Annotated in this window: 25 protein-coding genes and 12 pseudogenes (1 of these 37 running past the window's edge); 20 read left to right on the top strand and 17 right to left on the bottom strand. The window is 49.1% G+C overall.

Features of this window, described 5'->3' with window-relative positions:
- A protein-coding gene (locus JCM16496_RS12000; protein ID WP_025834534.1) for a glycoside hydrolase family 2 protein crosses the window boundary here: on the bottom strand, nt 1-443 show its start. 1375 nt of this gene lie to the left of the window's left edge; 443 of the gene's 1818 nt are visible here — the first part of the coding sequence; its start codon is at nt 441-443; its stop codon lies off the left edge, out of view.
- A 411-nt stretch (nt 444-854) separates the two neighbouring features.
- Between JCM16496_RS12000 and mnmG the strand changes: the two are divergent.
- The 6 genes and pseudogenes from mnmG to deoC all read left to right on the top strand — a co-directional run bounded on the left by mnmG (nt 855) and on the right by deoC (nt 7170).
- Nucleotides 855-2726: pseudogene (gene mnmG, locus JCM16496_RS21855) on the top strand (tRNA uridine-5-carboxymethylaminomethyl(34) synthesis enzyme MnmG).
- A 56-nt stretch (nt 2727-2782) separates the two neighbouring features.
- A complete protein-coding gene (locus tag JCM16496_RS11975) occupies nt 2783-3307 on the top strand; it encodes an adenine phosphoribosyltransferase (protein ID WP_025834527.1) in 525 nt (174 codons plus the stop codon).
- Between the two features lie 112 nt (nt 3308-3419).
- Nucleotides 3420-5237: pseudogene (gene uvrC, locus JCM16496_RS11970) on the top strand (excinuclease ABC subunit UvrC).
- 207 nt (nt 5238-5444) lie between these two features.
- Nucleotides 5445-5897, top strand: coding sequence for a D-aminoacyl-tRNA deacylase (gene dtd / locus JCM16496_RS11965; protein ID WP_025834525.1), 453 nt, complete (start codon nt 5445-5447; stop codon nt 5895-5897).
- Between the two features lie 18 nt (nt 5898-5915).
- On the top strand, nt 5916-6281 hold the full coding sequence (locus tag JCM16496_RS11960) for a nucleotide pyrophosphohydrolase (protein WP_025834523.1): 366 nt from the start codon (nt 5916-5918) through the stop codon (nt 6279-6281).
- A complete protein-coding gene (gene deoC, locus JCM16496_RS11955) occupies nt 6268-7170 on the top strand; it encodes a deoxyribose-phosphate aldolase (RefSeq protein WP_025834521.1) in 903 nt (300 codons plus the stop codon). Before JCM16496_RS11960 ends, deoC begins: the two co-directional genes overlap by 14 nt.
- 85 nt (nt 7171-7255) lie before the next feature.
- Here deoC and JCM16496_RS11950 read toward each other — a convergent pair.
- Nucleotides 7256-8229, bottom strand: a pseudogene (locus tag JCM16496_RS11950) (polyprenyl synthetase family protein).
- Nucleotides 8230-8316: 87 nt separating this feature from the next.
- Here JCM16496_RS11950 and polA point away from each other — a divergent pair.
- The 3 genes and pseudogenes from polA (at nt 8317) to JCM16496_RS11930 (ending at nt 12602) form a co-directional block, all read left to right on the top strand.
- Nucleotides 8317-11171: pseudogene (polA, locus tag JCM16496_RS11945) on the top strand (DNA polymerase I).
- Between the two features lie 278 nt (nt 11172-11449).
- On the top strand, nt 11450-11842 hold the full coding sequence (locus JCM16496_RS11935; RefSeq protein ID WP_025834519.1) for a DUF3836 domain-containing protein: 393 nt from the start codon (nt 11450-11452) through the stop codon (nt 11840-11842).
- Nucleotides 11843-11975: 133 nt separating this feature from the next.
- Complete coding sequence (locus JCM16496_RS11930) at nt 11976-12602, top strand: HD domain-containing protein (protein WP_025834517.1); 627 nt, start codon at nt 11976-11978, stop codon at nt 12600-12602.
- 267 nt (nt 12603-12869) lie between these two features.
- Here the strand turns inward: JCM16496_RS11930 and JCM16496_RS11925 are convergent, their stop codons facing one another.
- The gene (locus JCM16496_RS11925) at nt 12870-14486 is read right to left on the bottom strand and encodes a family 43 glycosylhydrolase (protein ID WP_025834515.1); all 1617 of its coding nucleotides are present in this window, start codon (nt 14484-14486) and stop codon (nt 12870-12872) included.
- Nucleotides 14487-14748: 262 nt separating this feature from the next.
- Here JCM16496_RS11925 and ychF point away from each other — a divergent pair, with 262 nt between their 5' ends.
- From ychF to JCM16496_RS11905, 4 genes are all read left to right on the top strand, one after another.
- Complete coding sequence (gene ychF / locus JCM16496_RS11920) at nt 14749-15852, top strand: redox-regulated ATPase YchF (protein ID WP_025834513.1); 1104 nt, start codon at nt 14749-14751, stop codon at nt 15850-15852.
- A 340-nt stretch (nt 15853-16192) separates the two neighbouring features.
- Entirely contained in the window at nt 16193-17005 is an 813-nt protein-coding gene (locus JCM16496_RS11915) for a carboxypeptidase-like regulatory domain-containing protein (RefSeq protein ID WP_025834511.1), read from the top strand.
- A gap of 23 nt (nt 17006-17028) precedes the next feature.
- The gene (locus JCM16496_RS11910) at nt 17029-17976 is read left to right on the top strand and encodes a ketopantoate reductase family protein (protein ID WP_025834509.1); all 948 of its coding nucleotides are present in this window, start codon (nt 17029-17031) and stop codon (nt 17974-17976) included.
- Between the two features lie 67 nt (nt 17977-18043).
- Nucleotides 18044-18241, top strand: a complete 198-nt coding sequence (locus tag JCM16496_RS11905) for a hypothetical protein (RefSeq protein WP_025834508.1) — start codon at nt 18044-18046, stop codon at nt 18239-18241.
- 213 nt (nt 18242-18454) lie between these two features.
- On the opposite strand, the gene JCM16496_RS23760 is transcribed toward JCM16496_RS11905, so the two are convergent.
- A complete protein-coding gene (locus JCM16496_RS23760) occupies nt 18455-19717 on the bottom strand; it encodes a zinc ribbon domain-containing protein (protein WP_244440345.1) in 1263 nt (420 codons plus the stop codon).
- Nucleotides 19718-19746: 29 nt separating this feature from the next.
- Nucleotides 19747-20397, bottom strand: coding sequence for a hypothetical protein (locus JCM16496_RS11895; RefSeq protein WP_025834504.1), 651 nt, complete (start codon nt 20395-20397; stop codon nt 19747-19749).
- A 442-nt stretch (nt 20398-20839) separates the two neighbouring features.
- Here JCM16496_RS11895 and lgt point away from each other — a divergent pair, with 442 nt between their 5' ends.
- The 4 genes and pseudogenes from lgt to JCM16496_RS11880 all read left to right on the top strand — a co-directional run bounded on the left by lgt (nt 20840) and on the right by JCM16496_RS11880 (nt 26490).
- A complete protein-coding gene (lgt, locus tag JCM16496_RS11890) occupies nt 20840-21745 on the top strand; it encodes a prolipoprotein diacylglyceryl transferase (protein ID WP_025834502.1) in 906 nt (301 codons plus the stop codon).
- A 100-nt stretch (nt 21746-21845) separates the two neighbouring features.
- A pseudogene (locus tag JCM16496_RS11885) lies at nt 21846-23695 on the top strand (glycoside hydrolase family 31 protein); the annotation flags it as partial.
- A gap of 42 nt (nt 23696-23737) precedes the next feature.
- Nucleotides 23738-24181 carry a glycoside hydrolase family 31 family protein gene (locus tag JCM16496_RS24930; protein WP_369346664.1) on the top strand — a complete coding sequence of 148 codons (444 nt, stop codon included), beginning with the start codon at nt 23738-23740 and terminating at the stop codon, nt 24179-24181.
- A 131-nt stretch (nt 24182-24312) separates the two neighbouring features.
- Nucleotides 24313-26490, top strand: a complete 2178-nt coding sequence (locus tag JCM16496_RS11880; RefSeq protein ID WP_025834501.1) for a glycoside hydrolase family 3 C-terminal domain-containing protein — start codon at nt 24313-24315, stop codon at nt 26488-26490.
- Nucleotides 26491-26617: 127 nt separating this feature from the next.
- Here the strand turns inward: JCM16496_RS11880 and JCM16496_RS21845 are convergent.
- The 9 genes and pseudogenes from JCM16496_RS21845 to JCM16496_RS11815 all read right to left on the bottom strand — a co-directional run bounded on the left by JCM16496_RS21845 (nt 26618) and on the right by JCM16496_RS11815 (nt 45531).
- Nucleotides 26618-29240 (bottom strand): annotated as a pseudogene (locus tag JCM16496_RS21845) (glycoside hydrolase family 78 protein).
- Between the two features lie 15 nt (nt 29241-29255).
- Nucleotides 29256-31405, bottom strand: a pseudogene (locus JCM16496_RS11850) (GH92 family glycosyl hydrolase).
- Nucleotides 31406-31535: 130 nt separating this feature from the next.
- Nucleotides 31536-32667, bottom strand: a pseudogene (locus tag JCM16496_RS11845) (glycoside hydrolase family 76 protein).
- Between the two features lie 14 nt (nt 32668-32681).
- Nucleotides 32682-33830 carry a SusE domain-containing protein gene (locus JCM16496_RS11840; protein ID WP_025834488.1) on the bottom strand — a complete coding sequence of 383 codons (1149 nt, stop codon included), beginning with the start codon at nt 33828-33830 and terminating at the stop codon, nt 32682-32684.
- Between the two features lie 33 nt (nt 33831-33863).
- Entirely contained in the window at nt 33864-35474 is a 1611-nt protein-coding gene (locus tag JCM16496_RS11835) for a RagB/SusD family nutrient uptake outer membrane protein (RefSeq protein WP_025834486.1), read from the bottom strand.
- 15 nt (nt 35475-35489) lie between these two features.
- Nucleotides 35490-38666, bottom strand: a complete 3177-nt coding sequence (locus tag JCM16496_RS11830) for a SusC/RagA family TonB-linked outer membrane protein (protein WP_025834485.1) — start codon at nt 38664-38666, stop codon at nt 35490-35492.
- A 142-nt stretch (nt 38667-38808) separates the two neighbouring features.
- The gene (locus tag JCM16496_RS11825) at nt 38809-40272 is read right to left on the bottom strand and encodes a glycoside hydrolase family 125 protein (RefSeq protein WP_025834484.1); all 1464 of its coding nucleotides are present in this window, start codon (nt 40270-40272) and stop codon (nt 38809-38811) included.
- Between the two features lie 20 nt (nt 40273-40292).
- Nucleotides 40293-41520 (bottom strand): annotated as a pseudogene (locus JCM16496_RS11820) (glycoside hydrolase family 76 protein).
- 382 nt (nt 41521-41902) lie between these two features.
- Nucleotides 41903-45531, bottom strand: a pseudogene (locus JCM16496_RS11815) (beta-sandwich domain-containing protein).
- A gap of 520 nt (nt 45532-46051) precedes the next feature.
- On the opposite strand from JCM16496_RS11815, the gene JCM16496_RS11805 reads away from it, so the two are divergent.
- Nucleotides 46052-48001: a glycoside hydrolase family 97 protein gene (locus tag JCM16496_RS11805; RefSeq protein ID WP_025834482.1), complete on the top strand. Its 1950-nt coding sequence runs from the start codon at nt 46052-46054 to the stop codon at nt 47999-48001.
- Here the strand turns inward: JCM16496_RS11805 and JCM16496_RS22700 are convergent.
- A complete protein-coding gene (locus JCM16496_RS22700; protein WP_159102453.1) occupies nt 47998-48150 on the bottom strand; it encodes a hypothetical protein in 153 nt (50 codons plus the stop codon). The two genes, JCM16496_RS11805 and JCM16496_RS22700, sit on opposite strands and share 4 nt — an antisense overlap.
- A 43-nt stretch (nt 48151-48193) precedes the next feature.
- Between JCM16496_RS22700 and JCM16496_RS11795 the strand changes: the two are divergent.
- Both JCM16496_RS11795 and JCM16496_RS11785 read left to right on the top strand, forming a co-directional pair.
- Nucleotides 48194-52261: pseudogene (locus JCM16496_RS11795) on the top strand (hybrid sensor histidine kinase/response regulator transcription factor).
- A 226-nt stretch (nt 52262-52487) separates the two neighbouring features.
- Nucleotides 52488-53543 (top strand): fimbrial protein, encoded by a 1056-nt coding sequence (locus JCM16496_RS11785; RefSeq protein WP_025834481.1) that lies wholly within the window; start codon nt 52488-52490, stop codon nt 53541-53543.
- 219 nt (nt 53544-53762) lie between these two features.
- Here JCM16496_RS11785 and mutS read toward each other — a convergent pair.
- Nucleotides 53763-56302 (bottom strand): annotated as a pseudogene (gene mutS, locus JCM16496_RS11780) (DNA mismatch repair protein MutS).
- Nucleotides 56303-56711: 409 nt separating this feature from the next.
- Nucleotides 56712-57548 carry an AraC family transcriptional regulator gene (locus tag JCM16496_RS11775; protein ID WP_244440344.1) on the bottom strand — a complete coding sequence of 279 codons (837 nt, stop codon included), beginning with the start codon at nt 57546-57548 and terminating at the stop codon, nt 56712-56714.
- Nucleotides 57549-57671 lie beyond the last annotated feature (123 nt).

Genomic DNA, 57671 nt, shown 5'->3' with positions numbered 1-57671 from the left:
CCCCCCGTATGGCTGCCCACTTTCACGTCATTCACCCATACATCCGTCTTCCAGTCGACAGCGCCAAAGTGCAACAGCACTTGTTTTCCCTTCCAGGCGGAAGGGATTTCAAAACTACGCTGGTAGACCAGTTCCTGGTTTTCATTGATTCTTTTTCCAACTCCGGACAAGGAGGATTCGATGGCAAAAGGAACAAGTATCTGCCCTTCGAACTCTGCCGGAAGATGCTCACCTTTATTTATAACGGCATAATTCCAAAGCCCGTTCAAGTTCTTCCAGTCACTCCGTTCCATGATGGGACGAGGATATTCGGGCAACACATTAGAGGGGTTAATTTGATGCGCCCAATCCGTTTTGATTTTATCACCTGCCGGCTTCCATTGCGCCGAGCTTCCGATTGCAAACAACGTCAAAAATGACGATATGAGGAAAAGTCTTCTCATAGTATTATAACTTTTTATTGTTTCTACGAAAGCAAAGATAAGCCGATTCAGGGAAAAAAAATAGAAATTTCGAGCCAATAAATGACATAATCATGCCTTTTCAAAGGGCAAGCCTGCTGTTTCTTAGCCGGACAGACATCTTACCACCCGCTCCGTACCCGCTCCGTACCTGGTCCGTATATGGTCCGTACATATAGATACGGAGAAAGTACGGAGCAAACAGGGAGCAGATAGGGAGCGGCTAGGAAGCAGACTAAAGAACAGGACAAGATAAAGCCGGTGTGTGCATCTGCCCAAACAGTCAATTCCGCCAACGGGTCATATTACGATAAATGCCGAAACTATAAAGGCACTGCACCATAGATGCAACTTTTTTCGTAACTTTGCGCGGCTTTAAACTACACAGAACGAATGGAATTTAAGTATGACGTTATTGTAATCGGCGCCGGACACGCAGGATGCGAGGCCGCTGCCGCTGCTGCAAACCTGGGTTCGAAGACTTGTCTTATCACAATGGATATGAACAAAATCGGACAGATGAGCTGTAACCCGGCAGTGGGAGCATCGCCAAAGGACAGATAGTACGCGAAATAGACGCCTTGGGAGGATATATGGGATTGGTGACAGACCGGACAGCCATACAGTTCCGTATACTGAATCGCTCCAAAGGTCCCGCTATGTGGAGCCCGCGCGCACAGTGCGACCGCAACAAATTCATCTGGGCATGGAGAGAGATACTGGAAAATATCCCCAACCTGCATATCTGGCAGGATACCGTGCAGGAAATCCTCGTTGAGAACGGTGAGATTACGGGAGTAGTCACATTATGGGGAGTAACGTTCCATGCCAAATGTGTAGTACTCACCGCAGGAACTTTCCTCAATGGACTGATGCACGTGGGACGTACCATGCTTCCGGGCGGACGTATGGCAGAACCTGCATCCTACCAATTAACCGAATCCATCGCAAAACATGGCATCACCTTCGGACGCATGAAGACGGGAACCCCCGTACGCATAGATGGGCGCAGCGTGCATTATGAGGATATGGAAATCCAAGACGGAGAATGTGACTTCCACAAGTTCTCGTTCATGAACACCGGTGTACGCCACCTCAAACAGCTCCCCTGCTGGACCTGCTTCACCAACGAAGAAGCACACCGCATCCTGCGGGAAGGTCTGCCGGATTCTCCCCTTTTCAACGGACAAATCCAAAGTATCGGCCACGTTATTGCCCCAGTATAGAAACCAAGATTGTGACTTTCCCCGACAAACCGCAGCACCAGCTTTTCCTGGAGCCCGAAGGGGAAACAACCCAGGAGCTCTACTTGAATGGATTCTCTTCTTCATTGCCCATGAACATCCAGATTGCAGCATTGAAAAAGATACCGGCATTCAGAGATTTGGTCATCTACCGTCCGGGCTATGCCATCGAATACGACTTCTTTGACCCTACCCAACTGAAACATACGCTGGAAACGAAGAATATAAAGAATCTGTTCTTTGCCGGACAAGTAAACGGAACAACCGGTTACGAGGAAGCAGCCGGACAAGGAATCATGGCAGGCATCAACGCCCACATCAATTGCCATGGTGGAGAGCCGTTCACCCTTGCAAGGATGAAGCATATATCGGCGTTTTAATCGATGACTTGGTAACAAAAGGTGTGGACGAGCCTTACCGTATGTTTACTTCCCGTGCCGAATATCGTATCCTGCTCCGTATGGATGATGCGGACATGCGACTCACGGAAAAAGCCTGGAAGCTGGGACTCGTCAAGGAAGAGCGGTACAAGCTGCTGACAGAAAAGCGTGAAGCCGTGAACCGGATTATAGACTTCGCGCGGAATTACTCGATGAAACCGGCATTAATCAATCCGGTATTGGAACAACTCGGTACTACTCCACTGCGCCAGGGATGCAAATTGATAGATTTGATAAACCGTCCGCAGGTAACGATTGAGAACATTGCCGAACACGTCAGTGCCTTTAAACGAGAACTGGATAAAATATCCGATAGAAAGGAAGAAATTATAGAAGCTGCAGAAATACTCATCAAGTACGAGGGATACATCGGACGCGAACGGATTATTGCAGATAAATTGGCAAGATTGGAAAGCATCAAGATAAAAGGTAAGTTTGACTATAATTCCATTCAATCCCTTTCCACCGAAGCCAGACAGAAGCTGATGAAGATAGATCCTGAAACAATAGCCCAAGCGAGTAGGATTCCGGGAGTATCTCCAAGCGACATCAACGTGCTACTGGTACTTTGCGGACGATAGGGCGCAAAGTTCCACGTGAAACAAAGAATTCAATAAACGTATTAAATAAACTGATTATGAGCAAAGAAACTCTTACCAAAAGCATCCGAGAAATACCCGACTTCCCCATTCCGGGAATTCTATTCTACGATGTAACCACCTTGTTCAAGGAACCTGCCGCCTTGCAAGAACTCTCGGACACACTATATGAGATGTATAAAGACAAAGGCATCACCAAAGTAGTGGGTATAGAATCAAGAGGATTCATTATGGGTCCCATTCTTGCCACCAGACTGGGGGCAGGCTTCGTACCTATCCGCAAGCCAGGAAAACTCCCTGCAGAAACCATTGAAGAAAGCTATGATAAAGAATATGGCAAAGACACCGTGCAGATGCACAAGGATGCCATCAATGAAGATGATGTAGTATTGCTACACGACGACTTGCTGGCAACCGGTGGAACAATGGAAGCCGCCTGCAAACTGGTGAAACAGATGAGCCCCAAGAAAGTGTATGTAAACTTCATCATCGAGCTGAAAGAGCTTCATGGCAAGGATGTGTTTGGAGATGATGTGGAAGTGGAGACTGTGCTGTCGCTTTAGACATTTCATATTTCACCACAGATTACACAGATTATTTATCCACCACACAACATAGTTTTATCGAAGAGAAATCTGCGCTAATCTGTGTAATCTGTGGTGAAACGTCGGTATTATGGAAGAACTCAGAACTAACGACTACCTCAAAGGGATTGTATCCAACCTTCCCGAAAGTCCCGGTATTTACCAATATCTGAATACCGAAGGGACTATTATATATGTAGGAAAGGCAAAAAATCTGAAGCGAAGAGTGTCTTCCTACTTCAACCGGGAGCACGAACCGGGAAAGACGAGGGTACTGGTCAGCAAGATTGCAGATATCCGGTATATCGTGGTGAATACGGAAGAAGACGCGCTATTGCTGGAAAACAATCTCATCAAGAAATACAAGCCACGCTACAACGTACTGTTGAAAGACGACAAAACGTATCCCAGCATCTGCGTGCAGAACGAATACTTTCCACGTGTATTCCGGACCCGGAAGATAATCCGCAACGGTTCCTCCTATTATGGCCCTTACAGCATATACCTTCCATGTACGCCCTGCTCGACCTCATCAAACATCTGTACCCTTTACGTACATGCCACCTGAACCTCTCTCCGGAGAATATACGTGCCGGGAAGTTCAACGTCTGCCTGGAATACCACATCAAGAACTGTGCAGGACCTTGCATCGGGAAGCAAAGCCAGGAAGAGTATCTGAAAAACATCGCTGAAATCAAGGAAATACTCAAAGGGAATACCCAGGAGATAGAACGGATGCTTTTCCAGCAGATGCAGGAACTGGCAGCCGAAATGAAGTTTGAAGAAGCACAGAAGATAAAGGAGAAATACCTGCTACTGGAAAACTACCGGGCGAAATCGGAAGTGGTAAGCAACGTGCTGCACAATATCGACGTGTTCTCCATCGAAGAAGACAGCGATGAAAAGTCCGCTTTCGTCAACTACCTGCACATTACGAACGGTGCCATCAACCAGGCTTTCACCTTTGAATACAAGAAGCGATTGAATGAGAGCAAAGAAGAACTGCTCTCTCTCGGCATCATCGAAATGCGGGAAAGATACAAGAGCCTTTCTCGCGAAATCATCGTGCCTTTTGAGCTGGATATGGAGCTGAAAGATGTCGTCTTTACCATCGCAACGGGGAGACAAAAAGAAGCTGCTGGAACTCTCCATCCTCAACGTGAAGCAGTACAAAGCCGACCGCCTGAAACAAGCCGAAAAGCTGAATCCGGAGCAACGGACCGTGCGCCTGCTGAAAGAGATACAGCAAGAGCTGCACCTGGACCGCCTGCCCATGCAGATAGAATGTTTCGACAACTCCAACATCCAAGGGTCCGACCCCGTGGCCGGGTGCGTGGTCTTCGTCAAGGGGAAACCTTCCAAGAAGGATTACCGCAAGTACAACATCAAGACCGTAGAGGGACCGGACGACTATGCCTCCATGAAAGAAGTCGTAAAACGACGCTATCAGCGCGCTATAGAAGAGAAAACGCCCCTGCCCGACCTTCTTATCACCGACGGTGGAAAAGGGCAAATGAGCGCCGTAAAAGAGGTGATAGACGAGCTTGGCCTGAACATCCCCATCGCCGGACTTGCCAAGGACGGCAAACACCGCACTTCGGAGCTGCTGTACGGCTTCCCTCCCCAGACCATCGGATTGAAACAGAACACCCCTCTCTTCCGGTTGCTGACGCAGATTCAGGATGAAGTGCACCGCTTCGCCATCACCTTCCACCGCGACAAGCGCAGCAAACGGCAGATTGCCTCCGCACTGGACGAAATAAAAGGCATCGGTGAAAAGACGAAAAGCGCGTTGCTCAAGGAGTTCAAAAGCGTGAAGCGCATCCGCGAAGCATCTGCCGAAGAGCTTGCCGCTGTGGTGGGCGAAGCGAAGGCGAGGACCATCCAAGACTATTTCTCGGAAATATAAGCGCTGATTATCAGCACATTGACATTCCCTTATCAGGTACTGGACTTTGACATGTCAGGTACTGGACTTTGACACGTCAAGATCCGGTGTCTGACACGTCAAAGTCCAGTGTCTGACAAAACATATCATAATACCCCACAAATCAGCCCGCAAAACCATCCGCGCAACGAATTAATTCGTAACTTTGTAATCAAAAAGAATACCGATATGAGAGTAGTGATACAACGTGCCGGACACGCCTCCGTCACCATCAACGGAACCAGCAAAGCCTCCATCGGGAAGGGCTTCATGATACTCGTGGGCATCGAAGAGAGCGACGGGAAGGAAGATATCGACTGGCTATGCAAGAAGATAGTCAACCTGCGCGTATTCGACGATGAAAACGGCGTAATGAACAAGTCCATCCTTGAGGCGGGCGGCGAGATACTGGTTGTCAGCCAGTTCACCCTGCACGCCTCCACCAAGAAAGGCAACCGCCCCTCCTACATACGGGCAGCACGACCAGAAACAGCCATCCCGCTATACGAACAATTCTGCCGTGAACTGAGTCTTGCCCTGGGCAAAGAGATTGGTACGGGCGAGTTCGGAGCCGACATGAAAGTGGAGCTGATGAACGACGGCCCCGTCACCATCTGCATAGATACGAAAAACAAAGAATGAAACAAAAAAGGAACAGCGATGAATACGATAGAAAACAACGATTCACCCACCCTGCGCAGCATGCAGCAGCAGGTGGATGAGTGGATAAAGACATACGGGGTGCGCTACTTCAGCGAGCTGACCAACATGGCTGTACTGACCGAAGAGGTGGGCGAACTCGCCCGCGTCATGGCCCGCAAGTATGGCGACCAATCCTTCAAGGCCGGCGAGAAAGAAAACCTCGACGACGAGATGGCCGACGTGCTGTGGGTGCTCCTCTGCCTCGCCAACCAGACCGGCGTGGACCTCACCGAAGCCTTCCGCCGCAACATCGAAAAGAAAACCAAGCGTGACCGGACAAGACATATCAACAACCCAAAACTGAACAATCATGGAGAAGAATGAACCTACCCAGAGCAAGTATGACGCTGCCCTGGCCAAGTACAACACCCAACTGGATGATGCGGAAATAGCCGCAAAAACCGCCCAAATCATCGCAGAGAAAGTACCGGCAAACAATACGCCGGAAGTAAAGAAATTACTTTTCAACTGCATCGACCTCACTACCCTGAAGAGTGAGGACAGCGATGAGAGCGTGATGAAGTTCACCCAGAAAGTGAACGAATTCGACGAGAAATTCCCCGACCTGAAGAACGTTGCAGCCATCTGTGTATATCCCAACTTTGCCGAAGTCGTGAAAGACACACTGGAAGTGGAAGATGTAAAGATAGCCTGTGTATCAGCAGGTTTCCCCTCCTCCCAGACTTTCATGGAGGTGAAAGTGGCAGAAACCGCCATGGCACTGATGGAAGGTGCCGACGAGATAGACATCGTCATCTCCGTGGGCAAGTTCCTGGCAGGTGACTACGAAGGCATGTGCGAGGAGATACAAGAACTCAAAGCCACCTGCAAAGAGCACCACATGAAGGTAATCCTCGAAACCGGAGCCTTGAAGACGGCTTCGAACATCAAAAAAGCATCCATCCTTGCCATGTATTCGGGTGCCGATTTCATCAAGACTTCCACCGGCAAGCAGCAGCCTGCCGCCACACCGGAAGCCGCCCTCGTGATGTGCCAAGCCATCAAGGAATACCATGCAGAAACGGGCATCAAGATAGGTTTCAAGCCCGCAGGAGGAATCAACTGCGTGAACGACGCACTGATTTATTACACCATCGTCAAGGAAGTGCTCGGCGAAGAATGGCTGAACAACGAGCTGTTCCGTCTGGGAACCAGCCGCCTTGCCAACCTGCTGCTTTCGGAAATCAAGGGTGAGGAGATGAAGTTCTTCTAAGAGAAAGCTGTATTTACCTATAAATAAAGCCTGATGGAACCCAATCCATCAGGCTTTCTCATATTATCAACCGGAAACAGTTCCGTCATTTTTCCCTCTCCACCACATAATCCAGATACCCGGCAAGCGCTGCTTTTACCTCCGTATCGGGCAAAGAAGCCAGCAAAGAAAGAGCCTTTTCCTTATAGTCATACATCACTTGCGAAGCATACTCTATACCACCATGCTGCTTGGTAAATTCGATTAAATGGGCTATTTCGCCAGGCGTTGCTCCCCATTCTTTATCTTTACGGCAATTTCTTCCGCAGTTTTATCCTTCACGGTATTGAGTACATGGAGCGCGGGCAGGGTCAACTTCCCCTCCACCATATCATTTCCGGTAGGTTTGCCTATTTCCTTGCTCTCGGAGTAATCGAAAATATCATCCTTTATCTGAAAACAAAGCCCGATATATTCACCGAACAGACGCGCAGATTCCGCCTTTTCATCGCTGGCCCCCACCGAGAGAGCGCCCGCCTTCGTACAAGCTGCAAAGAGCACGGCCGTCTTCTTGCGGATAACGTCGAAATAGACTTCCTCGGAGAAATGAAGATTACTGACGTTGGAAAGCTGCAGAAGTTCACCATCTGCCAAATCCTGCCCCAGGCAGGAGACGATGTCGATAATGTCATGGTTACGGGTCATGCCCACTTGCACCAACGCTGTTGCAAGCAGATAATCGCCTGCCAGTACGGCTACTTTATTATTAAAAATGGCATTAACGGAGAGTTGTCCACGGCGTTCAGTACTTTCGTCCACTACATCATCGTGCACAAGGCTGGCATTATGAAGAAGTTCCAACGCAACCGCAGCATGCAGGGTTGCAGGACATACCTTGCCAAAAAGCTTCGCAGCCAGAAGTACCAGAATGGGGCGCATCATCTTCCCGTTCTTCTGCCGGATATGCGCAATTACGCTGTTCAGCAAAAGGTTGGAACTGGAGAGGGTACTTTCAAAAAGCTTCTTGAAGTCCTCCAATTCCTCAGAAATCGGAGATTTTATCAATGATGAGTTGTCCATGCATCGCTATTTGCCTACAAAAATAGTAATAAAACGGTTAATACGGTATTTTTTTGTACTTTTACCATGAAAAAAAGGATTAAATGTATGAATTCAATCGATAAACTGTTTTTGCTCGATGCCTATGCACTGATATATCGAGCCTATTACGCGTTCATCAAGAACCCGAGAATCAATTCAAAAGGATTCAACACTTCGGCCATTCTGGGCTTTGTAAATACCCTGGAAGAAGTGCTCAAAAAAGAGAATCCCACACACATAGGAGTAGCCTTCGACCCGTCGGGCCCCACCTTCCGCCACGAGGCCTACGAGCAATACAAGGCACAGCGCGAGGAGACACCCGAAGCCATCCGCCTTTCCGTACCTATTATAAAGGACGTCATCCGCGCCTACCGCATCCCCATCCTCGAGGTGGCAGGCTACGAGGCGGACGACGTGATAGGCACCCTTGCCACCGAAGCCGGACGACAGGGCATCACCACCTATATGATGACGCCCGACAAGGACTACGGGCAGCTGGTATCGGACCGTGTCTTTATGTACCGCCCCAAGCACACCGGCGGATTCGAAGTGATGGGTACCGAAGAAGTGAAGACGAAGTTCAACATACAGACCACCGAGCAGGTCATCGACATGCTGGGACTGATGGGCGATGCTTCCGACAACATCCCCGGCTGTCCGGGTGTGGGTGAGAAAACCGCACAGAAACTGATTGCCGAATTTGGCAGTATCGAAAACCTGCTGGAACATACCGACCAGCTGAAAGGCGCACTGAAAACGAAAGTGGAAACCAACCGCGAGATGATTACCTTCTCCAAATTCCTTGCTACCATCAAAACAGATGTTCCCATTCAGCTCGACATGGATTCGCTCGTCCGCGAAGAACCGAACGAAGAAGAACTCCGCAAGATTTTCGAGGAGTTGGAATTCCGCACACTCATCGACCGGGTACTCAAAAAGGGAAGCGGCAATTCGTCCTCCCCTACTCCAACCTCTCCGGCACCCGACCTCTTTGCCGGAACGCTGTTTGCCCAGCCGCAAACCTCCACTCCCGAAAACAGTGCCCCGATTCAAGGCGATTTGTTTGCAAATTTTGCGGGCGAGGGGACGAGCGTTTCTGAAAATTCAAATCTGACGCGGTTAGAAATGCTCGATGTAGACTATCAACTCATTGATACAGAAGACAAAAGAGCAGAAATTATTCAAAAGTTACTTACAAGCGAAATTCTCTCGATAGATACCGAGACTACCGGAACCGAGCCAATGGACGCCGAACTTGTAGGAATGAGCTTCAGCGATGCCGAAAACCGAGCATACTACGTACCCGTTCCCGCCGAACGAGAGGAAGCCTTAAAAATTGTAAACGAGTTCCGTCCCCTCTTCGAAAACGAGAAATCCATGAAGGTGGGACAAAATATCAAGTACGATATGATTATCCTCCAAAATTACGGCGTCCGGGTGAAGGGCAAACTTTTCGACACCATGCTTGCCCACTACGTGCTTCAACCCGAACTGCGACACAACATGGACTATCTGGCGGAAATCTACCTGCACTACCAGACCATCCACATCGATGAGCTAATTGGCGCGCGAGGCAAAAACCAAAAGAACATGCGCGACCTTCCGCCCGAAGATGTCTACCGTTATGCTTGCGAGGATGCGGACGTCACCCTCAAACTGAAAAACATATTAGAGAAGGAACTGAAGGAGCAAGGCGCTGAACATCTGTTCTACGAAATAGAGATGCCGCTCGTACCCGTACTTGTCAATATAGAGAGCAACGGAGTGCTGCTTGACACGGAAGCCTTGAAGCAATCGTCCCAACACTTCACCGTCCGCCTGCAGGAGATTGAAAAGGAAATCTACGAGATGGCTGGCGAAACATTCAACATCAGCTCCGCCAAGCAGGTGGGCGAAGTGCTCTTCGACAAGCTGAAAATCGTGGAGAAGGCCAAAAAGACCAAGACCGGACAATACGTCACTTCCGAAGAGGTGCTGCAGAGCTACCGCAGCAAGCACGACATCATCGGGAAGATACTCGAGTACCGCGGACTGAAGAAGCTGCTGAGCACCTATATAGATGCCCTACCCCAGCTCATCAACCGCGTACGGGCCGCATACACACCTCCTTCAACCAGGCGGTGACCGCTACCGGACGCCTCAGCTCCAGCAACCCCAACCTGCAGAACATCCCCATCCGCGACGAAGACGGAAAGGAAATCCGCAAGGCGTTCATCCCCGACAGCGGCTGCGAGTTCTTCTCCGCCGACTACTCGCAGATAGAGCTACGCATCATGGCACACCTCAGCGAGGATAAGAACATGATAGACGCCTTCCTCAGCGGACACGACATCCACGCCGCCACCGCTGCCAAGATATATAAGATAGATATAAACGACGTAACCGCCGACATGCGCCGCAAGGCAAAGACGGCAAACTTCGGCATCATCTACGGCATCTCCGTCTTCGGGCTTGCCGAACGCATGGGCGTTTCCCGCCAGGAAGCCAAAGAGTTGATAGACGGCTACTTTGAAACCTACCCGCAAGTGAAGGAGTATATGGACAAAAGCATCCAGGTGGCACGCGAGCAGGGCTACGTGGAAACCATCTTCCACCGCAAGCGCTTCCTGCCGGACATCAACTCAAGAAACGGGGTGGTACGGGGCTATGCCGAACGGAATGCCATCAACGCCCCCATCCAGGGAAGTGCCGCCGACATCATCAAAGTGGCAATGGCACACATCTATCAGCGCTTCCAAGCTTACAATCTGAAAGCAAAGATGATTTTGCAGGTCCATGACGAACTAAATTTCAGCGTTCCAGAAGCTGAAAAGGAGCTTGTACAGAAAATCGTAATCGAGGAGATGGAGCAGGCATATCGCATGCACGTACCCCTGAAAGCCGATTGTGGGTGGGGAGAGAACTGGTTGCAGGCACACTAAGCCACCCAATAACTTTATTTAACTTACAATCAGAAAGCAACAGAAGCAATCCTTTCGAAATACAGTTTGCTCATCAGAATATCCGGCAACCTCACTGCCGGATATTTTTTGTTCATCTATCTTGCCAAAAAGAAAGCACACCGAAGCCCTTACTACTGACATATTGATAAAATTAAACCCAATATTTATATTTATGTCAATTTAATATGTACCTTTGCAGCGAAATCAATGACATATTGATAGAAAATAGAGAGTTAAACTAAAAAAGACATAAAACCATGAAAGCAAAAGTATCTTTAAAAACAGTGATTGTTTCAGCACTTCTCTTAGTTTGCGGATTAAATGCCTCAGCCGACAATAAGAGCAACCTCATTTACAATTCGGAAGAAGTAAATGGCATGAAGGTAGCAGAGACCGTATACAAGATGGACGGAAACACGCTCGCCAACTATATGAAGTACAATTATAAGTACGACGACCAGAACCGCATGACAGAAAGCGAAGCCCTGAAATGGAACAGCACCAAGAATACATGGGGCAACGACATGTGCATCCGCTATGCATACCAGGGCAAGACGGTGACTACCACGTACTATAAATGGAACAGCAAGAAAGGCGAATACATACTGGTTCCCGAGATGACGGTAATCATGGACAACCCTAACATGTAATTGACAAACTCTCTCTTAAAGTAAGAAATCTTATTCCTAACAACAATAACCGAAACCTTTCATAAAAGAGCCGGAATGATTCGCACATTCCGGCTCTTTTATTATATCTTCGCCTCCTAAAAAGGAATGCCACATGATACCCGAGACCCTCATTACCTATATCGAGACAGAAATCATTCCCCGTTACCGGGACTTTGACAAGGCACACAACCTCTCACACGTCCGTACCGTCATCGAAGAAAGCCTTGCCCTCACCCGGCAATATCCCGAAGCGGACGAACGCCTGGCATACGTCATTGCCGCCTACCATGATACGGGACTGTGCCGTGACCGCGCCACCCACCACCTTGTCTCCGGCGAGATACTGATGGCGGACTCCACCCTGCGGCAATGGTTCTCCGATACGGAAATACTCCTCATGAAAGAAGCCGTAGAGGACCACCGCGCCTCCACAGACCACGAACCTCGCAGCATCTACGGCAAGATTGTTGCCGAAGCGGACCGTATCATCGACCCGGACATCACCCTGCGCCGCACCGTGCAGTACGGTTTGAAACAGAATCCTGCCGCCGACAAGGAGTGGCACTACCAGCGGTTCCATCAGCATCTCATGGCAAAATATGCACCCGGCGGTTATCTGAAGCTCTGGTTTCCCGAGGGGAAGAATGCGGAACAGCTGAAGAGACTCCAAGCCATTATCGCAGATGAAGGACGGCTGCGGCAAGTTTTCAACCGAATATTCGAGGAGGAAAAGCAATAGCGGTATCAATGAAGCATATACCCCATTTCATTTTCGACTATGGAAACCGTTTGTTTCCTATAGTGGAACAGAGTGTTCTCTATAAGGAAACAAAGTGTTTCCTATAACGGAACAAATCGTTTTATCCCGTCGAAACAAGTCGTTTCATATAAGAGAAACAATCTGTTCCGACGGGGTGTAACAAAGTGTTCAGTGCTGTGAACTAATACAATAGCTCTATTCAGAAGGCCTCACAAAATAAGTATCCGCCTCCATAAGTATAAAGACTTATGGGCGCGGCAACATGAGGAAATCATAAAACTCACAGATGGACTGGCCTTCGGTTTCTGATTCGAAGACAAAGAAGAGCGGTTGCTTTCCCTTATGCAGCTTTTCCGGAATAGAGAGCGGAGCATAGAACTCCCTGCAAGTGCTGCCAGCCTTCACATTCACAAGTCCTATCTCTACACCGCCTTTTGTTGTCCAAGGGCTACCCAGCATGATGCGGATGCGTCCGTCGGTATCTTCAGCCTTCAACCTTAACTGCATCTGCAAAGACTTATCTCGCGGAACGGCATTCATATTCAGGTATTTATATCCTACAATCGACCCGCTTGTGTTATTCACCACCGGAGCAAACGGGATTTTGTGGTTGTTATCGCCGGCATAGGGATTATTATCCCGGTACACAGGCCGGATATAAGACCCTGTATAAACATAATGGGGATAGACCTCTTTGATTCCTCCGGGATTGGTGTGCCAACAAGCCAGCCCGGCCGAGATGCGCTGCATAGGATTGAGCCCTTCAAGAAGGAAACCTTCAGAGTTGAACTCTCCGCGTGAAATCACGACTTTCCCGCCTTTTCCTTTTTCCACCTTTACATCAATGGCCGACACCATAGCTTGGCGTGCATAGCAATCCGTACCTATCTGGCGATGATAGAACACGTACCATTGCTCGCCTATCTTGCAGATACTGCCATGCGTATTTCCACCGGGCATGGCCGAAGCTATCACATTGCCTTTTTCATCATATTCGCGCGCCCGCGCATCGATGATTGTCCCACCATAGGTCCACGGGCCCAGAGGATGCTCGCTGTAGGCATAGGCCAACGTATAGTTGCTGGCGTTGGGCAGGCCATCTTCACCCTCAGCGGTAGTACGACTATAGATAAACACATACTTATCCTCAATCTTACGGATAGAAGATGCCTCAAAGAAGCGGAATATACCTTCCTGCCGATAACCTGAAATCATATTCTCCACCACTTCGGTACCGGGCTTTACCGTGCACATGGTAGCAGGGTCCAACTCCGCGCCATGCGAAATGCCAAATCCCCAATAACCATACACGCGTCCATCATCATCAACAAACACTGCGGGGTCGAATCCCAAACAGCCGAAAGTCTCGCGAGGACGCTCCTTATGCCAGTTGCATACCGTAAACGGGCCATCGGGACGGTCGCTTTTGGCAATCATGGAATTGCGTCCACCACCTTGATTATTCGGAAAGAGGTAGTAAGTTTTCTTACCATCGGCATCGGTAGTTACTGTCACGTCAGGGGCAAAAAGCACGTCGTCGGTTCCATCAGCATTCAGTTTATACAGTTCGGGCGACTCATTGACTTTAAATATCACGCCGTCATATCTCCAACGGGTCAGGTCCTCTACGGGTGCCGACCACACCACCTGGTCACGTCCGCAATACATCCACTTGAGATTGTCGTGCGAACCATAAATATAGACACGGTACTTGCCAGGGCAGTCAGGATCCTCAAACACATAGGGCTCACCATCAGGTATAAACTCCCAAAGCGGCAGATAAGGATTCTGTGCAGATAATGTAAAAGACAAGCTGATGAGACATGATAAAATCATCAGAATTTTTCTTACTTTGTTTTTCATAATCGCATTGATTTATAGAATGATACTCAAATTATAATTGCGACAAAACTATCAATTTATCGTTTCATCGTCATGCTTTTAATGCAAATTAACACGTTCAATACGAATTTCTAAATACGTAAATATCGTTCCGGCGACTCTCCCATGTCCTCCCTTCTTCGTTGGTATATGCAAAAATCAGCTATTTTTCAGTAAGTTTGCCCGGTTTGCACTATCTTTGCATCCAATTAACTGAACAATAACTAAAAAACAAGATAACACTATGGCATTAAAAGCTGGTATCGTGGGCCTTCCCAACGTAGGAAAATCCACTCTTTTCAACTGCTTGAGCAGCGCAAAGGCACAAGCGGCAAACTTCCCGTTCTGTACAATCGACGCCCAAATGGGCCAAGTGTCCGTACCCGACGAACGACTGACGAAGCTCGCCGAGCTGGTTCACCCAGGGCGTATCGTACCCGCCGTGTGCGACATCGTAGACATTGCCGGACTGGTGAAGGGCGCCAGCAAAGGTGAAGGACTCGGCAACCAGTTCCTGGGCAACATCCGCGAGTGCGACGCCATCATCCACGTGCTGCGCTGCTTCGACAATGGCAACATCGTCCACGTGGACGGCTCGGTAAACCCCGTACGCGACAAGGAAATCATCGACACAGAGCTGCAACTGAAGGACCTCGACACGGTGGAAAACCGCATCAAGCGTGTAGAGAAGATTGCCAAAGTGGGTGGCGACAAGGCGGCAAAGATAGAGTACGAACTCCTGCTCCGCTACAAGGATGCCCTGGAACAAGGACAAAGCGCCCGCACCGTCATCCCGCAGAACGACGACGAGGAACAATGTGCCAAGCAGATGTTCCTGCTCACCACCAAACCCGTGCTGTACGTCTGCAACGTGGATGACGTCAGTGCCGCCAGCGGCAACCAGTACGTGGAGCAGGTGCGCGAAGCCATCAAGGGCGAGGATGCCGAACTCATCATCATCTCCGCCCAGACCGAAGCCGACATAGCTGAACTGGAGACATATGAGGAAAAGCAGATGTTCCTCGAAGACCTGGGACTGAAAGAAAGCGGCTGCAACCGTTTGATTAAAGCTATCTACAGCCTGCTGAACCTCGAAACCTTCATCACTGCCGGAGAGATGGAAGTAAAGGCATGGACCTATCACAAGGGATGGAAGGCTCCACAATGCGCCGGCGTTATCCATACGGATTTTGAAAAAGGATTTATCCGTGCGGAGGTCATCAAATATGAGGATTATATCAAGTATGGTAGCGAAGCCGCCGTGCGCGAAGCTGGAAAGCTGGGCGTGGAAGGCAAGGAGTATGTGGTGCAGGATGGAGACATTATGCACTTCCGCTTCAATGTGTAATAAAGTGTTCACCACAGATTACACAGATTCTCACAGATGATGTAATATCTGATTGATGAGAATGTAGGTCAGAGGATTCATGGTGAATCTGAATTAATACCTTGAAAGAGGAGTTATCAAATAATAAGTATTGGTGATTAATTATCTTATACTATCTCAATTCCCCTCCTCCTGGGAGGAGGGGTGCCCAAAGGGCGGGGTGGTAGAGAGCATAAAATTACGAGTATATGATAACCTTTCTTGTGTGCTCCCTACCACCTCCCCCTACGGGTACTCCTCCTCCCCGGAGGAGGAGAATTCAGATACTATTACGATATGAACTCACTTTAATCATTTACTTATGAAGCAAATCATCCCCCTTTTCCTCCTCCTACTACTCCTCTGCACCGCCACATATGCGCAGCAGCAAGACTCGGTAACCATCCGCGGACGGGTGACAGATTACAACGGGCAACCGATTGACAGCGCTGCGATATGGTGGCAAAGCCCCTCTTTCAAAGACATAGCACAAGTCGTCACCGATAAGGCCGGATACTACTCTGCCCGCATCCCGAAAGGAAAATATCAAAGCGTAGGAGCCATCAACATGGCAACCTATCCACACACGGCAAAACCCGGATTGCAGGAATCAGACTTGCGACTGGAGTTCTGGGCATGGGACTTCATTGCCGACCGCGACACCACGCTCGATATCCAATACCATCGCATGGAAGTGTACGGCTTGCGCGTATTCCAAATCCCCGGTGGTATGCCCACCTATCAGATATACGTCCGCCCCATGAGTCTGACACGCTTCCTGCAATGGCAAAAAGAGAGTGAAAAGAAAGCCATACATGGAGAGGACCTAAGCGACATCGAACAAGCAGCCATCAGCAAACAAGCACAAGCCAGCCTGCTGGCTTCCCCTATCGACAAATTGAAAACTACTGTCTGGATAGATGGTGAAGAAGTTACCGTCTTGATGAAGCAAGAAGTGAAAGAATACTTCAGTGCCAACGAATACGGCAATGCCTACCTGCTGACGGTGGACAGACCCAGAAATGCTAAACAAGTCCTCCCCTATCACATCTTCAAAGTGGAACTAACCGACATGGAGAACGGCGACCGCGGCGAAGGACTTTACTATATGGAAAAAGAAAATTACGTTCAATAACATTAACCATACACACTACAGTTATGACAACCCATCCTTTGAAATACCTTATCGCCGGTACTGGCGGCGTAGGCGGAAGCATCGCCGCCTTCCTCGCACTTGCCGGCAAAGACGTCACCTGCATTGCCCGTGGCGAACACCTTGCCGCCATACGCGAAAACGGCCTGCAACTGCACTCCGACCTGAAAGGTGAACATGCACTGAAAGTACCCGCCTATACGGCAGAAGAATATACCGCTCTCGTATCAACATCTGCGGACTACAAGGCAGATATCATCTTCGTTTGCGTCAAAGGCTATTCCGTAGACTCCATTACGGAACTCATCAAAAGCGCCGCACACGAACATACGGTAGTCATCCCTATTCTGAATGTCTACGGCACCGGCCCCCGCATCCAGCGTCTGGTTCCCGGCGTCACGGTGCTCGACGGCTGCATCTACATCGTAGGCTTTGTATCGGGACGGGGAGAAATCACGCAGATGGGAAAGATTTTCCGCCTCGTCTATGGGGCACACCGCAGCACGATTGTTTCCCGTGAAACATTGGAAGCCGTGCAACGTGATTTGCAGGAGAGCGGCATCAAAGCCGACATCTCCGACGACATCAACCGGGATACATTCGTCAAGTGGTCGTTCATCTCCGCTATGGCAGTCACCGGAGCCTACTATGACGTGCCTATGGGCGAAGTACAGAAACCGGGCGAGGTGCGCGACACCTTCATCGGACTGTCCCAAGAAAGTGCAGCCCTGGGCAGGAAACTGGGCATAGCCTTCAAGGAAGACATTGTGGAGTACAACCTCAAAGTAATAGACAAACTCGCCCCCGAAAGCACCGCCTCCATGCAGAAAGATATGGCAAAAGGACATCAGAGCGAAGTGCAAGGCTTACTGTTCGACATGATTGCAGCTGCAGAGGAGCAAGGGATTGAGGTGCCAACATATAGGATGGTGGCGGAGAAGTTCAATGTTTGAGGTCACAGTTTGTGACCTCAAGCTATACAAACAACATTCAAAATAAGTAAATGATTAAGATAACCCGTTGGCGGAATTAAATTATGTGGAAATACCGACAAACAGAATATTCCCCACCTTCTCCCTACCCGCTCCCTACCTGGTCCCTATCTGGTCCGTCTATATATACACGGAGCAGATAGGGGGAAAACAGGAAGCAGGCAGGGAAAAAACCGAAAAACAGAACAAAATGAAGGCTGTGCATACCTCTAAGAAGGGACCATGAAGGCTGTTAATTTTCCAACGGGTTTAAGACACTATTATGGTATAAACTAAAAATCAACATCTACTTATCAAATAAGTTTGTATTCAGACTTACCTCAAGAAAAGTATATTCCTTTAAGGACGAAAGTTTCGTCCTTAAAGGGCAGAAAAGCCTCCACAACCCTATCGGATTCAGAGACAATAATCTTGATGTCCCAAATTGGAACATCAAGATTTATTCTTCTTTATTATCTATTTTTAGGTCAAAACTACTCTCATCCACATACTCGCCATTTTCAGACAAATAATAATTCCCCGTATAATAGCCCTCTTGCGTTAAGGCACCATCGAAATAACAGACCTCTTGCCCGTTGCCATCATACGCCCTTATCTCTAATAGGCCATCTTCTGATAAAATACCGTCAAGCTTCCTTTCCGTATCCGTTTTTGATAAATAATAGCTACCGGAAACTGCCCCAGTAGGCAGAATCTCAAGTTTCATGTTGATGGGACTGCCTTTCATGTCCATATATCCGGAAAGCGACAATTCAACCCCTTCCTCATTTCCTTCTTGACCCGATGCGACATTCTCCTCTTGTTCGATATGCAGAATACCCACTTCCCCGTTATTGACAGGATTTCCACGCAACATGCCATAGATTGCTATTGCGGCTATCAATGCACCTATAACTTTTAGCCCGATTTTCCAATTATCGGACGAAAGTCCCATAATTTCACATAACTTACTGCAAAAATAGCAACAATAAAGAATGTATATACAATTCCAAACAAAAGGAACGATATCAGTCATCTCATCGCAAAGCCCTAACACTATAATTCCAACTGTTTGAACAACACTTGATAATACAAAAAGAATTCCGATAAAGCGCAAATTCCCTTGATAATTCTTTTTCAGTCTGAAGCCTATTATATAGTTCAGTATCACTAGACATGCCAAAACACATACAGCAATCATGGAAAGAAAAGAACTTTCCATGATTTCATATCCATCATGCTCAAAATACTCTATATATTCCGTTATGATAAGTAAGCTGAAAAGTATAGAATTGAGAATTACCGCTGTCCCTAAAAGCATAGACAAAGGCCTGGGTTGCTTTTTCATTCCCTTTTGAAAAGCCGATAACAAAATGACAAATCCATAGCCTTCCAATATCATTCCCAACCACTCCGGAATATACTGCAACAAAGAAAATAGACCACTGAACCGGTCTGCTCCATCAGTAAATGCAACAATAGCCTCCAATCTGTCATCATGTACAGCACCTATAATAGCCCCTGCAATAATCAGATAGAATATTAAAGCTATGATTTTCGTAGAATAAGGTACCTCTATGGTATTGACTTCTACAGCCGATAATGATTCTTTCGCTTTAGGTTGGGGATGTACACCTTCCAGCCATTCACCGCAATGCTTGCACTTCTTTGCCTCTGCCAAGATTTCTTCTCCGCAATAAGGGCATTTTTTTGTTTGTTCCATAATGTTCTGGTATTTTATACTTATTATCATCAGTGTTTCTGGCTATCATCCAATTCTTTATCAATCCTGACGAACCGAACGATTCCTTCATCTATTGTTTCAAAGGAAAGTGTATCTTCATTGATTTCCAGTCCCGTATAAAGTTTTTCTTCTTCATTGTCGTTCATATATCGGGCATACAGACTCTGATAGGCCTCCTTTCGCATCTCTTCGGCAAGCAATTCCTTCATAGAGGCACCTCCGGTGAAAGTACTGGCCAACTCATGTTCGATAATGCCGAATTGAGTACCCATATCGGCCTTTTGCGAAATTTTATACTTCACATCCGTCACACGAACCTCCAAGGAAGACAACTTGTAAGTCAGGCAAAGGTCTCCGAACAAGACTTCCCAATTACCCTTGATTTCACTGAGAACCGTTGCCTTCACCATAATACCATCTTCTTGGAATTGCTGCAAAGCCCTATTGGACTGAATAAACGTTCCACCATCTTTTTCCGAGTTTTCCTTGTAGTTGAAACGATAGATAGTAGTCAATGAATAAGGTAAACCTTCTTCATTCTTTAGATTGAATTCGCCTTGCCAGCATCCGTCGGCCTTTTGAGCCAGATTGTTATCGCTGCAAGAAGAAAGAGTAATGAAAAAACAAGAAAGGAAACAGATGAATTTCAGATGATTCATAATGCCGATTAATGCCGCCCCGCAGTCCTCAAGAGCTTGTTAAAACCACGAAGCGTGAACTGACTATACCACGTTTAAAGTTGAAGGTCGTAGGAAAACCTCTGATACAAGTGTGGAGATAGCAGCCCACGCTATACGGCGTGAGAACCACTATGCCATCTTCTTGTATCATGTATTGAAAGTTTCCTACGTTTTCAACTTTACAAGATGAGCATAACGCTTCTTTATTTTCTATATGTCTTGGAAAGAGCTTGCTCTATCCGATTACAAAAATAGGTAAAAAACAATATGCTTACAACAAAGCTCGCCATTTTTAATTTTCTTTTTCCGACTTTATGCACAGCCTCCCACATATTCTCCCCCAAGAAAACGCATTTACAAGATATTTTCATACCTTTGTCCCGGACAACCCCGTAATTCGGTAATTTAATTCTTCAATAATATGTTATCATTACTCACCATCAACTGGAATCCCGACCCCGAACTGTTCAAGTTCTTCGGCATATCCATCCGCTACTACGGACTGTTATGGATTATCGGCCTTGCTCTTGCCTACTTCATCGTGCAACGTGAATACCGCGACCGCAAAATCGGTGAAGCAAAATTCGAACCTCTTTTCTTCTATTGCTTCTTCGGCATACTGATAGGCGCACGACTGGGTCACTGCATATTCTACGACTGGGCCTACTACCAGGACCATTTCCTCGAGATGATTCTCCCCATAAAAATCCTGCCGGACGGCAGTTGGAAGATGACGGGCTACACCGGCCTTGCCAGCCACGGCGGCACGCTGGGACTCATTATCGCCCTCTGGATGTACTGCCGCAAGACGAAAATGCACTACATGGACGTGCTCGACATGATAGCCGTTGCCACCCCCATCACCGCCTGCTGCATCCGCCTTGCCAACCTGATGAACTCCGAAATCATCGGCAAACCGACCGACGTACCCTGGGCATTTATCTTCGAACGGGAAGACATGCTGCCCCGCCATCCGGCACAGCTCTACGAGGCCATCGCCTACTTTATTTTCTTCCTGGGAATGGTCTGGCTATACAAACGCGGGCAGAAGAAACAAGAGACCAAGCTCGAGACAGACTTCAGCACCACCAAGCGGAAATCAACCGCCGTGCAAGCCGAGGCTTCCCTACCCTATCACCGCGGCTTCTTCTTCGGCCTCTGCCTGACGGAGATCTTCACCTTCCGTTTCTTCATCGAGTTCCTGAAAGAAAACCAGGTGAACTTTGAAGACAGCATGTCGCTGAACATGGGCCAATGGCTCAGCATCCCATTTGTCATTATCGGGGTGTATTTCATGTGTTTCTACGGAAAGAAAGCTTCCAAATAAACATTTAGGCCCTACATAAGCAACATACCTACCCTTTCATCTGTGTGGATTTCTCTACTTTTACGGCATCGAAACAGCAACCGTAAATCATATATTTATCATGAAAGAGAAACAACTGATGAAAGGGGCAGCTTTTATGCTGCTGGCAGCAACTGTCACCCCGCCCGCGCATGCCCAACTGAAAACAAATGCCGGCGTGCAATACCTGCTTTCCCAGTCGAAAGACATGAGCCAGGATTTTCTGGACCTCAGCAACACCTATTTCTTTGCCGACAGCCTGGTATCGTTCGACACCTCCACCGGCAAGGGAACTGTCCAGTGGAAACGCCAACAACTGATGCCCCGCCAGGCATTCAATGCAAACACCTACCTGCACCAGCCCCTCCAGTCGCTGGACTTCCCGGAGACAGCCTACGACAACAATCCGCAACTGACGTTCACCGTCGAACCGGTCAGCGAACGCACCCTCCGCATCCGTATGCTTACCTCGCCCATCGTGCCGAAAGAAGATACCGACGACCCCATGCTCATAGGAAAGCCCGCCGACGGACGCTCCTTCTGGAAAGCCGAGAAGACGGACAAAGGTACACTGTACACCTCCCGATACGGCAGCCTGCTCATCGAGAATTACCCCTGGCGCCTGGTGCTGAAAGATGCCGACGGACGCCTGCTGACACAGACCCGTTGCTGGAGCGACAACGACTCCACGCAGGTCAAGGTACCTCCATTCAGCTTTATCAAGAGAGGTTCGGACAACTCACGCAGTATCAATCCCGTATTCAGCCTTGCGCCGAACGAGAAAATCTACGGTTGCGGCGAGTCCGCCACCGCACTGAACAAGGCCGGACAAAAGGTCAACCTCTTTGTCACCGACCCGCAGGGCCCCGAAACTCCGGATATGTACAAGCCTATCCCCTTCTTCTTCAGTAACCGCGGCTATGGCATGTTTATGCACACTTCCGCCCCCGTGACCTGCGACTTCGGCTGCTCCTACATCGGAGCCACCAAACTCTTTATGGCAGACGAAGCGATGGACATCTTCATCTTCCTGGGTTCGCCGAAGGAGATGCTGAGCGAATACACCGCATTGGTAGGACGGCCCGAAATGCCCCCCTTGTGGAGCTTCGGCACCTGGATGAGCCGCATCACCTACTTCAGCGAAGCAGAGGGCCGCGATGTAGCCCGGAAACTGCGTGAGAACAAAATACCGAGTGATGTCATCCACTTCGATACCGGCTGGTTCGGCGTGGACTGGCAGTGCGACTACGCCTTTGCCGCCGACCGCTTCGACAATCCCCGGCAGATGCTTACCGACCTAAAGTCACAAGGCTTCCGCACCTGCCTCTGGCAACTCCCCTACTTCACTCCGAAAAACAAGTTCTTCCCCGAACTGGTGGAACGCGGTCTGTACGTACGCAACGGTAAGGGACAGCTCCCCTACGAGGACGTGGTGCTGGACTTCACCAACCCCGAAACCGTGAAGTGGTATCAGGAGAAGCTCGGCAATCTGATTGAAATGGGTGTAGGCGCCATCAAAGTAGACTTCGGCGAAGGCGCCCCGCTGGATGCCATCTATGCCAACGGCCGTAGCGGACTGTACGAACACAACCTCTACCCGCTGCGCTACAACAAGACCGTGGCCGACATCATCAAGAAGCTGCACGGCGAAAACATCATCTGGCACGCTCCGCATGGGCAGGCTCGCAACGCTACCCGCTGCACTGGGGCGGTGATGCCGCCACCACCGAAACCGGTTTCGAGGGAACCGTCCGCAGCGGCCTCTCCATCGGATTGAGCGGATTCTGCTTCTGGAGCAATGACATAGGCGGCTTCGTGACCCAAAGCCCCGAAAGCCTCTACCGCCGCTGGCTGCCCTTCGGCTTCCTCACCAGCCACAGCCGCGTGCACGGAGCACCTCCCACTGAGCCGTGGTACTACGGGAAAGAGTTCACAGACTATTTCCGCCGTTGCGCCGAGCTGAAGTACAAACTGATGCCCTATGTATACGCACAATCCAAAGAGTGTACCGAAAACGGCTGGCCGATGCTCCGCGCCCTGCTGCTGGAGTATCCCGACGACCCGGGTGCATGGCTGGTGGAGGACGAGTACATGTTCGGCTCCAACCTCCTCGTAGCTCCCATGCTCGAAGAGGGCAGCGGACGGGATGTCTACCTCCCCGGACGGCAGAAGTGGATAGATTACCAGACCGGAAAGGTATATGCTCCGGGATGGAACCATATCGAGTGCGGCGCCCTGCCCATCGTCATTCTTGTAAAGGACGGTTCAGCCATCCCCCATATCCCCGTGGCACAATGCACAGACCAGATGAAATGGGACAAGATTACGTGGAAGAAGTATCTGGCAGATGAAAAGAAAGCTGAAGGATTGCTCTGCCTGCCGCAGAACGGACAGTTACAACGGATATCAATCCCATAATCCCTATCCTTTCATGTACGAGATGCGCATCTCAAGTTGCATGAGATATACATCTCATACATTATGAGATGTACATCTTGTGCAGACAAAAGGTATAGAACTACATTGAATCCATTAAACCCTAATGAACCATGAGAAACAAGTCACTACTCCTCATTTTCTCTCTGCTGCTTTGCTTGCAAGCAAGCGCACAACACACACAAGCCTTTCAAGATACCACGCTCACCGACGAACAGCGCGTGGAACATCTCCTCTCCATCCTTACACTGGACGAGAAGATAAACCTCCTCTCCACCGACCTGGGTGTCCCCCGGTTCAACATTCCCCGTTGTGGCCACTATGAAGGGCTGCACGGGCTGACCCTCGGCGGTCCCGCCATGTGGGGCGGACGCCAAAGAACGGAAGACGGGAGAGTAGTCCCCACAGACTGCCCCACCACCATATTCCCCCAGTCCTACGGTCTGGGCTCCACATGGGACACCGATTTGGTGCGGAAAGTGGCGGAACAAGCCTCTGAAGAGGCCCGTTACTACATGCAGGCCACCGGCAACAAGCGTCATGCCCTCGTGATGCGCGCTCCGAATGCCGACCTTGCCCGCGACCCGCGTTGGGGGCGTACCGAGGAAAGTTTCGGCGAAGATGCCTTCCTCACCGCCCAGCTCACCATTGCCAGCGTACGCGGTCTGCAAGGCAATCATCCCCGTTACTGGCGAACCGCCTCTCTGATGAAGCATTTCCTTGCCAACAGCAACGAGGATGGACGGGACAGCACTTCCTCCGACTTCGACACGCGCTTGTTCCATGAATACTATGCTTATCCTTTCTATAAAGGCATCACTGAGGGAGGCAGCCGTGCCTTCATGGCCGCCTACAACAGCTGGAACGGCATCCCCATGTCCATCCATCCCTGCCTCGAAGAGATTACCCGCAAGCAGTGGGGCAACAACGGCATCATCTGTACGGACGGTGGCGCCCTGAAATTGCTGATTGAGGCGCACAAGAGTTTTCCGAGCTTTGCCGAGGGTGCCGCTGCCGTAGTAAAAGCCACAACGGGACAATTTCTCGACGCATACGTCCCTTACGTCAAGGAAGCTCTGGAAAAGGGATTACTGACCGAAGCCGACATCGACAAGGCTATCCGCGGAAACATCTTCGTCGCCCTCAAGCTCGGCTTGCTGGACGGGGACAACTCCCGTAACCCTTATCTCTCCATCGGAAAGGACAGTACGGAGACACCGCCTTTCATGACAGCAGAAGCCCGCAGGCTGGCACGGGAAGTCACCGCCAAGTCCGTGGTGTTATTGAAAAACAAAAACCTCCTGCCTCTCGATGCCGGGAAGCTGCGCAAAATAGCCGTTATAGGCCCGTATTCGGACAAAATCGTACAAGACTGGTATAGTGGTACCCCGCCTTACGAAACAACGATTCTGAGCGGCATACGCAATGCTGTAAAGGAAGGCACCGAAGTCATCCACGCCGAAGACAACCGCATGGGGCAGGCGGAAAAGGCAGCTGCAGCCGCCGACATCGCCATCGTATGTGTAGGAAACCATCCTTATGGCACACGTGCGGACTGGAAGTTCTCTCCCGTCCCCAGTGACGGCCGCGAAGCCGTGGACCGCAAATCGCTGATGCTGCCCGATGAGGATTTGGTGAAGCTGGTGCTCAAGGCCAATCCCAATACCATACTGGTACTCGTCAGCAGCTTCCCCTACACCATCAACTGGAGCCAGGAACACGTGCCTGCCATCGTCCACATCACCCACTGTAGTCAGGAGCAGGGCAACGGACTGGCCGATGTACTCTTCGGCAAGGTGAATCCAGCCGGACGTACCGTACAGACGTGGGTGAAAGACATCACCGACCTGCCCGACATGATGGACTACGACATCCGCAACGGACGCACGTATATGTACCACCAGGGCCCGGTGCTCTATCCTTTCGGCTATGGTCTGAGCTATTCCGACTTTGCATACGAGAAGATTGAATCCGTCAAGCAAGACAAGAAGAACATCCGCGTGACGGTATCAGTGAAGAATACAAGCGGACGCGACGGGGAAGAAGTTGTGCAACTCTATGCCAGCTATCCGGACTCCAAAGTGGAACGTCCCTCCAAGCAGTTGCGCGCCTTCACGCGTATCCCCATCAAGGCCGGTGAAAGCCGGGAAGTGACACTCACCGTTCCCAAGGAGGAACTCGGCTATTGGAACGAAGAAAAGCAGATGTTCGTTGTAGAACCCGGAACGGTGAAGCTGCTGATAGGGGCTTCATCGGAAGATATACGGTTGGAGGGAAAAGTCAGGTTGTGAGAATGGTGAGAAAGTTATCTCCCGCCAAGTTGGCAACGAGAATGAATAAGTGAAACAGATTGGGCGAGTTGTACCACAGTAACATGATACAACCCGCCCACTACATATCTGTAAACGAAACAAGAGGTTACTTTACAATAAACTCGTGTCTGCCTGCTGTCAGCTCCACGACCTGTTCCCCCTTAGCCTCATCGGGTAAGGTGAGCGTAGCGGTGCTGTTGGCAGGTACTGTCACTTCATAGCGCACACGCTTTCCTTTCCATTCCCAGCGGGAGATGATTTCGCCATAGGGCGATTGGTGACGGGCCTCAAACTGCTTCAATCCCTTCATGAAGTGAGGACGGAGCAAGATATTGCGAAAACCCGGCTGCGCAGGGTCAGGGAAGATACCGCCCAATCCCTTGTAAAACCAAGCGCCTATTTCACCGAACATCATGTGATTATCCGAAATGTCGCGCGTGGCTTGCAAGTCCCAGTTTTCGAGCAACGTAGTGGCACCATTCACTACCCACCAGCCCCATGAGGATAAGTGTCCTGCACCGCCACCCTATAGGCCGTTTCGGCATAACCGTTCTCACTGAGTGCATTCAAAATAGCCTTGGCACCCAATACGCCCACATCCAGATGGAAATCGCTCTCCTCTACCTTGCGGGCCAGATTAGCGGCTACTTTTCCTATCAGTTCTTCGGGTACAATCTTCCACTGCAAGGGAACGCTCTGTTCCGTCTGCGAACCTCCGGCGTACACACCCGTCTCGCGATTCAAGAACTTGCCGTTGACGGCTTGCTTTATCTTCTCTGCCAAGCGTCGTAGTACTCGTAATCAGCTTGTTTGCCGAAGAGTTTGGCAGTAGCAGCCAAAATTTTGGTATCTACATAAAAGTAAACCGAAGAAGTCAGCTCTTTGTTGGAGTGCGACTTCACGGGAACCCAATCGCCGCGTCCCCACGTGGTGAGGTGATTGTTCGAAGTGCGCTCCACATAGTCCACATAGCGCTTGATGTTCTCGTAACAGTCAGCAAGGGGCTTGCTGTCACCGTAGAACAGGTAGAGGTTCCAAGGGATGATGGCGATGGTGCTGGTCCAGTCCAACCCGTTGTCTGTGCCGTAGCCCCATCCACCGGTGGGAATAATATCGGGCAGCACTCCGTTGGGCTGCTGTTCGTCGCGGTGGTCGGCCAGCCATTTCTCGTAAACGGTAATTCCGTCGAAGTTATAGAGTGCCGCTTCAATGGCAAAATGCCCGTCACCGGTCCAGCCGTTTTTCTCACGTTGGGGACAGTCGGTGGGATAGCCCATCAAGTTAGAGAGATAAGAGTGGTTGGCGGCATGAAGCAGCTTGTCTATCAGCGGAGTCGAAGCTTCCAAGCTTCCCGCAGCAGGCACATCGCTGTGCATGAAGTAAGCAGTCAGGCTGTTCTGGCCAAGCTCAATGCTTATCAGCCACTACTTCTACGTAACGGAATCCCTTGTAATTGAAGCGGGGCATAAACTCGTCGTCCTCCCCACTTAGAATGAGGATGTCTGTCTGGAAAGGGTCTTTCTCCTTGTCACCGCGGAAATAAACATCAATGTTCGAGAGGTCGAGACGACCGTCCGGATCCAGGCGTTCGCCATGTTTGATTCTGACTTCTGTTCCTCGTTCACCCGAAAGGCGGATGCGAGTGACACCCGCCATGTTCTGTCCGAAATCGTAGACGTATGTCTTCCCGTCTACCTTACGGAAAGAAACGGCAGGGAAGGTCTCCACATTACGGATAGGACGCGCCTGCTGGGCAGTAACGTTGGACGAAGGGACACTGCGATAGCCCACTCCGTGCCACTTAGAGTCGTCAAACTCCGGAGTACTCCAGCCTTTCTGTTCCAGACGTGCGTCGTAGTGCTCGCCGGTGTAGATGCTGTTGAAGGTTATCGCACCCGATGATGTCCGCCAACTGAGATCAGTAGGAATAGTTTCTACACTTCCATCGGCATAGGTGATGCGCAAATCCAGACAGAAAGCGGGACGATTGCGCCAGGGGGCACGGTCGAAGTCCCACACAGCTTTGGACTGATGGTTGTACCATCCGTTGCCCAATAGCACGCCAATGGCGTTGTCGCCATTTCGTAATTGCGAAGTCACATCATAGACCACATACAGGTTACGGCGGTCAAAGCGGGTATAAAGAGGGTCAAGACGGTGGTTCCCTATCTTCTCTCCGTTGATGTAGAGTTCATACAATCCGGCGGCGGCAATGTAGCACGCGCCGACTTTATCTCTTTGCCTGCCTCGAATTTCTTACGGAAATAAGGCGCAGGCTCGTGATGAATATCCTTGCCATCGCCAATCCAAGCTCCCTGCCAATGCTGCATCCCCATCATACCCATTTCAAAACAAGAGATGGGAGAAGCTATTTCCTTATGTTCCATGTCACCGCAGATAGCCTTCCAGTAATATTTAGTGAAAGGCCGCAGTTCCTTGCCTGCATAGGTCACAAGCTGATTACGGGAAGTGTTCCTGCCGCTATTCCACATCCTGCCGCAACCGTTGACCACGTTCAGCGAGTCCTCGTCCACTACAATCTGCCAGGAAGTCTGCACAGCCCCTTTCCTACTGTCCTCCATCCGCCAGGAAAGGCGTGGAGTAGGATTGTCGACACCTATAGGACTGTCAAGATGCTCGCTCCTCAAATCTGTCAAGCAAACCGAAGTCTGCCCTTGAACGGCAGTACAAACAAGGAATGCAAATAAAATCAGTATGTTTCTTTTCATGGACTTATTGTTTATTTATTCCGTGGTAATCACCAGCTCCTTGCCCTCCTTTAGTTGGTCGTGGGTGATGAAGTAGCCATCAATCTTTTTACCGTCATAAGTGATGTCCGTAATCTTCTTGCCTGTTCCTTTCTTCACAATGGTGAAAGGACGACCATTCAGATTGAACGTCACTTTATCGAACAAGGGAACGGTAACAATGTATTCCGGGTCGGCAGGCGAGTAGGTATAAAGACCGATGGCATTGAACACATACCAAGAAGACATTTCGCCGGCGTCGTCCATGCCCGCGTACGCCAGCTTGTCGGCACCCATATCATAGTAGTGGTTCATCAAGCTGTCAAGCACACACTGGGCCTTCTCTTGTTTGTCTATGAAATAATAGGTGTAGGGGATGCTGTGCCCCGGCTGATTTCCGTGGCAATAGTTCCCGATGAATCCGGTCAGGTTGTGGGCCTCGTAACCTCTCCACGGTTCACTGAATAGAGAATCCAGTTTAGCGTCCACCGCTTCTTTACTAGGATAGAGCTTAATCATGCCTTCGGGGTCGTGGGGTGCGAAGAAGAGGGCGTTCCATGCGTTGGCCTCACGGTACATGTACTGGTAATAGGGATAATAGGGATCGAAATCTTGAATCCAGCTACCGTTGTCAATCTTACCTCTCCAAAAGCCGGTAGAGGGGTCGAATAGCGTCTTGTAGTTGTTGGAACGTTCCATCATCAGTTTGTAGTTGGCTTCATCTCCCAGTTCCTTGGCTACCAAGGCTACGGCATAGTCATCGTAAGCATATTCTTGAGTCTTGGTTACGGCTCCCTTATACTCGTCCCACGTGGGCACGTTCACCGTGTCTTTTTCGGCAATCCATCCTCTCTCCATATACTCGTCCAAATAACGGCGACCTCCTTTGCCAGGTACCGTGGCATTTTTCAGAATCAGTTTATAAGCACGCTCCAAATCGAAGTCACGCAAACCGCGCAACCAAGAACCGGAGATGAAAGTGGAAGCATGATCACCGTGGAAGAAGGTGGGCATGTAACCGTCGCGCTTCTCACCTTTGTCAATAATGGACTTAATGATGTCGGTAGTCACTTCGGGAGAAATCATACCGATGAGTACCAGCTTGTTGCGGTAATCGTCCCAGAATGAGGGATCCGTATAATAGTGAAAACCATTGTTTACTACCTCACCACGCACATCGGTATATTCGTGGTTGACATCGCTGCGCAGAGCCGGCCACTTAAAGGCATGGAAGAAAGTAGAGTAAAACAGTCCTTTTTCACGTTCTGTACCGCCTGAAACTTGAATCTTGGAGAGAAGCTCTTCCCAAGTGGCATCAGCTTCCTCTGCCACCTGGGCAAAGCTCTTGTCTAACATTTCGGCCTTTAGGTTCATTTGGGCGTTCTCTACACTCACAAACGAGAAACCAGCTTTCACTTCCAAGGGTTCGGCACCTTTACTGCCGACAAAACGCACTATAGCCACTTCATGCTTGTCGTCTTTTACCATCTCCACTTGGTCTATTTTATAGTTGGTCTTAGCGTAGAAATAGATTTTGCCGTCGCCATCCTGATAGCCCGTAAAGGTATTATCGTCGGTCTTCTCAATCTTCCAATCGCGAACGTGATTGTTGGAACGGCGAATATCTACTAACAGTGACTTGTCATCTTCCTTGGCAAAGGTATATTTGTGGTAGGCACAACGCAAGGTACTAGTCAGCTCGGCATTCACCTTATAGCGTTCCAGATAAACTTGGTAGTAACCCGGATGCGCGGACTCGTTCTTGTGACTAAACCCGGAGCAATAATCACTCGGAGCGATGGTCCCCACCACAGGCAACATGGGTACATGCAGCAAGTTCCAATGTCCCTTAGCAGTGTGCGAGAAGCCATAAATCACTGTATCCTCATATTGATAGCCCGCACCACTACGAAACTGGGTGACGGGGCTGAGCTGCACCATTGCATTAGGCAGGGTAGCGCCCGGATAAATTTCCGCACCCCATGTGCGCGATTTTATTTTGCTACATACCCCAAGTCCTCAGGCTCCCACAAAGTGGCCGTGCCCAAGAAAGGATTGACATATTCGGTCAGTTTCTTTTGCGTGCCGCCACAGCCCGTCAAAGCCATCAAGGCGAACAGCAGGAATAAATATCGGCTATGTTTCATCTTCTATGTTTATTTTATACATTATTGGAATCTCTTCTTTCAAGGAAAAATTATGGGAAAGGCTACTTAAAAAGAAATGTGCCGAAACCCAACAACCTGATTGAGTTTCGACACATCTTTGATTGCAGATTTATTTCAAGCTCTTATCAAAGAGAGCTTTGGCTTCAATCAGAGTACAGCCACTTGTTTGTGTAGTCAGATGGTTGTTGCCACTGTTGTTCATTGCCCAGTTGGTATTATACAGCAGGTCAAGCTTGTTAATCCCCTTGCGCCACAAAGTCTCGGCGTTGTTATTAAAGAAGGTGATGAATTTCTTCTTATAAATGGGGTCCAAATTTGGCTCCATAATCAACTGTACATAGTAACGCATGAAGATGCCCTTGAACAAACCTCCGTCACCGTCACCTTCATCACGGAGCAAATTGTTTCCGGTATCTATCATACTACTATTACTAATACCGAAATTAGCAGCCTTACGAGCATCTTTCAAATAAGACTCCTCTCCGGTAATCTTATACAGTTCGTAAGCAGTACAAGAATGTACCTTGGTTATAGGATAGGGAAAGCATATTCAACTCACCCGTTTCACCGTTCACATTATCGTAGATAGCACCGGTAGCAGGATTGAATAACTTCTCACGCTCCCAATTATAGATTTTGATGCCCCACTGCAGGTCTTCCTCACTTCCGTTGATATTGTAGAGTCGAGCAGCAATCAAACTGGCAGGACCGTTGGAGCAAGCATTCTTGCTCCAAGGCTGGTCGTGAGTCCAAGCAATACCACCGCCTGCGTAATCATTCCAACCGGTTTTGATTTCATCCCACATCTCTTGAGCGGTTTGCAAGTACTTGTTGTCATCGGTAGCCTCGTACAAACGAATCATAGTGAGGGCAATCCACTCCATGTCATCGTAGAAGTTATTCCAATAACGACCTCCGTTTTTTGCCTTGATGCCGATGTACCATTTATCGAACAAGTCGCTATATTTAGTGTCACCCGTACGGTTATAGGCATCTATCATTACGTCCATGGCATGAGCCTGCGGCCAGTAATGAAAATCTTTGATTGAGCCGTCATTTCCGTAGTTGAAGTAGTTTCCTTCCGCATTCCAGAAACGGTCTATCAGTGTCACGGAACTGCTATCGGCAGCCGCTTCCCAATCTATGGTATAAAGCCCCTTATCGTACATGTACTCGTCTTCTATCTCACACGACTGAAGCGCGAGAAGAAGCAGGGGCAGGCAGAATAATATTTTTTTCATAATCTCTCTTCAAATTAGTTAGCCAATTCCACTTTGTGAGTATAGTTCTCTACGTTGAATATCACGCTAATCTTGGTGATGGCACCCGGATTGTGACCATCGGCCGCACCATCGAACTCGTTGTTCAGTTTCCACTTTTGATCCCATTGATTATCGGGAGTCTCCATGATGTAGAAGTAAGGATCTTCGGGAGTAGCCGCACCCGGATTAGAATCTGTGGTATTCTTAGTTCCCCAATATTGTATACTACCATCGGCATAAGTCATCAGGAACTTATAGCGTTGGTCGCGTCCCCAACCTTCTTGCTTGAATTCAACCTTGTCCTGACCACAGAATACACCGTTTCCGACATAAGGCAATTCAAAGGTAGCGGCACCACTCGGACAGAAATAGAATTCCATCTTACTTACTTCTTTAATAGTTACGGATGCAATAGAGAAATCCATTTCGATACGATAAATACCCGTCTTTTCTACGGTTGTCTCACCTTCGCCTTCCATAATCCTATTACCACTGATGTAGAATGTCTTGGCACCTTCGGCTGCCCTATCTACCAACTTATAGGTCTTACCACCTTCCAACTTCGTAAATACTTCGAACTTATCCTTTTCGGGTGAAGCACAAGCCACAGCCTTAGAAGCATCCACACCACCTTCAGTAGCACTTCCTGTCAGGTAAAGCTGTGCCGGAATCTCTTCAAATCCTACCAAACGAGTGATGGTGAGGCTCTTGCTTTCTTTTGCCATTACAGAATTCAAACCTCTGGAAGCCATTACTGTCCAAACAAGTGTACCTGTCTCACCACTGTTTAATCCAGCAGCCGCACCAACCTTGTTCAATGTCTTGTGGCTGATGGTAGCATAGCTCAAAGAACCGCCATTGTCAGAAAGTACCTTGTAAACAGGCTTAGAAAAATCTCCACCTTCTTTATCAAACACTACTTCATAGAGTGGGGAGCCGCTGTCTTCTGCCTTGGCCGATTCCCATTCAAAGAACAAGCTGGCGCTGGCCGACGATTGCAAAACTACTTCCTTACCGTCAGTGGGTTCATACAACTGATTTACTGAGGAAACTTTGGAGTCCTTGTATTCCATGTCTTCCGTACAAGACGTTGCAAAGAGGACTGCCGAAAAAAGAGCTATTGTTGAGAATATTGTTTTCATTGTTCTATTGTTTTTAATGAGTTTAGATACACGTTAATTTCCATATCCCGGATTGTTAGGTGCCAGATTGGGATTCAAATTGATTTCACTGATGGGAACTGCCCAAAGGTAATCTCTTGCCTCTTCAAACTTGCGGGTATCAAGCTTGTTCTCGTCCACGAAGCTTGCACCGCGCACCTTGCCCGACAAGTATTCGTTACCAGCCTTCCAACGCTTGATGTCATACCAACGCAAACCTTCCATCGCCATTTCTACACGACGTTCATTGCGGATAATCTGCCTCATCTCTTCCTTGCTCTTTCCGGCTGGAAAGTTCAAGGCTGCATCGGCAGTGAAGCCGGCACGTTCTCGGATGGGACGGATGGTCTTGTTCCATACCTCTTCAGTCATACCGCTTGTTTCGTGAACAGCCTCAGCATACATCAACAAGATGTCAGCATAACGCATAGTGATGATATTCATACCGGAATTCTGATCACCGGGAGCCTGCGGATTATAGTACTTACGGGTAAAATAACCGGTAGAAGTACCATTTCCACCACCATCGTAGGCATCGGTTCCCGAACCCGGACGAATGTTGATGACTACGTCTTTACTGCCATCGTCCACATTGCCGCTCCAATCATAGCCATCATAAATGATAGTAGCAGTGAGACGTGGGTCACGGTTGTCGTAAGGATAAGCAGGGTTATAATCTGTCCCGGCTTCGCTGATAGTCTTTCCACTAAGCATCAGATAAGTGTCTACCAACGATTGTTGCGGCACACGGCTCACAGCACGTCCGCCTCTTGACAAAGGAATCATGTCTACCATCTCACCCCAAGTAATCAAATTGGGTACATAAGAACGGTCCATGATAATCTCTTCATTATACTCATTGGCTTCATCAAAAAGCCCCGCATAATCAGGAAATAAAGCATAAGTACCATATTCGCCCTGTTTGTTCATCAGATTGTCGCAATAAAGCATCACATTGTTCCAGTCGCTATCCATCAAGTAGACACGAGCCTGCAAAGCACAAACGGCGCCTTTAGTAATTTTGCCCTTGTCTTCTTCGGGCAATTGGTCACGAGTGGGAAGCGCATCCTTGATGTCTTCCAATTCTTGGTGAATGAAGCTGATAATGGTTTCGCGGTCTGTACGACTTACACTCCGCGATTCTTCCAGTGTGATGTCTTTCGTAAAGAAAGGTACTGCACCATAAAGGTTAGTCAGACGAAAGTAGAGGCTTGCACGGATATAGCGTATCTCAGCAACCATGCGCGCTTTAACGGATGCGTCCATATTGGGTACAAGGTCCACCTTTTCAAGGAACACATGGCAAGTCTTTATACCTCCGTAAAGGTCTTTCCATTCGTTCTTGAAGATGTCGAGCGAGGGAGTGGCCATACCCTTACGGATGGCACGTTGGTCATCCACACTGCGGCCATCGTAAGCATTGTCACTCAAACTTTCATCGCTCCACATACGGCCTGCATTGTACATCTGACTGTAAGCCATGTTCACCACATACTGGGCTTTGGTGGTGGAAGTCCAATAAGAGTTATCCGTAAATTTGTTTGTCGGTGCGTTCTCCATTTCGTTGCAACTGCAAAGCATCAGAACTGCCATTCCGGCAAAAGCTATGTATTTTTTTAGTTTCATAGTTATCTGTTGTTTTTAGAATTCAATGTCTATACCGAAACCATAGTAACGGAGCGTCGGGTAGTTTCTACCAGAATTGGCGCCACTGTTACCCATTTTAGAGTCGAACTCAGAAGACTCAGGGTCAATAAACGAGTTATTACTGAAGGTCAGCAAGTTTTGCCCGTTGACATAGATACGTGCCTTTTCCATGCCTACCTTGCGGCTCCATGTTTTAGGGAATGTGTAACCAATCTGCAAGTTCTTCAGACGCAGGTATTTTCCATCCATCAAGAACAGGTCGGAGCCTTGTCCGTTTCCGTAGTTGTTTCTGTTGGAAGTAGAACCCGGAGCAGTCAGTCTCGGCCAACGTGCATCGGTGTTGGTAGGAGTCCAGAAATCCAGTTGATGTTTATAGATATTATAAGAGTAATTGGCGTGGAACGGTTCAATCAATTCACCACGGAGCATCATGTCACGCTTGCCCACACCCTGCCAAAACATACCAAAATCAAATCCTTTCCATTCTACATTGTAGTTGAAGCCGAAAGTAAGACGGGGGAAGGCATTACCCAAGATAAACTTATCCTTCGAGTCGATGACACCATCTTCGTTACGGTCTACAAACTTCACGTCACCCGGCTGTACCTTTCCACCTACGGGAATAGCCGATGCCTCAATCTCTTCGTAGCTTTGGAAAAAGCCGTCCATCTTGTAACCGTAGTAAGACTCCAACGGACATCCTTCACGGGTAATACGGCTCAACTCCTCTATTTGTGAGATTCTTTCGTGACCAGGGTACTTCAGCACTTCGTTCCAAGAGTCACCAAGGTTGAAGTTGAAGTTATGATTTGCGGCTCCTGTCTTCAAACGATAGTTGATAGAGAGATCCCAACCTTGGTTCTGCATCTCACCAATGTTGTCCATCGCCATATCCGTACCGAATACCGAAGGTACGAGGGGCTTCATCAAAATGTCGCTCGTGCGTTTGTAGAAATAGTCAAACGTCACATTCAAAGCATTGTTGAAGAACGAAGCGTCTACACCCACGTTGAAGGTTTTGGTCTTTTCCCAAGTCAGGTTGTTTTTGCCCAACTTGAAACCTGCACCCGATACCGTCTGGTTATTGTATGCGTAAGAGTTGTTGTGCAGTTCGTAAACAGTAAAGCGGTCATAAGTACCGATGGACTGATTACCCAAGATACCGAAAGAAGTACGCAGTTTCAAGTCACCCACACGTTCCTTGTAAGTCTGCATAAAGTTCTCCTCGCTCAAACGCCAGCCTAATGAAACAGAGGGGAAGAAACCCCATCGGTAGTCTTTATGGAACTTAGAAGAAGCATCATAACGGAAGCTGAACTCTGTATAATATCTGTCAGCGTAAGAATACCCCACACGTCCCAACAAAGAAGTCAGACTGGTACGGTTGGATTCATCTACGAAAGTTTTTCCTGTGATATTTCCCACGGTACTGTTAGTGATGTCCGTACCAATACCCAAATCGGGGTCCACACCCTTCTTCTCGATTTCATTGCTGGATGAAGTGAACGATTCGTTGGTTACTCCAAAAAGTCCGGTGACGTTGTGCTTGCCGAATGTCTTGTTGTAGTCCAACAAAAGTTGGGTATTGATGAGATAAGCAGTATGATTCCAGTTGCTGGTCTTATAGTCGGTATCTTTTACCGGACGCGGTTCGGTAGCCTCTTCGTTCAAGTAATAGGCCACACCCAGATTGCGGGTGGAACGCATGTCGTTTATCACGTCCGCACCCAATACTCCACGCAGCTTCAATCCGTCAATAAGGCGGAATTCGGCATTTACGTTAGCATTCAGGTAGTTGTTGCGATACTTGTTGCGACCACCGGCTTCCAAAGAGCCCAATGGATTAAATTCACTCAACACATCGTTCAGCAAGTATCTTCCATCTGCCGATTTCATTTTGTAGTAATAGTAGGTTGGTACACGGGCAGCATCCACCTCCAAGCTTCCACCGGTGGTACTTACGCTGTTGTTACGTGTATAGGCCAAGATAGCATTCAGCTTCAAGCGGCCCACTTCAGTGGTAATGTTAGTACGGAAGTTATAGCGCTGCACACCAAAATCACTGTTTCCCACATAATTACTCTCCTGGTCATAATAGCCCAAAGACACCATGTAAGTAGTCTTGTCACTACCTCCCGATACACTCAGATTGTAGTTTTGCTGAAGAGCCGTGCGCATAATTTGGTCGAAAAACCAGCTCTCCTCGTTTTGATGGGCAGCCAAGTCACGAATCTGGTCGGGCGTATATTGGGGAGCTTCTCCCGCATTGGTGGCAGCCAGGTTGCGTAGGGTAGCATTCTGATAACCTTTCACCGGAGAGAACAGGATGTCCGGATTCTGCCATCCCATCATGCCACTCAAGCGAACTGTCGCACGCTGGTTCTTCTTACCCTTCTTGGTCGTGACCAGCACCACACCGTTGGAGGAACGTGAACCGTAAATGGCTGCCGAACCGGCATCTTTCAGGATAGAAATGTTTTCTATGTCGTTGGGATTCAGTTTATCGAAGCTACCGCCATCGGCTACCAATCCGTCAATGACAAAAAGCGGACTGTTGTCATTCACCGTACTGATACCACGGATATTAAAGTTAGTCTTGCGGTCATTGGGGTTACTGCTGCGCTGCTGGATAACCACGTTGGGCGCGGCTCCTTGCAAAGCGTCTGTCATATTGGCCACGGGACGATCTTCAATCATGGAAGCCTTTACCTGATCCACGGCACCTACGGCACTCTTGCGGGTAGTGGTACCATAACCAATAACAATGACCTCATCCAGCACCTTAGTGTCCTCTTTTAGGACAATGTTCAGTTGTTTCTGATTTTTCACTGCAACTTCCTGAGTGGCATAACCCACATAGGAAAAGACGAGAACATCTTGGGCATTGCAAACAATGGAATAATTTCCATCCACATCTGTAATGGTACCCACACCTTCTTTACCCTTAACTGTAACACTCACTCCAATCAGACTTTCACCTGTGGCATCCTTAACGGAACCTCTCACCGTAGCATTGTTTTGCTGCACCACAGTAATAGTCTCCGCATGTGCATAGACCGCAGGAGCCTGCGCCAGCATAGTCACAGCAGGCAAGGCAATAAGCCAGAACTTATAGTTCCCACTTATCCGAGCCAGCAATGAATTTACTGTGTACACTCGATTCTTTTTCATATTCTTTAAGATTAAACATTATAATAAATCACGATAAAAAAAGGAAAAGAACACAAATAATATCAACGAACAACCAATTCATGCAATTTGTATCCCAATCCTCATTCCAGCGCACTTTATTGATTTTAAATAATTTCTGTTTTTACAAACTGTTCAGTAAATCTACTTTACCCTCGTTCACTAATTTCAGAATCAATTCCCCAAACAACGTGTTCTGCCAAGCGAACCATGCACGGGTAAAGTTAGTGGGGTCATCCTTGTGGAAAGACTCGTGCATGAATCCTGTACCGGCATCCGTATCCATCAGCATTTTGATACAAATCTTTATCTCCTCATCATTCTGACTGGTGAATGCCTTCATCATGATACTCATAGGCCACACCATATCATAACCAATGTGCGGACCTCCGATACCTTCGCCGGCTTTACCTTTAAAAAAGTAGGGGTTACTGCCACTCCACACAAAGCGGCGTGTATTCTGATAGATAGGGTCGTTTACGTCCACATCACCCAAATAAGGCATGGCAAGAAGGCTGGGCACATTGGCATCGTCCATTAACAGATGATTACCGAATCCATCTACTTCAAACGCATAGATTGTTCCAAACTCGGGATGATTGTAAGTGGCATATTTCTTCAGGGCTGCCTCCACTTCGGCTGCCAAATCGGTACATTCTTTGGCTAAGGATGTTTCCTTGTTTACTTCCGTCAAAATTTCAGCGGCCTTTCTCAAAGAAGAGACAGCAAAAAAGTTGGAAGGGACCAGGTACTGAAGCGTAGTGGCATCGTCCGATGGACGGAAAGCGGAAACAATCAGTCCCACCGGTTTGACCGGAGCACCCAAGCCCTCGTTGTTCAACGTATCGAGGGCACGTTCCGTCTTGCGTTGAAAATGGTAAGGACCTACGCTGTCCTTACGCTGCTGTTCCTTGAAAGTCTTCAGGATAGCAGTAATTGCCCTCATCCATTCACCGTCGAAGATACTGCTGTCACCGGTTACTTTCCAATACTGGTAAGCCAGACGAAGCGGGTAACAAAGAGAGTCTATCTCCCATTTGCGCTCGTGCAGTTCGGGCCTCATGTCTGTCAAGTCAGTCATCCAGTTGCCACCTGTAGGTCCGTCGTTGAAAGCATTGGCATACGGGTCAATATTGATACAAAGGAACTGACGACGGATGACACCTTCGAGCATCTCTTTCAATTGCGCATCATTGTTGGCTAACTGCACATATGGCCACACCTGCGCACCGGAGTCACGTAGCCACATAGCATGGATATCACCGGTATAAACAAAAGTATCGGGTTTACCGTCCAGCATACGAAAGTGCACAGTAGTGTCAAGCGTATTAGGGAAGCAATTCTCAAACATCCACGCCAACTTAGGATTGGTAAGCATCTTCTTCACGCGAACAATCTCAGCTTCCACACCTTTTGAGGTAAAAAGGCGTTTCTTCATTTTTGGACGATTGCTCTTGTAAGCAGCAGTCATCCGAGCATAGTTCTCCACACAAGTGTTGTCACCTTTCAAGGTAAAAGTGTCTGCCTTGGCATAGCCCTGCATACAGAGCATGGCAACAGCGCACAAGGTAATGTTTCTCTTTTTCATTTGGTCTGATTCGTTTTAATTTATAAAGGCTGATTAGCGGACACGGCCAAACGCGCGTACATCTCTACCATGGCGGCTTGTGTCAGCAGCCATTTACGATTGTCGCGGCTCTTGCCGGTGAAATCGGTATTGAAAAGGCCGTTATCTTCACGGGCATGCGTCCAGGCATAGTCCAGACTGCGAGTAAAGGAATCAAGATAAGTCTTGTTTCCGTCCGTTTGATAGAGCTCCATGAAACCGCGTAACATAACGGCGGTGAACCATACATCGCCCTTCTTCAACATACGAAACGGTTCTCCCTCTGTGGGCGTAAACTCCGTGAAGAAGTAATTGTGACAAGCGGCGGCAAGTGCCTGTGCATCCTTCAGATACTGTTCGTTGCCGGTAAGCTGATGGAGCAAGGTGGCCGACTGCATCATCTGCCCGCTGTTGTAGGCAAACTTGGCACGTCCTATCTCACCGTCCAAACGCATGTTGTCGAAGTAGAGGTAATCGGTAGTGTCCTGCAATGCCGCCTTAGTCCATTCGTACAAGCCTTTTCCCTTCTCTAAATAGGCACTGTCTTGCGTAGCCTTGAAAAGCTTTAGGGCAAAGACAGAGCCGGGAGCGTTGGAACAGGTGTTCTTCGACTCTTTCTTCTGCTCGCACCAGTAGATGCCGCCTCCTAAGCGGTCATCCATACCGCTTTCAATAAACTTCCAAATGAGTTTGGCACTCTGCAGATAACTTTCCTGACGAGTCATCAGATAGACATCGGTGAAGTCGATGCCGAGCCACACGTTGTCATCATAAAAACGGTCGGACAACGGAGCGTCCTTGATGTAAGAAGCATACGCTTCGGGCGTGCGGCGGGTGTCGAAGTATTCGGCAAGTCCCGGAAGCACTTTCTCATCAAGCAATTTCCGGTAGTTCCCGAAATCTTTCTTATTATCTTTAGTGGCTTCCATCAGTGCATTCACTGCGGAAAAAGTACCGGAATAAGGCCATAAATAAGAGTAAAGATTGGATGGTTCTTCTGTTCCTCGGAAGCCAGATAAGTGGCAGTATAGCTTCCACGTCCGAAGGGCAATTCTCACGCAACAGGCAGGTGCCCGGTGCGGAATAGTAAGCATATAAGGAATCAAGTGTTTGTGTAGATCTGACCAGCATGGTGTTGTCCGCTACAGCCGGTTCTTTCTGTGTCTTGCATCCCACCACTGCCAAGGCGCATGCCAACAGGCAGAGAAGGTTTTTCTTTGAGTTTTTCATTTTTTCAATGGCATTAAAATGGTTCTACTTTTTCTTTTCACTCTCTTTGAGGAGTCTCCTATCTATATATAAATCCTATTAAAAACAATTGCAAAGATAGGGAGTAACCCCCAAAACGATATATCAATCCGTGACATAACAGTCTATATTTAAGACATGGCAGAATTTTGAGATAAGTTTGTCACGAAACAAGTACACAATCCCTCATCTTTTTAACGTTCCGTATTTCAAGCACTTACAAGGCAATTTTCAGCCCCCGGAATTCTTTCATCAATGGTCATCTTCCAATCAGTATCATCTGCTGCCTAAACCAAACAAGGCAAAAAAAGGCACGGGAAAAACCCGTGCCCTATGAAGAATGGACAGGAAGCGACTGCCTTGCTTATTCATACACTTCCATTTCGTAAATGCGCGCATCCTTGCCGGTGGCCGACTGCATAGGCTGAGTAACCAGCAGACGCAGGTAGCGGACGTTTTCAGCCTTGTTCAGCATGCGGTTCACCACGTTCGCCCTGTTTCCCAGCACGTAGTCCAGCGTGCGCCATTCGCCGTTCTTGTCGCTCTTTCCTTGCAGGAAGCATGTGGAGGTGACGTATGAATGGTTTTCAGCGGCAGCGTTCAGTATCTTCCAGCCTTTGATGCTTCTCTCGCTACCTAAATCGAAGTCCACGTAGTGGGGCATTCCAGCAATGGCACACCACTTGGTGTTTTCGTCGCCGTCCACCATGCAAGCGGGTTTCTCCTTCTCGTTCACGTAGCTGGAGCAACCCATCACCATCTCCTGCGTCAGGATGTTCACTTTCTGCACGGAGCCTTCCGCTTGATAGTCGTCGCACTTGTTTGCCGTGCGGAACAGACGGGAAGCGGAACGGACGGGAACCGCCGTGTCATTGGCCAGCGTAGCGGCAAAGATAACGATGTCTTCGTTATCAGGCAGCACCACTTCGGTAGCCTTTTCGGGCAGGTCGATGGCGAACTTAAACATATAAGTGAACTCATACGGCTGGTCGCCCTCGCCCGCATGGCGGTGCGTGCCCACGTAGGCCACTTCGGCATCTTTCAAGTAACCTTCCGTATGTCCGGTGTGTCCCCACTGACCGATAAAACCGGTGTAAGAGGGCACGATGATTTCTTGCTCGGACTTGCCCGCGCGGAACGTTCCCTTCACGTCTTCGTCCGAAGCGGAGGCAGCCAGGAGGTAAAGGCGGTTGTATGCACGGTCGGCAGGCAGTTTCAGCACATTGCCCTTGCAAGCCATACCGTTCAGTTCTTCACGCGTCTCCAACTTGAAGGAAACGCCGTTCACCTGCATTTCGACGGGTATCAGTTCGGCGGCGTAAGAGTAGCCGGAGTCAAAGTCGGCGGAAGCCTTGAACTCGTTCCAGCTGAAACACTTCTTGTCGTATGCCAACGGCAGGACTTTACCGACGGCCTGCGCCTGCTTGTCGGAGGCGAAGCGCACCTTATAAGTGGAGATACCGTTCGGCTTGACAGACACTTCAAGGCGGTTTCCGCTGAATGCGGCCTTGCCGATGGTCTTTTCCGTACCATCTGCCTCTACAGCAGCCACAAGGTTGTCGGCAAAGACAATCGAGGCCTTTTGTACCTGCTTACCGGCTGCGTCATACACGCGTACCACGTATTCGTCGGAGCTTTCGGCTTTCTTCAACGCCTTGATGATGACGTTACGATTGTCGGAAGAGGCCAATGAATAGCTCTTACCCAATTCGCCCTTGTGCTTTCCGGTGGCAAACGCTTGATGCGCTGGTTCAGCACTTCGCCATCTTCACGGGTCTGCACGAGGTCCAAAGCACCTGCATGGCCCACCAAACTATAAGTAAAGGTATGGTGACCGAAGTCCTGGCGGTCTTGGTAAGCATAGTTTCCTTTGGTCTTCGGAGTATGCAGCAAGGTGAGGCGCAGAGTGTTGTTGTCGGGTTTGTCCCAGCCGTACTTGCTGTCGTTTATGATGGACACGCCATAAGAACCATTGGCATCCGTCAAGTCGGCCCAGTACTGTGCATATACCTCGTAGGCGGTCAGGGTGTTGTTTCCACGCTGCACGCTGCCCACGCCCAAGTCATAGGTGGCCTTCTCGTTGTCCAGATTGAGGGGAAATTCGGCTTTCAGCAGGGCATTGGCAGAGTGCCAGTCCACTTCGTTGCTGAAATCGATGCGGTGCGCCAACGCACCTTCATACAGATGGATGTATTGGCGGAAGAAGGATTCGCCATGACGCTTCTCCACGCAGAGGGTCTTGCGCAACGCGCCGTTCTCGCAGAGGGTCATCTTCACGTCGCCGGTGATGGAGACGGGAGCGGCATCCACGGTCTTCTTCAATATCTCCCATGCAGGCCAATCGAACGATTCGTTTTCGGTAAAGAGGGCGAGGCGGATGGCTTTGCCCGCTTTCACCAACTCCTTGTTATTTTTCTTGTCGAGCAGCGAGGTGATGTCGCCGTTCTTGTCCAACGTCAGTTTGTAGAGCGAGTTTTCAATGCTTGCGGCTTCCGTGGCAACCGTCTCGACGCCCTTTCCCGAGAGGCGTACATCGTAAACCGCATATCCGTTGGCAGGTACGGTGGCCTCTACCAACAAGCGAACCTTTCCGCCGGTATATGACACCAACTGCGAAGCCACCCGCTTGCCTTGTTCGTCATATACGGCCACGCCTTTGGGGAAACGGACAGCCTCCACCTCCATCGTCACCACGTCGGTAGCCTCGAATCCGGCGGCGTTATAGAGCACTATGGGAGTTCCCTTGACGCGCGTGTCGAGCTTGCCCGCCACACCTTCGACGGCATAAGCCAAGATGCCCGAAAACTGCTTCAGGGAGAGCAATTCATCGTTCCAAGAGAACTCGTAGGCGCGAGGAATACTGGTACCCGTCAAATCGTCGTGGAACTGATGGAAGATAAAGCGCCGCCAAGACTCCGTCAGGCTCTTGCCGGGATATTCGGCAACACCCAAGAGAGCAGCAGCTACAGAAGCACGTTCGGCAGCATCACCCAAAAGTTCATTCTGGCGGTTATAGAGCTTCATGGCAGCTTGCGAGGTGTAACAACCAGTGCCATGAACGTCCATCAGCAGCTCGCCGTCATGGACGGGCAGTTCGGAATGGCAGCTGTAGGGCTGGTAGTCCTTGAACAGTTGGTCGCTGGTGGCACTGATAATCTTCAGTGGCCCGTTCCCCTTGAGACCTTTCTCCACGGAAGCCACGGAAGCGATGGTGGGCGAACCGCCCACGTCACCCGTGCCGTAGTAGCGGTAAACGGTATTCAGCGGCGTGCGCTTGGAGAGGTCGAGCAGTTTTTTGTTTTCGGATAGGTCTTCGTTCTCCCAACGCCGACCATAGTCGTAGCCGTGCGCTAACATAATGGAAGCTCCGTCCACGCCTTTCCATAATCCGACGGTGAAAGGATGCTTGCTATCGCCATAGAAAGGATTGGTACGCCAATCCAGCTTCTGCGAGGAGAAACCGATGAGCCCGCAATGGGAGGCTACGGTGGGCAGCGTCCAGCCGAAACCGAAGCAGTCGGGCAGGAAGATGTCGGTGCTTTCCACACCCAGTTCGTTGCGATAGAACTCCTGCCCTAACATCACGTTGCGGATGAACGACTCGATGGAGGGCACTAAAGTGTCGGTGGCATCCCAACTGGCTCCGCTCACGTGCCAGCGTCCCTTCTTCACGTACTCTTTCATCAGTTCGTACTCGCGAGGAAAATACTCCTTCATCCAAGCATACTTCACGCCGCCTTCGAAGTTGAAGATGTAGTCGGGATATTGTTTCAGAAGGAAGAGGTTTTGGTTCAACGTATTCCAAACATACTCCTTGATGGTGGTCTGGATGTCCCAATTCCACTGCGTGTCCAAGTGGGCATCCGCCACCATGTACGCTTTCGCCTTCTTAGGTGCGACGGTCTGAGCCGACATCGGTCCACCGGCAATGGCCAGCAACACGGCTCCCACAATCAGACGGGCCTTCCCCGTCAGCGTTCGTCTCTTTTTCATGGTTCTGTTATTATTGTTTTTCATTTAAAAAATAATGTCTGCTCGATATAAACCACCGCATTCCTCTTTATGAATGTACTGCTTACTCTACCCGTATAACCGCTCTTTCCATCTCCTTTCCTTAGCCTGCATCCGGCAACAATAGTACTCTGACGTGTGGGATATTGATAAAAAAAATCCGAAATATATGCTACAAAGTTTGGAAGAACAAATACTGAAGCTTGAAGAAACATAGGCCCGGTTCTATCCCAAGCCTTGGGATAGAAGTCCCAAAGCTTGGGACAGATATCCGCAGTTTGGAAACAGACATCCGCAACCTTGGAACAAAGTACAAGAATCCGATGCCCAGCTTCAATACAAAGGTAGCCCATCCTTCACTCCCATACTGTACAGATTCGCGACATAGATATATAAAAAGCCGTCTGTGGCATGATTTCATACATTTATGTCACAAATGGCACACATTTGCTGCAGAATACAAACTATTTTTGTATATTATAAAAATCCAAAAGCTAAGAACATGAAAAAACAATTCCTACTCTCGGCAGTTCTCTGCCTCTCACTGACCGCTTCCGGACAGAAAGTACATCAACTGGTTTCACCCGACGGAAACCTCCGCATCTCGGTGGAGCTGACCGATCAAATCCAATATGATGTAACCCAAGGAAACCAAACACTGATAGACAACTGTGTCATCGGTCTGGAAACCGCCAACCATCAGCTGGGCATCCATCCTAAACTGAACAAGGCAATACGCCAAAGCGTAAGCGAGGAACTGACTCCCATCGTGCCCCTGAAATTCTCTACTATAACCAACTGCTACAACCAATTGCTACTGAAGTTCAAAGAGGGATATTCGGTAGAGTTTCGTGCCTTTGACGACGGATTCGCCTACCGTTTCCTCACTGACCTGAAAGGCGAGCAAGAAATAATGAACGAAATCCTCCACCTGAACCTTGTGGATGGCTGCCTGCTACATCTTCAGCAACCTGACGGCTTCAAGACTTCCTATGAAGAAGAATATCGCCACCAAACAAGCAGCGAGTGGAAAAACTCCAATCGCATGGCTCTGCTTCCCCTTTTAGCCAGCACACCCAAAGGTGACAAAATCCTCATGAGTGAAACCAATCTGACAGACTATCCCGCCATGTTCCTGAAGAGTGACGGACAAGGCGGCATCACCTCCGTCTTCCCCCGTCTGCCTCTTGAGTTCGGAGAAGACGGCGACCGCAGTCTCAAGATTCTGAAAGAAGCCAACTACATAGCCCGTACCACAGGAAAGCGCAGTTATCCGTGGCGTTACTTCGTCATTACCGACGATGACCGCAAACTTATAGAAAACACTCTATCCTATCGCCTTGCTGAAAAGAATATCATAGAAGACACCTCTTGGATTAAACCCGGGCTGGCCAGCTGGGAATGGTGGAACGGAGCTACACCCTACGGTTCCGACGTGGACTTCCAAGCAGGTTGCAACCTTGACACCTACAAGTACTTCATCGACTTCGCATCCCATTATGGCGTAGAATATATAGTAATGGACGAAGGCTGGGCCATGAACACCCGCGACCCCTATACGCCCAATCCCACGGTAGACGTACACGAACTCATCCGCTACGGCAAAGAGAAAAACGTAGGCATTGTGTTATGGCTCACTTGGCTTACGGTAGAAAATCACTTCGACCTATTCGAAACTTTCGAAAAGTGGGGCGTGAAAGGCGTAAAAATAGATTTCATGGATCGTAGCGACCAATGGATGGTGAACTTCTATGAACGCGTGGCACATGAAGCTGCCAAACACCATCTCTTCGTTGACTTCCACGGTGCCTTCAAACCTGCCGGATTAGAATACAAATATCCCAACGTACTCTCCTACGAAGGTGTGAGAGGTATGGAACAAATGGGGGGATGCCGTCCCGACAACAGTGTCTACCTCCCCTTCATACGCAACGCAGTAGGAGCCATGGACTATACTCCCGGTGCCATGCTCAGCATGCAGCCTGAGGTCTACCGTTCCGAACGTCCCAATTCTGCCAGCATCGGCACACGTGCCTATCAGATGGCACTCTTCGTCCTCTTTGAAACCGGCCTGCAGATGATGGCAGACAACCCCACTCTCTACTATCGCAACGACGAGTGTACACGTTTCATCACCCAAGTACCCCAAACATGGGACGAAACCATCGCCCTCGAAGCCAAAGCAGGAGAGTATGCCATCGTGGCCAAACGCAAAGGAGAACAATGGTATATAGGTGGCATGACCAACAACCGCGAACGCGAACGGACCTTCAACATCTCCCTCGATTTTCTGCAAGAAGGAAAAACTTATCTCATGACCTCTTTTGAAGACGGCATCAATGCTGACCGCCAGGCCATGGACTACCGCAAGCAGGAGCAGTCCTTGAAGAAAGGTGACCGCATTACTGTCCGTTTGGCACGCAACGGTGGATTCGCTGCGGTCATTCGCTAAACCGAGCCCACAGCACCCATACCTACCAGCTCCGTACCTGCTCCGTACCTGCTCCCTATCAAGTCCAACTCTAAGGACACGGAGCAGACACGGAGCGAATAGTAGCCAGGTACAAAAGAAAGTATATTGTAAACATTGACTGTTTCCACCTTAAAACGTATCTTTGCAACTTAAATAAATACAACAAGCCACATGAAAGACATATACTGGAAAGGCCGTACACTTTTATTGCTCATCAGCCTCTTATACTGTTTTCCGGATTTTGTTCACGCTTACAGCCTACGGCAATTTTCCAATAAAACGACCGCCTTTCCAATAGTGCCATCCAATCCCTTTACCAAGACAGCCAAGGTATACTCTGGATAGGGACGTGCGACGGACTGAACGTATTTGACGGCAACAATATCCACCTATATACGCCCGTTGATGTGTCACGCAACCTATTGTCAGGCAACATCATCAGCCAGATAGTAGAATCAGAGCCAGGCATACTGTGGTTGCAAACCAACTACGGATTGGACAGATTGGATACATACCGACAGACCTGCCGAACCTTTACCGAATTCAAGGACAATATCTTCTTAGCACGAAGCAACAACAACTGCATGTTAGTGCTGAAAGATGACGGAAATCTGTATCACTACCAACAAGAGAACCAAAAATTCCTCCAACTGGACACCCCTTCCATGGATTTTAATAAAGTACTGTCCATGACCATCGATTCCAACAACCTGCTTTGGATATTCGCAGCCGGAAACAACACCCGTTGCTATCGTCTGAACCACACGGAAAAAAGCGTGACACTGATTCCGGAAAAGCCATTTGGACATCATGGACTGAAGCATGCCTTCATCGGAGAAGATTCAGCCTACTTCATTGATGAAACCTATGCCCTCTACGAATATAGTTTCAGCAACCGACAGTGCTACTACATTGCCGACCTGAAAGACGAAATAGAAAAACGAGGTGAAGTATCTTCCATCATCAAACGAGAAAATGATTTCTGCATCGGTTTCAAAAGCAGCGGCTTGATAGTATTGAAATATGAAACGGACCAAAAGATTAAATACCGTATAGAGCACACCGAAATACAGTCGGGCATCTTCTGCCTGATGAAAGACAAATTTCAAGACATCGTATGGGTAGCTACCGACGGAGAAGGGCTATACATGCTTTACAATGACACGTTCACCATGACCAACACCCTGCTCAGCACTCCCGCATATCAGGTAAACAACCCGGTACGCAGCCTCTACCTCGACCCACAGCAGACCCTATGGATAGGAACCAAGGGCAGCGGCATATTGCGCATACCAAACTATCTTGTCAACAGTATACCCGAAAAACATGACCGTCTCATCACCAGTAACAGCACACTGACCGACAACTCCGTCTACTGCTTCGCACCCGGTGGCAAAGATAGACTTTGGATAGGCACGGAAAACGGAATCAACTATTACTCCTACTCTACCCGTCAACTAAAAGAGCTGTCAGTACAAGCCGATGGAACCAAAGTGAAATATGTGCACTCCATCGACCAAACCAACGACAGCACACTGTGGATTTCCACCGTAGGCGAAGGAATCGTAAAGGTGATTATAGAAAACCGGGGAACAAACCTCACCGTGAAGCATGCCGCACGTACGCTGGTAAGCAACGGACACATGGCATCAAACTACTTTTTCACCTCCTACCGTGAAAACAGTTCTGCGCTGTGGTTCGGAAACAGAGGCTCGGAGCCTACCGTATTGATGTGCGCACCGGAGAGATGACACAGTTCCGCTTCAACAATTTGGTAAACAGCCAAACCGCCAACGATGTGTTCGCCATACACAAAAACGAGCAAGGCTACTGGCTGGGCACTGGATCGGGGCTTCTCCGTTTCCATCCAAACGAAGACGGAAACCCAGACAGCATCAGTGCAAAGCTCTACACCAACAGCACCGTACACGGCATCTTGGAGGACAACCGAGGCAATCTCTGGGTGAGTACCAATCAAGGATTAATGAGGCTCAACCCCCAAGAACAGACCAAGCAGACCTACAACAACGGAAACGGACTGGTCGTGACCGAATTTAGTGATGGAGCCTTCTACAAAGACAATGCCACGGGAATCCTTTTCTTTGGAGGTGTAAACGGCTTCGTCACCGTGAAACCCGATTCTTACATCACCACGGACTATATGCCCGAAATCAGCCTGAAAGGACTTTCCATCTTCGGTAAGGAATACAACCTACATGACTTTCTACACTACAAAGGCGGAAAGCCCATGCTACAACTGGACTATAAACACAACTTCTTCCAGCTCAACTTCCGGGTAACAGACTACATTAACGGAAACAACTATTTCTACTCCTATAAACTAAAGGAAGCAAGCGACCAATGGATAGAAAACGGAGTTTCACCCAACGCCATCTTCTCCAACCTTTCCCCCGGAGAATATACGCTGTTTGTGAAATACCGCAACAACATCAACGGTAAAGAAAGCCATCCACAAGCCTTCACTATTTACATAGCTCCTCCCTGGTATCTCAGTTCCTGGGCCTATGTGGGCTACTTTTTGTTAGGGTTACTACTATGTACAGGCATAGTCGCCTATGCATTCTATACCTACCGCCTGAAGCGGCAGCACATGATGAAGAAAATGGAACGACAGAAAAAAGAGGAAGTCTATGAATCAAAACTGCGTTTCTTCACTAACATCACCCACGAGTTTTGCACACCCCTCACCCTGATTCAGGGACCATGCGAGAAAATACTTACCCACAAGGAGACAGACATCTACACTCACCGCTACGCCAAGATGATTCAGCAAAACGTAGAAAAGCTGAACGGACTCATCGTGGAATTGCTGGAGTTCAGAAGACTGGAAACGGGGAACAAAGTGCTCTCCATACAGCCGCAACCTGTTTCCGAAAAGTTAAGGGACATCGCCGAATCTTTCGGTGACATGGCGGAAAACAGAGAAATGAACTACCGACTTGACATCGCTCCCGAACTGATATGGAACACCGATTTGAGTTGCTTCAACAAAATAGCCGGAAACCTCATATCCAACGCTTTCAAGTACACACCAGACAAGGGGAACATCAGTGTGACGTTGTATACAAAAAACGAGCGTCTTATTTTAAAAATAGCCAATACCGGAAAAGGCATCACACCGGAAAATCTCGGAAAGATATTCGACCGCTATAAGATTCTCGACTCCGTGGAGATGAACGGCAAAAACTCAAGAAACGGACTTGGACTGGCCATCTGCAAAAACATGGTGACACTGTTGGAAGGGGACATAAACATCGAAAGTGTACCAGGCGAACTGACCACCTTCACTGTAAGCCTGCCCTCGCTACCCCCCAACGGACAAGAAGTACCGCAAACCGCATACGAAGCGGCTTCTCCAAGCATTCCCGCCGAAGAAGTGCAAGAACTGCCCGAAAAGTACACCCAAGAATTCGACACAAACAAGCAGACGGTCATGGTGATAGATGATGACCCTTCCATGCTGTGGTTCGTATCCGAAATATTCACAGAGAAATACAACGTACTCTCCTTCAATAATGCCCAAAAGGCATTAGACAGCTTGGAGCAACGACAGCCAGACCTCATCATCTCAGACGTGATGATGCCCGATATAGACGGGCTATCCTTCACCTCCACTATCAAGCAACATAAGCTGTGGAGCCATATCCCCCTCATCCTGCTCTCGGCACTCCACCACGAAGACGACCAAGTAAAAGGACTGGAAGCGGGAGCAGATGCCTATGTCACCAAGCCTTTCAATGTGAAATACTTGGAAAAGATGGTCTATCATCTCATCCGCCGCGAAGAAAACCTGAAAGAATATTATAGTTCGGCACTCAGCACCTTTACCTGGAAAGAAGGAAGCTGCCTGCACAAAGAAGAACAAGAATTTTTAGAGAAAATGACAGAAGTCATTGAAAAAAACCTGGCCAACCCCGACCTGCAAGTAGAACTCCTGAGTAAGGAAATGGGCTACAGCAGTCGGCAGTTCTACCGCAAGCTGAAACCGCTTACCGACAAATCACCCGCCGACATCATCAAAGAATACCGCCTCTCCACGGCGGAACGCTTGTTAGTCTCCAGCAACTTCACCATCGAAGACTGATGGACCGCACGGGATTCACCAACCGCAGCACTTTCTATAAAGCTTTTTCACAACGCTACGGAATGCCGCCCCGCCAATACAGCGAACAGCAAAAGAAGAACGTGAAGGAAGTGCAGAAAATCACTAATACTTAATCATCTTATACCATTTGCATTTATGAGAAGAATCTCTTTTTTGAGTTTCGCATTCACCGGGCTGCTTGTTACCGCAGCCGCAACAGCACAAACTCACGAACAACCCGAATGGAACGGCAAAAAAGTGGGCTAAAACCAGGGATTTCTTCTTACATACCGAATTGGACGAATCATTGGAAAATCCAATGCAAGATGCCCCAACGACCAATGCGACCTCGCACTGGACGTGAAAGGCACCATCGACGGCATTGAACACACCGTGCCTACATTGGACGAAAAAGCCTTCACCGGCAACCATGAACCACTACGTCGTAATGTTCAATACACCGTTGAACTAAACGAAGTAGACGGTGCCATCGTGGCCACACTGGAAGTTTCCGATTGGGAAGAGGGCGGCGAAACCAACGGCGCTATTGTATCCCCCAGCGGAAATGCAATCGAAGTAACTGTGACACCCGCCACAACATCCGGTGAGGAATACACCACAGCCACCGAAGCAGAACGTAAGGTGCAAGACCTTGCCGCCTACCTCTTCGATGCCGATGGAAAGTTAGAAAAAGCCTACACCGGCCTGCTGTCCGAGGCATGGACTCCCGCAGCCACCGGTGACGGCCAAAAAATAACGCTGAACAACATCCTTACCAAAGAAAACAAAACCTTCTACATCGTAGCCAACGCCGCAGCCAACAATACTGTTTTGCTGGAAAATCTTGAAGAAGGTATCACAACCGCAAACTTCGAAGCCTTGATGGCCACTGCCGCTACCGGAAATCTGGACTGCCCGCTACTGATGTTCAAGAAAGTGGAAATCTCCGGTGAAGCATGGACGGATGACGTAATTCAGATCTCTGCCGTGCTTGAACGTGCCGCTGCACGAATTGACCTGCGCCTGAACGCAGAGAACGGCTTCACCCCCACGACCGTCAAGCTGGTAGGCGCCAACAACCAATCATTCGTCATCGCATCTACTGCCGCCACAGCCACGATTCCACTCACCTTGACAGCTACGACGAAAGCAACAGAAGCGAAAGACGGCTATCTGAATTATCCGCAACTGTTTTACACCTACAGCATCGGAAATACCGAAGGCATGTATCTCCTACTGGAAGGTACGCAGAAGAGCGGCGCTAATACGGCCCAAGCCATCTACAAGAAACCGCTTAATGAAATGAATCTCAACAAAATAAGTCACAATACCTGCTACACCATCACAATAGAAGATGTAAGTGGTGTACCTCTTGTGACGGAAGGAGGAATTGGTGGAGGAGTTGTCGAAGATTAATTCTTTTTCCAATCATAATCCTAATAAAAATAGAAGGTGGCTTCCATGTGAGACAAAATCCACTTGCAGCCGCTTCTTTCCTCAGGCTATCACACGCGTTACCTGAGGCAACCGGATTTCCCTGATGTGAATCATGCTTATTCGGCCTTGTTTTGTTTGTTTATCCCCTTTTCCGGATTCAGACATGAACCGGAAAGGGGATTTTTTCAGCGCTTGCCTCTATTTCCCTTTCACTATCCTCTTTATATCATTCAGCTTGTTCAGTGCCTCCAGCGGTGTCAGGTTATTCACATCCAGATTCAGTATCTCATCGCGTATCTGACACAGCACCGGGTCGTCGAGCTGGAAGAAGCTGAGTTGCATGCCGCCGCGCGTCTCTCCTACTTCCGCCATCGGCTTGTTGGAGATTCCCTGCTGGCGATTGTCCGTTTCCAGTTGTCTCAGTATGTCGTTGGCACGCTTCACGATGCTTTTGGGCATACCTGCCATTTTGGCTACATGGATACCGAAGGAGTGTTCGCTACCGCCGCGCTCCAATTTGCGCAAGAAGATGACTTTGTTATCTATCTCCTTCACCGAAACGTTGTAGTTCTTGATGCGTTTGAAGCTCTTCTCCATCTCATTCAGCTCATGGTAGTGCGTGGCAAACAAGGTTCGGGCTTTTGCCTTGGGATGCTCGTGTATATGCTCCACAATCGCCCAGGCAATGGAAATACCATCGTACGTAGAAGTACCGCGCCCCAGCTCGTCGAACAGCACCAGACTGCGGGGAGAAAGGTTGTTCAGGATATCTGCCGCCTCGTTCATCTCCACCATAAAGGTAGACTCGCCCACGGAAATATTATCGCTGGCACCCACACGAGTGAATATCTTATCCACCAGCCGATATGGGCACTCTCCGCAGGCACGAAACTGCCGATTTGAGCCAGCAGCGTAATCAGCGCCGTCTGCCTCAGCAAAGCAGACTTACCCGCCATGTTGGGACCCGTAATGATAATAATCTGCTGCGTCTGGCTATCCAGCATCACATCATTGGCAATATACTTCTCGCCAATGGGGAGCTGCTTCTCAATCACCGGGTGGCGCCCCTGGCGGATTTCCAACACATCGTCGTCGGCAATGACGGGGCGTATATAGTTGTTCTCGCGCGCTGCCGTGGCAAAGGAGAGCAGGCAGTCCAACCGCGCTATCTGGTTCGCATTGATTTGAATGGCGGGGATAAACTCACTCAATGATTGCACCAATTCGGCATAGAGCTGTGTTTCCAGTACCAGTATCTTGTCCTCCGCACCAAGAATCTTCTCCTCGTACTCCTTCAATTCCTGGGTAATGTAGCGTTCGGCATTGGCAAGGGTCTGCTTGCGTATCCACTCTGCCGGCACCTTGTCCTTATGCGTGTTGCGCACCTCGATATAGTAGCCGAAAACATTGTTGTAGCCTATCTTCAAGCTGGGAATCTCCGTCAGCTCGCTCTCGCGCTGCTGTATCTGCAACAGATAATCCTTGCCGGAGTAGGCTATCCGGCGCAGCTCGTCCAGCTCGGCACTGACGCCGGACTTGATGACACCGCCCTTATTAATCAGCAACGGCGGATCATTGTCTATCTCCCGGTCGATGCGGTCGCGGATGGACTGGCAGATGTTCAACTGCTCGCCTATATGGTTCAAGCTGGCATTATCGGCATCCATGCAAGCCGCTTTGATGGGTTCTATCGCCTGCAAAGCCACCTTCAGCGCCACTACCTCACGCGGAGAGACACGGCCTACCGCCACTTTGGAAATGATACGCTCCAAGTCACCTATCAGATGCAGCTGCTCCTCTATCAACTCCTTGAAATCAGGCTGGCGGAAGAAGTATTCCACTACATTCAGCCGCTCGTTAATCGGCTGCACATCCTTCAACGGGAATACCAGCCAGCGTTTCAGCAGGCGGGCCCCCATCGGGCTGATGGTCTTGTCTATCACATTCAGCAGACTGCTACCGCCGTCGTTCATCGATCCCATCAGCTCCAGGCTGCGCACTGTGAACTTATCCAGACGGACGTACTTATCCTCCTCGATGCGTGCCAGCGAAGTGACATGCCCTATCTGCGTATGCTGCGTCATGATGAGGTATTGCAGGATGGCTCCCGAAGCGATGATACCGTTCTTAAGATGCTCCACACCGAAGCCTTTCAGGTTCTTCACCTCGAAATGCTTCAACAGCTTCTCGCGGGCGGAAGTCTCGGTAAACACCCAGTCGTCCAGCTCGAAGGTGAAGAACTTGCTGCCGAAGTTCCCTTCGAACATCAACCGCTTGCCACGCTCGAAAAGCACCTCTTTGGGGGCAAAGTTGTTCAGCAGCTTGTCCACATAGTCGAAAGGACCTTCCGCCGTCAGAAATTCGCCCGTAGATATATCCAGGAAAGCCACACCGCAGGCACCCTTGCCGAAGTGTACGGCAGCCAGGAAGTTATTCTCCCGGTAGTTCAGCACATTGTCGTTGATGGAGACTCCCGGCGTCACCAGCTCCGTGATGCCCCGCTTTACGAGTTTCTTCGTCAGCTTCGGGTCCTCCAACTGGTCGCAGATGGCCACACGCTTGCCGGCACGTATCAGCTTGGGCAGATAGGTGTCGAGGGCATGATGGGGGAAGCCCGCCATTTCGATGGTTTTCCCCTTGCCGTTGGCACGTTTGGTCAAGGTAATGCCAAGGATTTCGGACGCGACGACGGCATCGGTGGAATAGGTTTCATAGAAGTCACCACAACGAAACAGCATGACAGCATCGGGATGCTTTGCCTTCAAGTCGAGGAACTGTTTCATCATCGGGGTAAGGACAATATCTTCGTGCATACAAGTCTTTAATTTTTAATTTCCAAAACTTTGAGCCAAGAGAGCAGAAAATCGTCAAGTAAGGCCCAAAACTTAATGTGACAAAGATAATTCTTTTTTAGAAAACAGCCACGGAGAGGCTTCAAAACCTTAGCAAGCCTTAACAAAGAGACGTATTTTCCTAAAACATGTTATAAAACAGCCTTTTTTATTTGCTTTATTTGGAGATAAGCAAAAAGTCCGTACCTTTGCAATGTGTTTTTCATAGTATTAGATTTAAGGTTAACAAAGGTTGGAGTACAGCGGTACTCCTTTTTTTATGCCCATACCTTTCGTCCACTCCCCCCTCTTTCCCCTACAGAACAGCATATTCACTCGGCGAAACACCCTTCACCTTCTTGAAAACCCGGTTGAAATAAGGGACATTGTTGAATCCCACCTGATAGCAGATTTCTGCTACGGATACCTTTTGTTGTTTCAGCAGCCGGCAGGCAAGCTCAATGCGGTATTCATTGAGATAAGTGACGAAAGTCTTTCCCGAAGCTTTCTTGAAAAAGATACAGAAAGAAGTGCGGTTCATCCCCACGTGGCGGGCAACGTCATCCAGCGTAATGTCCCGCTTGGCGTTACAAACGACGTAGACTTGTATCCTATTCATTCGCTCCCGTTCCGGGTCCATCTTCTGATACCGCCCCACCACACTCTCTTCCTCGCTCCCGGCAAGGATGAGCAGCAGCTTTATCATCAGCGGGATGCGTTCTGCCCTTCCCAAAGGACGCATCTCCTCGAGGACGGAGGCAATAGCCGCCGACTTTTCCTTCCCGAACTTCACGGCATCCCTTTTCCGCTTCAGCTTCTCCGTACATTCCAACAGCTCAGGGAAAGCAACACAGCAGTTATCAAGAAATTCCCGACCGAAAGTTATCGTGATATTGGCAATACGCCCCTGCGCATCTGTCACATCATTCTCGAAATACCAGCAATGCGGTATATCCGGAGGAACTATCACCACTTCCCCACTCCCGAAAGGTTCCGTACGGTCACCTATCAGCCGCATGCCGGAGCCTACGATGATATAAGACAACTCCCACGTTGCCTGCTCATGCAGACCTATCTGCTCGCCGGGAGCCAGGCATACATAGTCGAAGGTAAAAGAGGTGTTTTCCGACCGAGGCACTGTATTATCATTCATAATTCAGATAAAATATCCCCCTGGAAGGGAGCAGATGCAAATATAAGACAATCCTAATGAACAATAAGAGAAATGCCCGGAAAAATTGCAGACTAACTTTGCCGCGAAATAAAGTTGAAGAGT

The organism is Bacteroides rodentium JCM 16496 (genome assembly GCF_000614125.1).
GTDB classification, from domain to species: domain Bacteria; phylum Bacteroidota; class Bacteroidia; order Bacteroidales; family Bacteroidaceae; genus Bacteroides; species Bacteroides rodentium.
Note: the sequence above shows the minus strand (reverse complement) of the source record. Positions and strands in the feature narration are given on the sequence as shown.

Coding starts and splice junctions, on each gene's coding strand:
- JCM16496_RS11975 (WP_025834527.1), top strand. CDS start 2,783: ATGAGCAAAGAAACTCTTACCAAAAGCATCCGAGAAATACCCGACTTC.
- dtd (WP_025834525.1), top strand. CDS start 5,445: ATGAGAGTAGTGATACAACGTGCCGGACACGCCTCCGTCACCATCAAC.
- JCM16496_RS11960 (WP_025834523.1), top strand. CDS start 5,916: ATGAATACGATAGAAAACAACGATTCACCCACCCTGCGCAGCATGCAG.
- deoC (WP_025834521.1), top strand. CDS start 6,268: ATGGAGAAGAATGAACCTACCCAGAGCAAGTATGACGCTGCCCTGGCC.
- JCM16496_RS11935 (WP_025834519.1), top strand. CDS start 11,450: ATGAAAGCAAAAGTATCTTTAAAAACAGTGATTGTTTCAGCACTTCTC.
- JCM16496_RS11930 (WP_025834517.1), top strand. CDS start 11,976: ATGATACCCGAGACCCTCATTACCTATATCGAGACAGAAATCATTCCC.
- JCM16496_RS11925 (WP_025834515.1), bottom strand. CDS start 14,486: ATGAAAAACAAAGTAAGAAAAATTCTGATGATTTTATCATGTCTCATC.
- ychF (WP_025834513.1), top strand. CDS start 14,749: ATGGCATTAAAAGCTGGTATCGTGGGCCTTCCCAACGTAGGAAAATCC.
- JCM16496_RS11915 (WP_025834511.1), top strand. CDS start 16,193: ATGAAGCAAATCATCCCCCTTTTCCTCCTCCTACTACTCCTCTGCACC.
- JCM16496_RS11910 (WP_025834509.1), top strand. CDS start 17,029: ATGACAACCCATCCTTTGAAATACCTTATCGCCGGTACTGGCGGCGTA.
- JCM16496_RS23760 (WP_244440345.1), bottom strand. CDS start 19,717: ATGGAACAAACAAAAAAATGCCCTTATTGCGGAGAAGAAATCTTGGCA.
- JCM16496_RS11895 (WP_025834504.1), bottom strand. CDS start 20,397: ATGAATCATCTGAAATTCATCTGTTTCCTTTCTTGTTTTTTCATTACT.
- lgt (WP_025834502.1), top strand. CDS start 20,840: ATGTTATCATTACTCACCATCAACTGGAATCCCGACCCCGAACTGTTC.
- JCM16496_RS24930 (WP_369346664.1), top strand. CDS start 23,738: ATGCCCTATGTATACGCACAATCCAAAGAGTGTACCGAAAACGGCTGG.
- JCM16496_RS11880 (WP_025834501.1), top strand. CDS start 24,313: ATGAGAAACAAGTCACTACTCCTCATTTTCTCTCTGCTGCTTTGCTTG.
- JCM16496_RS11840 (WP_025834488.1), bottom strand. CDS start 33,830: ATGAAAACAATATTCTCAACAATAGCTCTTTTTTCGGCAGTCCTCTTT.
- JCM16496_RS11835 (WP_025834486.1), bottom strand. CDS start 35,474: ATGAAACTAAAAAAATACATAGCTTTTGCCGGAATGGCAGTTCTGATG.
- JCM16496_RS11830 (WP_025834485.1), bottom strand. CDS start 38,666: ATGAAAAAGAATCGAGTGTACACAGTAAATTCATTGCTGGCTCGGATA.
- JCM16496_RS11825 (WP_025834484.1), bottom strand. CDS start 40,272: ATGAAAAAGAGAAACATTACCTTGTGCGCTGTTGCCATGCTCTGTATG.
- JCM16496_RS11805 (WP_025834482.1), top strand. CDS start 46,052: ATGAAAAAACAATTCCTACTCTCGGCAGTTCTCTGCCTCTCACTGACC.
- JCM16496_RS11775 (WP_244440344.1), bottom strand. CDS start 57,548: ATGAATGATAATACAGTGCCTCGGTCGGAAAACACCTCTTTTACCTTC.